General features: G+C 65.0%; 46 protein-coding genes and 2 pseudogenes. 23 read left to right on the top strand and 25 right to left on the bottom strand.

Annotation, left to right across the window (positions count from 1 at the left end; all coding sequences use genetic code 11):
- The coding region (locus WBG56_RS16200; protein ID WP_424270204.1) for an N-acetylmuramoyl-L-alanine amidase family protein at nt 1-502 on the top strand (502 nt) is incomplete at its 5' end.
- A gap of 12 nt (nt 503-514) precedes the next feature.
- Here WBG56_RS16200 and WBG56_RS16195 read toward each other — a convergent pair.
- The 10 genes and pseudogenes from WBG56_RS16195 to WBG56_RS16150 form a co-directional block, all read right to left on the bottom strand.
- Entirely contained in the window at nt 515-1,723 is a 1,209-nt protein-coding gene (locus WBG56_RS16195; protein ID WP_424270202.1) for a pectate lyase family protein, read from the bottom strand.
- A gap of 9 nt (nt 1,724-1,732) precedes the next feature.
- Nucleotides 1,733-3,652: a tetratricopeptide repeat protein gene (locus WBG56_RS16190; RefSeq protein WP_424270200.1), complete on the bottom strand. Its 1,920-nt coding sequence runs from the start codon at nt 3,650-3,652 to the stop codon at nt 1,733-1,735.
- On the bottom strand, nt 3,645-4,676 hold the full coding sequence (locus WBG56_RS16185) for a sugar ABC transporter (RefSeq protein WP_424270206.1): 1,032 nt from the start codon (nt 4,674-4,676) through the stop codon (nt 3,645-3,647). The genes WBG56_RS16190 and WBG56_RS16185 overlap by 8 nt, the downstream gene beginning before the upstream one ends.
- A 121-nt stretch (nt 4,677-4,797) precedes the next feature.
- Nucleotides 4,798-5,514, bottom strand: coding sequence for an ATPase (locus WBG56_RS16180; protein WP_424270198.1), 717 nt, complete (start codon nt 5,512-5,514; stop codon nt 4,798-4,800).
- 9 nt (nt 5,515-5,523) lie between these two features.
- Nucleotides 5,524-6,870, bottom strand: a complete 1,347-nt coding sequence (locus WBG56_RS16175) for an ABC transporter permease (protein WP_424270196.1) — start codon at nt 6,868-6,870, stop codon at nt 5,524-5,526.
- Between the two features lies 1 nt (nt 6,871).
- Nucleotides 6,872-8,029 carry a polysaccharide biosynthesis/export family protein gene (locus WBG56_RS16170; RefSeq protein ID WP_424270194.1) on the bottom strand — a complete coding sequence of 386 codons (1,158 nt, stop codon included), beginning with the start codon at nt 8,027-8,029 and terminating at the stop codon, nt 6,872-6,874.
- Nucleotides 8,030-8,153: 124 nt separating this feature from the next.
- The gene (locus WBG56_RS16165; protein ID WP_424270192.1) at nt 8,154-10,208 is read right to left on the bottom strand and encodes a glycosyltransferase; all 2,055 of its coding nucleotides are present in this window, start codon (nt 10,206-10,208) and stop codon (nt 8,154-8,156) included.
- Nucleotides 10,205-12,685, bottom strand: a complete 2,481-nt coding sequence (locus WBG56_RS16160; protein WP_424270190.1) for a hypothetical protein — start codon at nt 12,683-12,685, stop codon at nt 10,205-10,207. The genes WBG56_RS16165 and WBG56_RS16160 overlap by 4 nt, the downstream gene beginning before the upstream one ends.
- A gap of 452 nt (nt 12,686-13,137) precedes the next feature.
- On the bottom strand, nt 13,138-13,818 hold the full coding sequence (locus WBG56_RS16155; RefSeq protein ID WP_424270188.1) for an isochorismatase family protein: 681 nt from the start codon (nt 13,816-13,818) through the stop codon (nt 13,138-13,140).
- A gap of 62 nt (nt 13,819-13,880) precedes the next feature.
- Nucleotides 13,881-14,010, bottom strand: a pseudogene (locus WBG56_RS16150) (pirin family protein); the annotation flags it as partial.
- Nucleotides 14,011-14,131: 121 nt separating this feature from the next.
- On the opposite strand from WBG56_RS16150, the pseudogene WBG56_RS16145 reads away from it, so the two are divergent.
- From WBG56_RS16145 to pyrF, 8 genes and pseudogenes are all read left to right on the top strand, one after another.
- A pseudogene (locus tag WBG56_RS16145) lies at nt 14,132-14,419 on the top strand (LysR family transcriptional regulator); the annotation flags it as partial.
- An 87-nt stretch (nt 14,420-14,506) separates the two neighbouring features.
- Entirely contained in the window at nt 14,507-15,202 is a 696-nt protein-coding gene (locus tag WBG56_RS16140; protein WP_424270186.1) for an aspartate/glutamate racemase family protein, read from the top strand.
- A 621-nt stretch (nt 15,203-15,823) separates the two neighbouring features.
- Nucleotides 15,824-16,111, top strand: a complete 288-nt coding sequence (locus tag WBG56_RS16135; protein ID WP_322997735.1) for a co-chaperone GroES — start codon at nt 15,824-15,826, stop codon at nt 16,109-16,111.
- A gap of 34 nt (nt 16,112-16,145) precedes the next feature.
- A complete protein-coding gene (groL, locus tag WBG56_RS16130; RefSeq protein WP_424270184.1) occupies nt 16,146-17,792 on the top strand; it encodes a chaperonin GroEL in 1,647 nt (548 codons plus the stop codon).
- 297 nt (nt 17,793-18,089) lie between these two features.
- Nucleotides 18,090-18,380 carry a toxin-antitoxin system TumE family protein gene (locus WBG56_RS16125; protein WP_424270182.1) on the top strand — a complete coding sequence of 97 codons (291 nt, stop codon included), beginning with the start codon at nt 18,090-18,092 and terminating at the stop codon, nt 18,378-18,380.
- Nucleotides 18,377-18,754 (top strand): hypothetical protein, encoded by a 378-nt coding sequence (locus WBG56_RS16120; RefSeq protein WP_424270180.1) that lies wholly within the window; start codon nt 18,377-18,379, stop codon nt 18,752-18,754. Before WBG56_RS16125 ends, WBG56_RS16120 begins: the two co-directional genes overlap by 4 nt.
- Before the next feature lie 98 nt (nt 18,755-18,852).
- Nucleotides 18,853-19,236, top strand: coding sequence for a diacylglycerol kinase (locus WBG56_RS16115; RefSeq protein WP_424270178.1), 384 nt, complete (start codon nt 18,853-18,855; stop codon nt 19,234-19,236).
- A 23-nt stretch (nt 19,237-19,259) separates the two neighbouring features.
- Entirely contained in the window at nt 19,260-20,093 is an 834-nt protein-coding gene (gene pyrF, locus WBG56_RS16110; protein ID WP_424270176.1) for an orotidine-5'-phosphate decarboxylase, read from the top strand.
- 2 nt (nt 20,094-20,095) lie between these two features.
- Here pyrF and WBG56_RS16105 read toward each other — a convergent pair whose 3' ends face one another.
- The 7 genes from WBG56_RS16105 to ftsY are packed head-to-tail and all read right to left on the bottom strand — an operon-like array spanning nt 20,096 to nt 25,671.
- Entirely contained in the window at nt 20,096-20,602 is a 507-nt protein-coding gene (locus WBG56_RS16105; RefSeq protein WP_424270174.1) for a CinA family protein, read from the bottom strand.
- On the bottom strand, nt 20,602-21,135 hold the full coding sequence (locus WBG56_RS16100; protein WP_424270172.1) for a phosphatidylglycerophosphatase A family protein: 534 nt from the start codon (nt 21,133-21,135) through the stop codon (nt 20,602-20,604). Before WBG56_RS16100 ends, WBG56_RS16105 begins: the two co-directional genes overlap by 1 nt.
- A complete protein-coding gene (gene thiL / locus WBG56_RS16095) occupies nt 21,132-22,106 on the bottom strand; it encodes a thiamine-phosphate kinase (RefSeq protein WP_424270170.1) in 975 nt (324 codons plus the stop codon). The genes WBG56_RS16100 and thiL overlap by 4 nt, the downstream gene beginning before the upstream one ends.
- Before the next feature lie 18 nt (nt 22,107-22,124).
- Nucleotides 22,125-22,610: a transcription antitermination factor NusB gene (gene nusB, locus WBG56_RS16090; RefSeq protein WP_424270168.1), complete on the bottom strand. Its 486-nt coding sequence runs from the start codon at nt 22,608-22,610 to the stop codon at nt 22,125-22,127.
- Nucleotides 22,603-23,130, bottom strand: a complete 528-nt coding sequence (gene ribH, locus WBG56_RS16085; protein ID WP_424270166.1) for a 6,7-dimethyl-8-ribityllumazine synthase — start codon at nt 23,128-23,130, stop codon at nt 22,603-22,605. The genes nusB and ribH overlap by 8 nt, the downstream gene beginning before the upstream one ends.
- A gap of 15 nt (nt 23,131-23,145) precedes the next feature.
- Nucleotides 23,146-24,327 carry a bifunctional 3,4-dihydroxy-2-butanone-4-phosphate synthase/GTP cyclohydrolase II gene (gene ribBA, locus WBG56_RS16080; RefSeq protein WP_424270164.1) on the bottom strand — a complete coding sequence of 394 codons (1,182 nt, stop codon included), beginning with the start codon at nt 24,325-24,327 and terminating at the stop codon, nt 23,146-23,148.
- A gap of 36 nt (nt 24,328-24,363) precedes the next feature.
- Nucleotides 24,364-25,671, bottom strand: coding sequence for a signal recognition particle-docking protein FtsY (gene ftsY / locus WBG56_RS16075; protein WP_424270162.1), 1,308 nt, complete (start codon nt 25,669-25,671; stop codon nt 24,364-24,366).
- A gap of 61 nt (nt 25,672-25,732) precedes the next feature.
- Between ftsY and WBG56_RS16070 the strand changes: the two genes are divergently transcribed.
- Both WBG56_RS16070 and coaD read left to right on the top strand, forming a co-directional pair.
- Entirely contained in the window at nt 25,733-26,362 is a 630-nt protein-coding gene (locus tag WBG56_RS16070; protein WP_424270160.1) for an RsmD family RNA methyltransferase, read from the top strand.
- The gene (gene coaD, locus WBG56_RS16065) at nt 26,359-26,865 is read left to right on the top strand and encodes a pantetheine-phosphate adenylyltransferase (protein WP_424270158.1); all 507 of its coding nucleotides are present in this window, start codon (nt 26,359-26,361) and stop codon (nt 26,863-26,865) included. The genes WBG56_RS16070 and coaD overlap by 4 nt, the downstream gene beginning before the upstream one ends.
- Before the next feature lie 53 nt (nt 26,866-26,918).
- On the opposite strand, the gene WBG56_RS16060 is transcribed toward coaD, so the two are convergent.
- The gene (locus tag WBG56_RS16060) at nt 26,919-27,305 is read right to left on the bottom strand and encodes an MOSC N-terminal beta barrel domain-containing protein (protein WP_424270156.1); all 387 of its coding nucleotides are present in this window, start codon (nt 27,303-27,305) and stop codon (nt 26,919-26,921) included.
- A gap of 21 nt (nt 27,306-27,326) precedes the next feature.
- Nucleotides 27,327-29,933 carry an AsmA family protein gene (locus WBG56_RS16055; protein WP_424270154.1) on the bottom strand — a complete coding sequence of 869 codons (2,607 nt, stop codon included), beginning with the start codon at nt 29,931-29,933 and terminating at the stop codon, nt 27,327-27,329.
- A gap of 321 nt (nt 29,934-30,254) precedes the next feature.
- Here WBG56_RS16055 and WBG56_RS16050 point away from each other — a divergent pair, with 321 nt between their 5' ends.
- The 7 genes from WBG56_RS16050 (at nt 30,255) to WBG56_RS16020 (ending at nt 37,041) form a co-directional block, all read left to right on the top strand.
- A complete protein-coding gene (locus WBG56_RS16050; RefSeq protein ID WP_424270152.1) occupies nt 30,255-31,373 on the top strand; it encodes a Re/Si-specific NAD(P)(+) transhydrogenase subunit alpha in 1,119 nt (372 codons plus the stop codon).
- Entirely contained in the window at nt 31,373-31,681 is a 309-nt protein-coding gene (locus WBG56_RS16045; protein WP_424270150.1) for an NAD(P) transhydrogenase subunit alpha, read from the top strand. The genes WBG56_RS16050 and WBG56_RS16045 overlap by 1 nt, the downstream gene beginning before the upstream one ends.
- Nucleotides 31,678-33,114: an NAD(P)(+) transhydrogenase (Re/Si-specific) subunit beta gene (locus WBG56_RS16040; protein ID WP_424270148.1), complete on the top strand. Its 1,437-nt coding sequence runs from the start codon at nt 31,678-31,680 to the stop codon at nt 33,112-33,114. Before WBG56_RS16045 ends, WBG56_RS16040 begins: the two co-directional genes overlap by 4 nt.
- 102 nt (nt 33,115-33,216) lie before the next feature.
- Entirely contained in the window at nt 33,217-33,954 is a 738-nt protein-coding gene (locus tag WBG56_RS16035; protein WP_424270146.1) for a flagellar brake protein, read from the top strand.
- Nucleotides 33,955-34,175: 221 nt separating this feature from the next.
- Nucleotides 34,176-35,444, top strand: a complete 1,269-nt coding sequence (locus tag WBG56_RS16030) for an NAD(P)/FAD-dependent oxidoreductase (protein WP_424270144.1) — start codon at nt 34,176-34,178, stop codon at nt 35,442-35,444.
- Nucleotides 35,441-36,376: a 4-hydroxyproline epimerase gene (locus tag WBG56_RS16025; protein ID WP_424270142.1), complete on the top strand. Its 936-nt coding sequence runs from the start codon at nt 35,441-35,443 to the stop codon at nt 36,374-36,376. Before WBG56_RS16030 ends, WBG56_RS16025 begins: the two co-directional genes overlap by 4 nt.
- A gap of 2 nt (nt 36,377-36,378) precedes the next feature.
- Nucleotides 36,379-37,041, top strand: a complete 663-nt coding sequence (locus WBG56_RS16020; protein WP_424270140.1) for a GntR family transcriptional regulator — start codon at nt 36,379-36,381, stop codon at nt 37,039-37,041.
- A 66-nt stretch (nt 37,042-37,107) separates the two neighbouring features.
- On the opposite strand, the gene WBG56_RS16015 is transcribed toward WBG56_RS16020, so the two are convergent.
- From WBG56_RS16015 to dctP, 5 genes are all read right to left on the bottom strand, one after another.
- Nucleotides 37,108-38,589: an aldehyde dehydrogenase gene (locus WBG56_RS16015; RefSeq protein ID WP_424270138.1), complete on the bottom strand. Its 1,482-nt coding sequence runs from the start codon at nt 38,587-38,589 to the stop codon at nt 37,108-37,110.
- 10 nt (nt 38,590-38,599) lie between these two features.
- Complete coding sequence (gene dapA, locus WBG56_RS16010) at nt 38,600-39,475, bottom strand: 4-hydroxy-tetrahydrodipicolinate synthase (RefSeq protein ID WP_424270136.1); 876 nt, start codon at nt 39,473-39,475, stop codon at nt 38,600-38,602.
- A gap of 72 nt (nt 39,476-39,547) precedes the next feature.
- A complete protein-coding gene (locus WBG56_RS16005; protein WP_424270134.1) occupies nt 39,548-40,867 on the bottom strand; it encodes a TRAP transporter large permease in 1,320 nt (439 codons plus the stop codon).
- Nucleotides 40,867-41,385 carry a TRAP transporter small permease subunit gene (locus WBG56_RS16000; protein WP_424270132.1) on the bottom strand — a complete coding sequence of 173 codons (519 nt, stop codon included), beginning with the start codon at nt 41,383-41,385 and terminating at the stop codon, nt 40,867-40,869. Before WBG56_RS16000 ends, WBG56_RS16005 begins: the two co-directional genes overlap by 1 nt.
- A gap of 25 nt (nt 41,386-41,410) precedes the next feature.
- Nucleotides 41,411-42,466: a TRAP transporter substrate-binding protein DctP gene (dctP, locus tag WBG56_RS15995; RefSeq protein WP_424270130.1), complete on the bottom strand. Its 1,056-nt coding sequence runs from the start codon at nt 42,464-42,466 to the stop codon at nt 41,411-41,413.
- Between the two features lie 169 nt (nt 42,467-42,635).
- On the opposite strand from dctP, the gene WBG56_RS15990 reads away from it, so the two are divergent.
- The gene (locus WBG56_RS15990; RefSeq protein ID WP_424270128.1) at nt 42,636-42,824 is read left to right on the top strand and encodes a 4-oxalocrotonate tautomerase; all 189 of its coding nucleotides are present in this window, start codon (nt 42,636-42,638) and stop codon (nt 42,822-42,824) included.
- A gap of 4 nt (nt 42,825-42,828) precedes the next feature.
- On the opposite strand, the gene WBG56_RS15985 is transcribed toward WBG56_RS15990, so the two are convergent.
- A complete protein-coding gene (locus tag WBG56_RS15985) occupies nt 42,829-43,209 on the bottom strand; it encodes a DUF4168 domain-containing protein (protein ID WP_424270126.1) in 381 nt (126 codons plus the stop codon).
- A 240-nt stretch (nt 43,210-43,449) separates the two neighbouring features.
- Here WBG56_RS15985 and WBG56_RS15980 point away from each other — a divergent pair, with 240 nt between their 5' ends.
- The 4 genes from WBG56_RS15980 to WBG56_RS15965 form a co-directional block, all read left to right on the top strand.
- On the top strand, nt 43,450-44,106 hold the full coding sequence (locus WBG56_RS15980) for a thiopurine S-methyltransferase (RefSeq protein WP_424270124.1): 657 nt from the start codon (nt 43,450-43,452) through the stop codon (nt 44,104-44,106).
- 89 nt (nt 44,107-44,195) lie between these two features.
- Complete coding sequence (locus WBG56_RS15975; RefSeq protein WP_424270122.1) at nt 44,196-44,504, top strand: high-potential iron-sulfur protein; 309 nt, start codon at nt 44,196-44,198, stop codon at nt 44,502-44,504.
- A gap of 106 nt (nt 44,505-44,610) precedes the next feature.
- Entirely contained in the window at nt 44,611-45,633 is a 1,023-nt protein-coding gene (gene galE, locus WBG56_RS15970; protein ID WP_424270120.1) for a UDP-glucose 4-epimerase GalE, read from the top strand.
- Nucleotides 45,634-45,811: 178 nt separating this feature from the next.
- Nucleotides 45,812-46,865 (top strand): methyl-accepting chemotaxis protein (locus tag WBG56_RS15965; RefSeq protein ID WP_424270118.1); only part of this gene is annotated, 1,054 nt, incomplete at its 3' end.

Below are 46,865 nucleotides of genomic sequence, written 5' to 3'. Positions count from 1 at the left end.
GGCCCGGCGCGCAACGGGCGCGCCGGACGCCGATCTGCTCATCTCGATCCACCACGACTCGGTGCAAGCAAAGTATCTCCGGGCGGGCCGGCAAGCGGAATTCGCAGGGTATTCGATCTTCGTTTCGGCCCTGAACCCCCGCCCTGCCCAAAGCCTGCAGTGCGCCCGACGCATCGGCGAACGGCTGCGAGCGGCGGGCGAGCACCCGTCCGGATACCATGCCGAACCGATCGAGGGCGAGAATCGCCCCTTCGTCGACCGCCGCCTGGGCATCCACCGCTACGATGGCCTGGCGGTGCTGCGGACCGCCCCCATGCCCGCCATCCTGATCGAGGCGGGCGTCATCATCAATCCCCGCGAGGAAACACGCCTTGGGCAGCCGGGAACGATCACGCGCCTGGCCCGGGCCATCGCCCGGGGGGCGCATGAGTGCTTGACGGGTTGGCCCGCCGGGGGTCGATCCGCAGCGCATCCGGTGCACACCGCCGGAGAGCAGGCCTGAGGCACGTCCTTTTCAACCCGGACAATGCGCGACTGCGCGCGATCCGGGCAGCGGGACATCCCCAGGCGTGTTGCCCGCAAACCTGCGTATCCTCCCGGCCAGGTCCTGCGTCGGCTTCTCGTAAGCGTAGCAGTACGGAGGCGTCGGAACCGATTCGGGGCGGTAGTCCCGCAGCACCGGCTTCGCATCGCCAAGATACAGGTTGTCTTTCAAGCGCAGAAAGGCCTTGTAGTCGCGGGTATAGCCGTACCGGGATTTCAGTTTCTCGTAGGCCTTGCGATCGGATTCCCCGTTCTCCAGCGCGCTGCGTTTGGGCGCGATGGAGATATAGCGGCAGTAATTCACATTGATGCCTTCCACCGTGGGAAAGAACTCAGGCTCCACGCACTTGCGCCGGGCGTCGTTGTTGAAGATGTTTCCTTCGACCAGGGCCCTGGCCTCCAGACTGAAGCTCATGCCGTAGAAGTCCCAGTTCTCCACCAGGTTGTTGAACAGGTGGAAAGTGCCGAATTGCGCCCTGGGGTTGCGCTGCACGGTGTTGAAGAAATAGTTGTGGTGCAGCGTCACGCGCGCGATCGAATCGCGATCGTAGTTCTGAAACAGGTTCTTCGAGGTAATGTTGTTGAGCAACATCACCTTGTTCGAGTCGTGGAACCTGGTCCACGAGATCGTCACGTCGGTCGAACCGTTCTTCACATTGAGCAGGCGGTCGGACATCCGCGACAGGTCCATGTGGTCGACCCACACGTCGCGGCTGCCGTTGGCCACGTTCACGGCTTGCGTGAGTCGTTTCAGGCGCCCGTCTATCGTCAGATGGGTCAGGATGACGTTCCGGCTGCCATACACGCCCAGGCCGTCGTCTATCAAGACCACCCGCTTGCCGCGTCCGTCTATGGTCGTGTCGGACGGCACGCGCAGCTGCGTATCCAGGACGATGGTCATGTCGGAGGCAAAGCGTATCCACGTCCGCCCTTTGCGGGCTTGCTTGAGCGCGGCGCGCAGCGTGCCGGGCCCCGCGTCCCGGTCGGAGGTCACCTCGACGAACCGGCCGCCCAGCCCCCCAGTGGCCTGAGCCCCATAGCCTTCACGTTGCTGCAACAGCGCGGAAACGAATGGGCAGTGTTCATCCGGCGCCGTGCACTGCTCGCTAGCCAATGCCGGGCCGCCATACAGCGCGGCCAGCACCAGCAGCCAGATCGTGACTTTCCTTCGCACAGACATCGCAGCCGCCTATTCCTGCGCCGACCGATCCGCGGACGTCACATGGCGCCAGATGCCGCCGCTCAGGCGCAGGCTCTCCGGCTCACCGGCCAGATGCTCCCGAAGATGCTCGAAATACGCCTTCTGCCAGCGCTGCGAATAGGCTTGCGCATCCTCGCCCGGCTTGGGTGACGGCAGCATCTCCAGGGTGTAGGACATGCGGCCGTTCTCCCAGCGGGGCACGTAGAACACCGACGGCACGTTCAGGCGATACGCCAGGTGGGAAGCAAAACCGGAGTACGTCACGTCCTGTCCCTCGAAGCTCGTGCGCGGCGCGGCGGGATTGATGGCCCCATCGATGGCCAGACACAGCACGTAGCCCTCGTTGATCGCACGCATGCAGGCCTTGGCGACCTGGGCCTCGGTCTGGTCGGCGGTGGAGATCAGCGCTTCGGAATAGCTGCTATGGGCGATGCTGGGCGCCGTCGCCAGCCAGCGGGCCGGAATGCCCACCAGTTCCATGGCCATCAGGCCGGCGTACATGGGGCCCACGTGCGCCGTGGCGACCACGACGCCGCGTCCGGCCGCCAGCAAGGGCGCAAAAAAGCGCTCTCCGGTATCGAGTTCGCCCAGCAGGTACATGGCCTCTTCGGCGCGCTCTTCGCGGCATTCGAGCCAATCGAGCAGCAGATGGTCGATCATATGGCCCCAGCGCGCCCGGCGCTCCCAGGCTGCACGATCGATGGACGTATCGCCGCGCAGCGACCAGGCCCAATCCAGCCGCGCCTGCGGAATGGGCGCGGTATCCAGTTTTTCCTCCATGCGGGCCAGGGCCTCCTGGAACGTGCCCGGCAGCCGCGCGCTGCGCGTGGCGATGTATCGCGAGAACAGCGCCTCCGCCTCTTCCTGGCGACCCGCCTGCGTGAGCGCGCCGATGGCGGCCCGCTGCCACAGCAGCGTGTCCGGGGACTTCTCGACCAGCCTCATCCACTGATCGGCCGCATCGCCGTACTGCAGGGTGTGGCGCAGCGCGCGGGCATACAGGGCGCGCGTCTGCTCCAGTTCCGGCGCCTGTTCCAGGGCCTGCGCCAGCGGCGCCACCGCTTCCGGGTAACGCCCCGCACGCAGCAGGGTCTCCCCATAAAGCGTCAACAGCCTCACATCCGCCGGCGCCATCCGCAAGCCGGCTTCGAAATGCGCCACCGCATGCGCCTTGCGGTCTTCTTCCGTGCCGCGCCGCAGATGCGAGAGCCCCAGCGACGAGCGCAGACCCGCGCAGTCGTGGCCCGCGCGCAGCGCGGCGTCGCCCAGCCGGATGGCCGCCGCCGTGCGGCCGTCCTCCATCAGGGCGCGCACGGCCATTGTCGCCACGCGTTCGTTTGGCAGTCCGTCCGGAACCAGCGCCGCCGCGACGTCCGCCGCCTCGGCCGCATCGCCGTTGCGCACGAACGCCATCATCCAGGAATACGCTTCGTCCGGCTCGCTTTTGGCCAGGTCCAGGGTCGCGCGGGCGGCTTCGGCCGCCTCGGCCACCCGGCCCGCCCGCACGCGCAATTGAATCCGCGCGGCATGCAACGCCGCGTTGCCGGGCTCGATGCCGGCGGCGGCATCCGCCTCGGCAATCGCCCTATCCCACTGTCCCATGCGCCCGAAAAGACTGGCGAGCAGACGGCGATCCTCGACACGCAAGGGATGGACCGCGATCAGCACGCCCAGCGCGGCTATCGCAGGCCCGAACCGGCCCTCGCGCACGAAGGGCGAAACCAGCAGGCGCCTGACATCGCGCCAGCCGTCCTTGACCTGTCGCAACGCCGGTTCAAGCTCGGCCATATCGCGTTCGGGCTCGGCCGCATCGCGGATCCTCCCGATGATGTCGCGCAAGCGGGCGGCGGGGTCCCGCGGATCGGCGCCAGCCACAGGTCGGCGACTGTCTAGAGCCGTATCAACCATGACGTAGTCCTCTCAACAAAGCCATCGCCACACGAGCGATGAACATGAGCACAAAGCCCAGCGCCAGCGCCTGCAACAGCAGAAGACCCGTGCGCGGGCTGCTCGGCCGGTCCGTGGGAACCGGTTGCGCAATGATGGACAGGTACCGCTGCAAGCGCAAAGCGTCCGTCATCGCCTGTTGGTACGATTGCTGCGCCAGGGTCAGGTTTGAATCCGCGAACGTCTGGGCATTGCGCAGCGCCTCGTACGGCTTGAGCTGCTTGACTTCCGCATTGCCGCCTCCGCTCAAGCGATAGCGCACGGACGCGAGCCGCTTTTTCAGGGCGGCGACTTGCATCTCGGCGGGCTTGAGCATGAAGTGATCTTTGTTGTTCAGGGCGCGGATCTTGTCCAGCCTGATCTGCGCAGTGCTGAGCTCCCCTTCCAGCTGGCTGGACAGATTCAACAGCATCGACACCGTGGCGGCGGGGTCGACGTTTCCATGCGCCGTGCGCCATGTCGTCAGTGCCTCCCGGGCCGCCAGCGCCTTCTGTTCCGCCAGCCTGACCGACTCCCGGCTCACCGTCAGCTTGTCGGCAACACCCTTCTCATTCATGGTGTTGACGAATTTCTCGGCCAACTCGAGCAGCGCCCTGGACAGCGTAGCCGCGTCCGCGGAGGAAAACGCGCTGACCCGCAGCACATCGATCTGCTCCAAGGCGTTGAACGAAACATACACCGACGCCTGGTAGGCTCGATATAGCTCGTCCTCGCTGGCGTCCTCGGAAAGGCGATTGAACGGGTCCCAACTGACGTTTGTCAGATAACGGCGCAGGCCGATCGTCCGGTCGAGCTGCCGCATGCTGTCTCGCGACTCCAGGAAGTCGGCGACCGCCCAGCCGTCCACGAATCCGCCCAGCATGCCGCCCGAGTTTCCCGTGGTGAGCAGACTGGCCGCCGCACCCGCGCCGCCTTGCTGGCCGGATGCGGACTGCACGAAAAAGCGCGACTCGGCCTCATAACGCGGCACGGCGAAGAGGAACACGTAGACCAGGGCGAGCGCCACCGGCGCGATGACGATCAGCGCATTGATCCAGCGCTGGCGGCGGCGCTCGCGCAGCACTGACTGCCGTTCGCGGCGGCGACGTTCGATCTCCGATCTGTCTTCAGAACCCGAGCTGGCCCTCGTCGAAGCCGCCTCCGAGGTCGTCGCTGTGTGTTCCGGAGTCGCTTCGCGATCGTCGCGGGGGAAACCTGAGGAGGCATTGGTCGAGGTCGTCGTCGATGCGGAGCGCGCTTCGTTCATAGATCAACCCTTTGAAACAATAGTCCGCCAGCTGATTCTGGCGGTAGCTGGAGAAAATGAGTGTCCGGCTCACCAGCCGTTCTTCGAACAGAGCGAGCCAGAGACGGGTGAAACGGCAGGGCTCGAAGGGAACGCTCCCTTCGATCACGTAGACATCGAACGCCGGCGCCAACGCCAGCGCGAACGAAAACTCCTGCCGCGCGTAGAGCGGCCAATGCTCCATGGGCTTGGCCAGACAGGTGGGGTCGCTGACCAGGTCCGCCACCAGCTCGTACGTCGCATCGGCGTCGATCTCGTACAGCTCGCTGACGAAATCGATCATGTTCAGGCCGGTCGCCTTGCCGCGGATGAAGCCCTGCCGGCCGATCGCCCACGATACGGTGCAATCGTGCTTGACGAAGCCCTGGCGCGGCGGGCGCAGGCAGCACAGGAGGTCCACCAGCTGGCGGTGCATGTCCGGCACGGACGACAGCAAGGCGTAGCGTCCAACCGGGATATCGAGATTGGCATTGGCCAGCAGCGCTTGCCTGCGGCCGAAGGCATAGGGCTCGTCGGTCACGCCATTGAGTTGAATCATCTTCCCACCTCACATCGGCTGGACATTGGGGCGCGCCAGGCTCTCGGCCATCAGGGCGACCACCATCAGGAATACCAGCGAGGTCAGGAAATAGCCCAGGCTGGCATCGTGCGATTGGTACGCAGGGAAGTAAGCCGAACGCAGCAACTGCATGCCATGCGCGAACGGCGACCAGAGCACCCACGGACGCAATTGCTCCGGCAACTGTTCCGAGACGAAAAAGACGGACGCGAAGATCTGCAGGAAGCGTTCGATAATCGGCGCAAGCCGCAGGAAGAAGTGCCAGAAGGTCGCGATCGTCCCGAACAGCAGCCCCATCGCCGCACCGCAACCCCCCATCAAAACGACGAAAAGAATGAAGCCGGCCCAGCTTCTCGGCAAGGTGATGAGACCTAGCGCGTGGCCCGCGCCGATCAACACCGCGAACACCACCAGATAGACCGACACATAGATCAGCGACTGCACCAGGGCGCACATCAACGGCGTCACGCCCTGAAAATTCAGCAGACCGCGGGCCGACACATAGGCCGTGCTGCTCCGGAAGGCGATCTGCCGGAACATGATCCAGGTGGTCGCGCCCAAGAGCGCGAACGTCTGCACATCCATGCCCATGATGTAATGCGTCCCCATCAGGATATACAGCGACGAAATCAAGGTCAGCAGCACCACGGGGCCGACCAGCGCCCACACCAAAGCGATGCGGCTCTCGCCCTGCATCACACGCAACTGGTAGATGAACATTGCCATCAGCGTGCGCCCGACTGGCCGGACCGTGCCGGCCATGTCCGGCGCACGCCCTTCGTGCAAAACGCGCAAGCGGTCCCGCAGGATCGCCAGATCGCCCGCTTCGTCCTGCGCCACCTCGATTTCCAGCGCAATGTCGTTGCGTGACGCATAGCGCCGCGCTTCACGCGCCTCATCCTGCTTGCGCCGCTCCACGCGCCGCGCATGCGCCAAGGCCAGGCGCTCGTCCTCGGCCACCAGCTTGGCCGGCATGTAGCCCGGCGCGAATACCGCCACGCCCGCGCGGATGTCCTGTTCCAGGAGACGCACGATGATGCGCAGGCGCCGTCGGGAAAAATCGGCCAGGTTTTCGTCGACCGCGCTGCGCGCGATCTCCGCTTCCAGCTCCGCCTGCACCGACTCGTACACCGCCCGCCGGGCCGCCACGGAATCGTGCGGCGCCCCTTGCAAGCGAGCGAGCAAGGGCTTGAACAGCACGGCCGGCGCGGCCTCGGCTTCGAACAGCGAGGCGGGATCCAGCCGCCAGTCGGCGACACCGGCCCCTACCGTGTAGTGACCGCCCTTGCGGCGCGATCGCCAGCCTTTGATCCGATCCTCGTTGCTCGTCGACATGCTATTGGGCCAGCGAAGGCGAACTGGCGCCCGTATCGCCGCCGATGGCTTTCGTGGCGCTGAAGCCTGCGCTCATCGTGAAGCGGAAGGCCGACAGGACCTTCTGCACCTGCGTAAACGGCGCGTCCGAAATATAGATCGCCTCGCCCTCACGCACCGTGAATTCGCGCGCCAGCGCCACCTGCTCCGGACGGGTCAGGTCGAACCGGTAGACCACGGGCAAGGTGTCCGGTTTGCCGTCCACCCCGGCCTTGGCGGGCGTGAACAGGAACACGGAACGCGGATCCGCCAGCTTGTCGTCCAGCCCCCTGGAGTCGGCCAGCGCATCCAACACGCTGTAATTGCGCTTGCTGATGGCCACGCGCCCTTGAGTGCCGGCCGCCCCCAGCACGGTCAGGAACGCCTTGGATTCATAGGCGGTGATGACATCTCCGGACCGCAGCAGGATGTCGTTGTCCTGGTTCCGATAGATATCCGACAGCCGCACCGATGCCACCTGCTTGTTGCGACGCAGACTGATGATCAACTGCTCGGGATTCTCCTGCACCGGCGCCGCCTGCGCCAATACGCTGCTCAGGCGCTGAGTCGTCTGCGTGATCGGATACAGGCCGGGCTTGGTCAGGTTGCCCTGCACTGTCACCATCTGCCCGCGCTCGGAGGCAACGCGCGTCACGCTGACGGCGGCGCCCACGACCAGCTTGCTCAGGCGCGCCATCACGGCGTCATGCAACTGCGCCAAGGTCAGACCCTCGGCCCGAAACTTGCCGATGATGGGGAAGGAGACATGGCCCGAACGATCGATCTCATGATTGCCCAGGTCGCTCACACCGGTCGGGTCCGCCGCGAACACGCCCAGCCCGTCGCGCTCCCATACCTTGATGTTGATGCCGTCGCCGGGCACCAGGCGATCGAACCCCGCTTGCGTCAGATCGCGGTAGCGCGCGGGAAAATTGGCCACCTCGGGCACCCGGCTCTGCTGCGCGAGTTCGCGCGACACAGGCACCACGATGACGTCCTTGTCATCGTTCGCCCCCGTCATTTCACTCAGCATGGGGCCGGACCGCGGCAGTTGGCACCCCGTGAGCGTCAGTGCGGCAAGCAGCACCAGGACCAGGGGCGCGCGGCGCCGCAAGGTCGGGGCCAGGACTGTCATTTGCATAAGCTCCCTCAGCCTCAACGGCTTGAAAAAGACCCCGCCACGCCGCGCCTTCGGCTTGCTGTCCCCGCCAAGGGGACGCTTTTTGCCTTAGGGCGGCCTGGCGGCAAAAAAGAACAATCGCCCATCACGCTCGCATCAGGCCCATCGCCGGCGCGAGATCGATGTGATCTTCATTCCCGGAGATGGCGGGCATGCACAGACTCAGGAATTTGGCGAGCATTGCCTCGAGCGAAAACAGCCTCTGCGCGCGGCGGCGGCTATGCACCCCCACATCCTCATTGCTCTGCGCCTTATTCACCATCGACGTGACCTTCTCGCACGCCTCGTGCAGATCCGGATGCACGACATCGCTGAGCAGGTGGCCCGTCTCGTTTTCCACGAAGCACTCGCCCGCGCCGCCGGCCGGCGTCGAGATCACCGGGACCCCCAGCAACTGAGCCTCGATCAGCACGTTCGGCAAGCCTTCATAGCGCGACAGCAGCACACTGGCATCCATCTGCGAATACCAATAGCCGACATGGTTCGACAAGCCCACCAACAACAGCCGGTCGGTCACATGCAACTCTTGCGCCAGCGCCTCGATGTTCTCGCGCAGGCGCCCGTCGCCCACGATGACAAAGCGCGCCTGCGGGTGTTCCTTCAGGTACAGCGCGGCCAGCTTGATCCACAGCTGCGGACGCTTGTCCGGTTCCAGCCGGAATACGCCGCCGATCGTTTCCGTAGCGTCGTCCGTGCTTGCGTGAAAGGCCGTCCACATGGCCTCGTCGGCGGCCGACGCATCGGTCGCCAGGTCGGGCACGCCGTTGTACAGGATGTGAAAGCGCTCGATCGGAATGTCCAGCCATTCCGAGTAGGCTTGCGCAGCCTTGCGGCTGTTGCTGACGAAGAGCACCCCCGGCACCTGGGCCAGGGCCTGGTACAGCTCCGGATACTCTGCGCGGAAGCGATCCTTGCGAATATTCGGCGGCAAGCCGCGGAACACCAGGTGGATGGTCGGAGTGCCTGCCAGCAACGCCGCCAGCGCGCCGAACAGGCAGGTGCCGTCCTGCCACAGGCTCACCACGTCGAACGGCTTGGCCCGCAGCACCGGCGCAAGCCGCGTCACGCCATAATGGACAGGCGGGGGCAATTGTTCCAGCAAACGGGCCAGGCTTCCTTCGGGAACGGTCTGGTGAGACACCGAGATGGCCGGCAAGCGATTGATCTCCGTGACGGGAATCTGCGCTTTGATCAGGACAGGAAGGAAAAAATCGTCCTGCTTCTTGGGCGAGCCCATCGGCTCGGTGTGCTGCTTGACCAGCACTTCGACCTTCTTGGGCCGCAGGGGGATATCGGAAGACTGCGGGCCTGGGGACCCAGCCATGCGGGTCAATTCGCCCGCCAGGCGCGTCAATTGCCGTTCGGCGCCGCCGGGGCCCAGGCTGCCCGTGACCAGCGCCACGGAGACGGCCTTGTCCAACGTATGTGCGGCGATCTTCCGGTCGCGAAAATGCAGGATCGCATGTTTCATCGACACGATCCGGACGTCTTTTCCCGCCAGAGCCTCTTCGGATTCGAAGCGCTGGTAGAACGCATAGTCACTGGCCAGCCCCTCGGCGAGTTCGGCCGCCTTGCTGCCGGGCGCCAGGTGCTTGACCACCGGCGCAATCACCTCGAACGCGTCGGCCAGCAAGCCGCGCTTGCGCAAGCGCTTGGCAAACTCGGCGCGCATGTTGCGATCTGTATGCTGCGAGATCAGGCGGCGGAACAGGGCGTCGGACTGTTCGTGCGCACGGATGTCGCCCAGCAACTTCGCCCGCGCGAACAGACGATCGGCATTGATCGTCGACTCGGGCAGATGGCGGTCGACCAGCGCCATGGCCTCTTCGACGCGCCGTTCCTTCACGAGTCGCGTGGCGCAATAGCGGACGATCTGCAGATCGTCCGGGCATTCCTGCAGCAAGGTCTCCCATTGCTCGGCCATGCCCTCGTTCAAGCCTGCGGATTCCTGCAAGCGAAGCAGCAGGAAGCGTACCTTCGAGTCCTCCCTATGCCCCTTGGCCAGCATCTCCGCCCGGGGCAGATTCTCCTGTGCGATTTGAACCCGCCCCGACTCCGCAACGATGTCCGCCAACTGCGCTTGCACCTGTTGAAGATTGAATGTGACGTCCTCTTGCCCGGCAATCAGTGGCGAACTCATGCCACCTTTCTCCGATTGAGCTTCTCGATCCACACCATGCAGCGCTCGATGTAGCGATCGAACTGCGCCGGGCTCTCGGAGCGTTCTCGCAGTTTTTGCCAGTACGGCAAGGCCTGCTCGAAGCGGCGCAGGCGCATGGCGCCCACGGCGGCCAAGCGCAGGCCGACGGGATCATCGGGTACGAGTTTCACGATGCGCTCGCCCAAGGCCAGACGCTCGGTCGTGCTCGACGCTTCCAGCGCGCGCGATTCGGCGTACAGATAGGCCAGGATGCGCCGCTTTTCGTGATCCACTTCCGCCATCCCGGGCCACGACTGGGCGACGCGGTCCAGCAGGTTCCAGGCGGCCTGATGATCCCCTTGGGACAGCATCTGGCGGGCGCCGCGGATCGCACGCGGACCCAGCCTGCCGAGCTGGCGCTCCGCTTCGTTCCGGGCGCTCTGGTCGGCGGACGGATGAGCGAGCACGTCCTTGTATGCGTCGATGGCCTGACCGAACCAGCCCCCGCTGAACGCGACCCGCGCGAAGTACAGCTTGGCGCTGAGCGGCGCGGCCTCGCCAGCCGCAGCCTGTTCCAGATGCCGCATCGCGGTCTGCTTGTCCCCCAGCGCATCGGCGGCGCGGCCACGCATGGCGTGCAGTTCGGGGAAATCCACGTGGGTGTCGATCGCCAGGTTGGTCAGGTCGATCACTTCCTTGTGATTGCCGGCCACCAGCGCGGCGCGAACGCCCAGGCGCATTGCGCGTTCAAACGCCCGCTGCGCCCGCGCGCCGGCCAGCGCGTTGGGATTGAGCAGACGGTCCGCGCAGATTCGCTCGGCCGCGTCACGCAGGCGTCCTTCCTCCAGCGCGCGATTGCCTTCTTCGGCCCAGGTCGAGGATTGCGTCCGCAGCCACGCGCCGATTTCCTCCTGCCCGCTCTTGACCAGGTCGCAAGACGCCGCCAGCGTTGCCGCGGCCATGAAGCACCCTCGCCACGAGGCTTCCTTGACCAGTTCCAGGGCGTCGGCATCGTCCAGCGCGGGATGCTCCGAAGCCAGCCCGCGCAGCGCGTCGCGGTCGCCCGCCAGCAGCCGATCCCGCCACAGCACCGCGAAACCGCGACCATAGCCGGGGAGCGCCGCGCGGACCTCATGGACCCAGCGGATGGCCGCCGCCATGTCGCCGGCGGCCTGCAGCAGCGACAGCACCGTATCGGCCGCTTCCACCGCCATCGCATCCTGGGACGGTGAGATGCGGAACAACTGCTTCCACATGCCCAGGCTCTCGTCCACGTAACCCAGGTGGCCCGCGGACACCGCCGCGATCCGGACGATTTCCGGCGTCTCGATCTCGTCGCCCAGCAGGCTGGTCGCCAACGCATACGCCATGTCATGGTGGCCCAGCTTGAACTTGTTGCGCATCAGGATCTGCTCGGCCTTGCTGCCCGATGCCAGAGCGCCGTCCATGCCATCCAGCAGCGCCAGCGAGCCCTCGTAATCGCCCAGCTCCTCCTGGATCCCTGCGAACAGCAGCACATGATCGGGCAGCCCGGGGTAGCGGCGAAGCACTTCGCGCACGCGGCACGAGGCCTCCCGCAGATCGCCGGAATCCCAGAGCTTTTCGATATGCTCGGCGCTCTCGTCGGCGGCAAGCTTGGGCACGACGGGCTGCGGTGTGGACGCGCCCATCCGCGGACGCATGAAGTCCTTGTACCAGTCCGTGCACAGACGCTCGGCGAAGACCGGGGTGTAGTGCGTCAGGTCGAGCCCGCCGTCCTCCATCGCGTCCGCCTGGCCGATCTTGTTCATCAGCGGCGTCGGGTCGTAGCAAGGCACGCCGGCACGCCGGGCGGCGGCGGTCACGGCGGCGATCAGTTGCGCCCGCTGTTCGATGGTCACATTGTCCGGCGTCGTGGCGTTGACGTGCGTGACGAACACCACCTTGTCCCTGTCCAGCAGTTCGACGAGTTGGCGCATTTCCTGCTCGATTTCCTCGTCCGTCTCATCGCGCTTGACGATGCGGGCGAGCAAGTCGCGGTCGTCCGCATTGAGGCTGTTGAAAACCGGCTCCTGGTCCAGGATGGCGCGGCGCTCGGCAAGCCGTTCGGCGCTGGCCATGGACCAGAACTGGCGGGTACGCGCCCGATCGGCGAAGAACTCGCTGAAATAGCGGACCAGGTAGTTGGACTGGATGGGAAAGCCGTCAATGGTCAGGAGTTTGCGCGACGACAGCTCGACCATGTACAGGTCGGCCGGCTGGTGCGTCCCGCGGCGAGCCTGATCACCATTCGAAGGCCTGAAGATCAGGCGCTGGACGTCGGCGGGAATGTCGGTCTGGCCGAACATGAATCGCGCCTGCTGCAGCGCTTCGGCGGCCGTGTGCACGAAACCGTAGTTGCGGCCGAGCTGCAGCGTGATCGGGTAACGTCCCACAGCATCGCGCAGCGGCGTGTGGATGCGGCAGGTTCCTATCGGAGCGATGGTAAAAGCAGTCATTCGGGAGCTCTCCTGTAGTGATGGATACCGGGCCTGAACTTAGAGAGTCCAGTACAAGAGGTCGCCCGCAGGCAAGCAAATCGAGATGGGATCGAAATGCGTTTGCCGTATACGGGCAGGCATATGGCTAAAGGTGATGTCGGCTCGGTACCCAGCCAAGTCTTTCGGGTAGCAAGCCAATGCATCTTGAGGGGAAACCCGCAGCAAACCTATTTCTAAAAATTATCGTTGCTGTTGAAATGAATCAGGGGCGACCCCTAACACCCCCGGGAAATCCCTAAAAGAATTACAACCATGACGAACATGTAATGGCCCGGGGGCTGCTACTGGACATTGGCCCGCCTGTCGAAGGCCGCAAGACGAAACAGGAAGGCCGGAGCTGGATCCGGCCTTCCTGTTCCGCTATTCACAGCCCAGCGACAGGACTTCAATCTGTCCAGCCGCGAACTGGATTACCGCCGTTGGGAATCCAGCGTTTCGCCGTTCTTCGCGACATCCTGCGCCTTGGTGTAGCTTTCGATCAACAACTGATACGCCGGGAAGATCTGGGTGTACACCTGAGCCCATTCCAGGGCGTCCTCGCGGTTCCAGGTCTTCTGCAATTCGGACGCTACGGCCCCGGTATCCATGGGCACCACGCCAGCCTGCACCACGCGGGCCAGGGTGATTTCCTGCGCCATCTTGGTGTAAGTGCCGGAGGCGTCGATCACCGCGAACACCTTGTAGCCCTCGGCGACCGCGCTGATGGCCGGGAATGCCATGCATACGCTGGTGATGGTGCCCGCGATGATCAGCGTCTTGCGACCGGTTGCCTTCACGGCCGCTACGAATTCAGGGTTGTCCCAGGCATTGATTTCGCCCTTGCGCGCCACGTACTGCGCATGCGGCGCGTTGGCGCGGATTTCAGGAATCAGCGGGCCGTTGGGGCCCTGCGGCACGGACGCGGTCGTGATGACCGGCAGTTTGGACAGCGTCGCCATCTTGGCCAGGGCTGCGGCGCGCGCCCGCAATTCCGTCATGGGCATATCGCCCACAGTCTGGAACAGGCCGCTTTGGTGGTCGATCAGCAGCATGACGGCGTCATTCGCGTCGATGACAGGACGTTGGCCATTGAAATTGGCAGGTGAACTCATGGTATTTCTCCTTCGAGGATCAAGGCGCATCGCGCCTGGTTAAACACAAGGCGGCCGGCGTGCGGACCGGCATAGTCCAGCAGCAGAAACAGGCTGAGCCGCTTGCCGTGGCTCCGATAAGAAAACAAGGAGCGAACGAGAAAGCCATCTCCCCCCATGAGGACGCGGAACGCTGTAAACCCCGAGAGCCATCCCCACGCTGAACCCCAGCAAATCACCTACGATGGTGATGGATTCATCATAGAATCGGGACTGTCAACTGAGTAGCCCCACAATTCAGGCATCAGAGTCCTGTTTTTAAGACGATGAGACGATGCAAGATCTGAATGACCTCTACTACTTCGTCCAAGCCGCGGATCACGGAGGGTTCGCGCCCGCCGGCCGAGCGCTGGGCATGCCAAAATCGCGCCTGAGCCGCCGCATCGCGGAACTTGAAGAGCGCCTCGGGGTGCGTCTGATCCAACGGTCGACAAGACGCTTCACCGTCACGGATATCGGTCAGGCCTACTACGAACACTGCAAGGCCATGCAGGTCGAAGCAGAGGCCGCCCAGGAAGCCATAGACGTCTCGCGCGCAGAACCGCGCGGCACGGTGCGCCTGGACGTTGGGTCGACATCGCGCAGTGCTGAGCACCAGCAATGCACCGAAATCCACCGATTCTCTGCTAACACTTGAGGTGAGCGAAAAATGAAGAAAATTGGTCTCATTGGCGGCATTGGCCCCGAGTCCACCGTGTCTTACTACCGCCAGATCGTTGAAGGCGTGAAGGGCCGCATGGGACATGAAGTACTCCCCAGACTGTCTATCGAAACGTTAAATGCCTTCAACGTCTTCTCCCTCTGCAAGCAAAAACGCTTCGACGACTTGGCCAACTACGTTCTGGAGGCCATCAACTGCTTGGCGGCAGCCGGTGCCGAGTACGCAGCGTTGACTGGAAACACGCCAAATGTGGTCCTTGATCAGCTCCAGGCCCGAACGCCGATTCCGCTCATCAGCGCGGTTGACGCAACCCTTGCGGTGGCACAAGTCCGTGGGGCTAAAACGGTGGGGTTGCTGGGTACGGCTTTTACGATGACAAACACTTTCTTCAAGACCCCGTTTGAAGCTGCGGGCATTGAAATCGTTTGCCCCGACACCGATCAAATCTCATATATTCAAGACCGCATTGAAGCCGAGCTTGAGCATGGCGTCGTCACCGACAAGACGCGTGAGGGTTTTGTCCAAATCATTCGGTCGCTCAAAGAGCATCACTCGATCGATCAGATCATCTTGGGCTGCACTGAGTTGCCACTGCTGCTCAACGACGGGAATAGCCCCGTTCAATGCCTGGATACGGTCGAAATCCACGTTGCGGCGATGGTCGACGTGATATCCGAAGCTTAAGTGCACGTCGTCGCCGTCTGGATTGCGCAGCATCGCCAACTGCCCCACGATCAACCCCTTGGAGCGTCGCAAATCTGCCAGATCGTTTCCAAAGATGCGCAACACGAGACTGCTTTCAAAGGCGCATGTGAATGCTATTGAAAGATGATTCTGAGACCCGGGGCACAAATTGCCCATCAGGGCTTTCAAATATCATAAGCCTTTGATTTATATATATGAATCAAGAAATGGCATTAAGACATGGTGCTAAAAATACGCATCGTCACAAGCTGGATAGCTGGCTACCGGAACCCCATCTGATCTGGCAGTATCCTTGGCACACGCGCTAGCCGAAAAAGCACGGCTTCAACCTGCCTTAGACCGTCTCCTCAGCGCCAGCTCCAGCTGGAAACCCGCGCCAGTGCTGCAAATAGCCGTTTTGCGGAGTTCAGAGCTGAGCGGCGGAAGTTCAAAACTCAGTGGCGTTCGACAGCACATCCCACACCAGACAAATGTAACTGCATACCGCAGCTCCCTTGAAATAGGGAAAATCATCCCTATAATTAGCACTCGATGGGGTTGAGTGCTAACAACACAGTCTTGCCCCCGCACCTCTCAATTTCTACGTACAGGAGTTCCTCCATGGCACTGCGTCCTTTGCACGATCGTGTGATCGTCAAGCGTCTGGATAACGAGCGCACCACCGCCTCGGGTATCGTCATCCCTGAAAGCGCCGCTGAAAAGCCCGACCAGGGCGAAGTCCTGGCCGTCGGCCCGGGCAAGAAGACTGAAGACGGCAAAGTCCTGCCGGTCGACCTGAAGGTCGGCGACAAGGTCCTGTTCGGCAAATACGCCGGCCAATCCGTCAAGGTTGATGGCGAGGAAGTGCTCGTCATCCGCGAGGAAGAAGTCCTCGCCGTGATCCTGTAAGCCACCGCTTCGTTCAATCCCAAGGAATTTCAACATGGCTGCAAAGCAAGTTTATTTCGGCGACGATGCCCGTACCCGCATCGTCCGTGGCGTCAACATCCTGGCCAATGCCGTCAAGACCACCATGGGCCCCAAAGGCCGTAACGTGGTGCTGGACCGCTCCTTCGGCGCCCCCACCGTGACCAAGGACGGTGTGTCCGTGGCCAAGGAAATCGAACTGAAGGACAAGTTCGAGAACATCGGCGCCCAACTGGTCAAGGAAGTCGCTTCCAAGACCTCCGACAACGCCGGTGACGGCACCACCACCGCCACTGTGCTGGCCCAGGCGATCGTCGAAGAAGGCCTGAAGTACGTGGCCGCCGGCATCAGCCCCATGGACCTGAAGCGCGGCATCGACAAGGCTGTGGTCGCCGCCGTGGCCGAACTGCACACCCTGTCCAAGCCCTGCACCACCAGCAAGGCCATCGCCCAGGTCGGTTCGATCTCGGCCAACAGCGACACCTCCGTCGGTGAAATCATCGCCAACGCGATGGACAAGGTCGGCAAGGAAGGCGTCATCACCGTCGAAGACGGCAAGTCGCTGGACAACGAACTGGACGTCGTCGAAGGCATGCAATTCGACCGCGGCTACCTGTCGCCCTACTTCATCAACAACCCGGACAAGCAAGTCGCCGTCCTGGAAGATCCGTTCATCCTGATCTTCGACAAGAAGATCAGCAACATCCGCGACCTGCTGCCGGTGCTGGAACAAGTCGCCAAGTCCAGCCGTCCGCTGCTGATCGTGGCTGAAGACGTCGAAGGCGAAGCCCTGGCTACCCTGGTCGTCAACAACATCCGCGGCATCCTGAAGACCACCGCCGTCAAGGCCCCGGGCTTCGGCGACCGCCGCAAGGCCATGCTGGAAGACATCGCCATCCTGACGGGCGGCACGGTGATCTCCGAAGAAACCGGCCTGTCGCTGGAAAAAGCCACCCTGGATCTGCTGGGCCAAGCCAAGCGCATCGAAGTGGCCAAGGAAAACACCACCATCATCGACGGCGCCGGTCAGGCCGCCAACATCGAAGCGCGCGTCAAGCAGATCCGCGCCCAGATCGAGGAAGCCACGTCCGACTACGATCGTGAAAAGCTGCAGGAACGCGTCGCCAAGCTGGCGGGCGGTGTGGCCGTCATCCGCGTCGGCGCTGCCACCGAAGTCGAAATGAAGGAAAAGAAGGCCCGCGTCGAAGACGCCCTGCACGCCACGCGCGCAGCCGTCGAGGAAGGCATCGTCCCGGGCGGCGGCGTCGCGCTGATCCGCGCCAAGGCTGCCGTGGCCAAGGTCAAGGGCGACAACGCCGACCAGGACGCCGGCATCAAGCTGGTCCTGCGCGCCATCGAAGCCCCGCTGCGCACCATCGTCAGCAACGCCGGCGACGAAGCCAGCGTGATCGTCAATGCGGTTGAGCAAGGCAAGGGCAACTACGGCTACAACGCGGCCACCGGCGAGTACGGCGACCTGGTCGAGCAAGGCGTCATCGACCCGACCAAGGTCACCCGCACCGCGCTGCAAAACGCGGCTTCCGTGGCCAGCCTGTTGCTGACGACCGAAGCCGCCGTGGCTGAAATCGTGGAAGACAAGCCGGCCCCCGCCATGCCCGACATGGGCGGCATGGGCGGTATGGGCGGCATGGGCGGCTTCTAAGCCCAGCCCTCCGCGATCCCCGGCTTGGCGGTTTATCCGCCACCGGGGGCAGCCTCGGAAAAAATCCCCGCCGCGGTTCGCCGCAGCGGGGATTTTTCATTGGTGGCGAGCGCCTCTGATTTTTCCCCATAGGCAATTCTGTCCCACCCAGCATCTCTTCCCGCCGCTGGCACGATACGCTGCCAGGCAGCGCGACATCCTTCCCGAAGCCGATCCAGGCAGCATCCAGCGCGACACACTCGCTCAAGCCGTTGTCGAAATTGACAACAAAGGCTATCATTTTTCTGACGGATAGAGATGAAGGCAACGCTGATCACCCACCACAGATCCGTAGACGACACAGGGGGCATCATCGAGATGGTCATCTGGCAGGTGCCGCAGGCGATTCCGCCCACCACACACGGCTTCAAGTATCGGCTGGTCTACGTCAAAAACGGTCGGCGTGTCATCGGTTTCGACAACGAGCGCGGCAAAGGAGATCACATGCATCTCGGCCAAGTCGAACAGCAGTATGCCTTCACCAGCATCGATCAGCTCATTGAAGACTTCATCGCGGAAGTCGCCAGCATCAGAGATCTATCACGATGAGAACACTGACTATTACGAACAATGCCGACTGGGAGGTCGCATTGCGCACTGCGGGGACGCGGGCAGCGGCGGGACTGAAAGCGGAAAGCTACCAGGGGGAGACTTTGAACTTCGAGTCTCCGGCTGCCTTCTTTGCGCACATCAACGAGCGCCGCTGGCACATGCTGCGGGAAATGCTGGGCCACGGCACAGTCGGCGTCCGTGAACTCGCCAGGAGAGTGGGAAGAGACGTCAAAGGCGTCCACACCGATGCCGCCATGCTGGTCCAACTGGGCCTGTTGAAAAGGGACGGCAAGGGCGCGCTCAGTTGTCCCTACGACAGCATCCATATCGACATGCATCTGGAGGCGTCCGCCTTCACCCCAACGACTTGACGGCGAACAACCCGCCCCCCCATCAGGCCAGGCAGCGCGGACACGCCGCGCCGCCTGAGTCCATTACAATGCCGGGACATCCTGCCCTGACATCCTTGATGACCCAGCCTTCTCCCTATAAAAGCACTGGCGGACTGATCCGCATTGTCCGCGCCTTCGGCTATTCGCTGCAGGGGCTGGAGGCGGCGTGGCGGCACGAAGCGGCGTTCCGCCAGGAAACGCTGCTGGCGGTGGTGCTGATCCCCCTGGGTCTCTGGCTGGGCGATACCGCCCTGGAACGGCTGTTGCTGGTCGGCGTGCTGGTGGCGGTGCTGATCGTCGAATTGATCAATTCGGCGATCGAGGCCCTGGCCGATGCCATCAGCACGGATCATCACCCACTGCTGGGGCGCGCCAAGGACATCGGCAGCGCGGCCGTGCTGGTGATGCTGCTGTTGGCCGGTGCCGCCTGGGCCTGTGTGCTAATTCCCCGCTGGCTATAAGCCACCACGCAAAGAGATATCCTATGACTTTCACCGACACGCTGCATCGCGCCTGGACCCGCCAGGATTCCCTGCTGATGGTGGGTCTGGACCCGGACACCCGCCGCTTTCCGGCGGAACTGGCGGGCCGCCCGGATGCCGTGTTCGAATTCTGCCGCCGCATCGTCGACGCCACGGCGGCCTACGCCTGCGGCTTCAAGCCGCAGATCGCGTATTTCGCGGCCCTGCGCGCGGAAGACCAATTGCTGGACCTTTGCCGCTACATCCACGAAAAACATCCCGGCCTGCCCATCGTGCTGGACGCCAAGCGCGGCGACATCGGCAGCACGGCCGAACAGTACGCCCGGGAAGCGTTCGAGCGCTACGAGGCCGACGCCGTCACGGTCAACCCGTACATGGGACGCGATTCGGTGCAGCCGTACATCGACTACGGCGACCGGGGCGTGATCATTCTGTGCCGGACCTCCAATCGCGGAGGCGCCGACCTGCAGGACATGCGCCTGGCCAACGGCACGCCGCTCTACCTGCACGTGGCGGACCAGGTCGCCCGCGTCTGGGACACCACCGGGCAATGCGCCCTGGTCGTGGGGGCGACGTTCCCGGAGGAAATCGCCCAGGTGCGCCGCCGCGTGGGTGACATGCCGTTGCTGATCCCCGGCATCGGCGCCCAGGGCGGCGACGTCCAGGCGACAGTCCAGGCGGGCCGCACTGCCGCAGGAACCGGCATGATGATCAATTCATCCCGCGCCATTCTGTACGCCAGCCAGGGCGAAGATTGGGAGCAAGCCGCCGCACAGGCAGCCAGCGCCACCCGTGACGCGATCCGTCAGGCTTTGCAGCCTCGCGCTGAAACCTGAAATCAGCGGCGGCTCAGGTCATCCAGCGCCACCTGCAGGGCAAATCGCACCGCTGCCAGGCGGATGGACTCCCGATCCCCCTCGAAGATCCGGGTCACGGCCCGGGTCGTGATGCCCGGCCCGGCCCGGTGCGCGATGCCGAAGCACACCATGCCGACAGGCTTGCCGGGTGTCGCGCCGTCGGGCCCGGCGATCCCTGTGGTCGCCAGGGCCAGCCGCGCGGACGGCACCGCCCCCAGCACGCCGCCGGCCATTTCCATGGCGGTTTCCTCGCTGACGGCGCCAAAGCGTTCCAGCGTATCGACCGACACCCGCAGTTGCTCGACCTTGGCCGCATTGCTGTAGGTGACGAAGCCGCGTTCGAACCAGCGGCTGGAGCCCGGGCACGAAGTGATCGCCCCGGCCAGCAAGCCCCCGGTGCAGGATTCCGCGGTGGCGCACAGCCAGCCGGCGGCCCGCAAGGCGGCCCCCACTTCACCCGCAAGGGCGCGCAAGTCGCGATCGATCATCACAGAACCCCCAGACGGATGAGCACGGCGGCCGCCAGCAAGGCATACACAGCCGCCAGAATGTCGTCAATCATGACACCAAAACCGTTCTTGAAACGCCGATCCAGCACACTGACGGGCGGCGGCTTCAGGATGTCGAACACCCTGAACAGCACGACCCCGGCCAGCTGAGCCCAGAAGCCGGCAGGCACCAGCCACAGCACCAGCCAGATGGCGACGATTTCATCCCAATTGATGCCGCCATGGTCGGCGATGCCCAGGTCATCGCCGCAACGCTGCGCCGCCCAGCAGCCCAGGCCGAACGCCAGCAGCAGGATAAGCACCATCCAGGTGTCCGGCAATCCGCGCAGGAATACGGCCCAGAGCAACCAGCCGGCCAGGGTCCCCCAGGTGCCGGGCGCCGGGTGAATCAGGCCGGAACCGAACCCGAAGGCCAGGATGCGTTCCGGACGGGCGAAGACCCAGGCAGCCGATGGCCGCTCGGGATTGTCGGGCGCATCACGCCCCGGCTCAGGACGACGGGAAGGGCTCATACGGAATCTGCAAAATGATCGTAACCCTGGTGTGCAACCTCTAGCGCCTGGCCGGCGGCATCCAGCACCCGCACGCCCGATCCGCGCTGGATCGCCCCGATCCGCGAGATCGGCAGGCCCAGCTGGCGCCCCAGGATCTCGATCTGCTCGCGACGGCGCGGATGCGCCGTAAAGCACAGTTCATAGGCATCGCCGCCCGCCAGCAGGGCATCGCGGCGCACCGCTTCGTCCAGGCCGTCCAGCACCGGATCGGCCGGCAAGGCGTCCAGCCAGAGTTCGGCCGCGCACTGGCTGGCATCCAGGATATGGCCCAGGTCTTGCAGCAGGCCGTCCGAAACATCGATGGCCGCATGCGCGACACCGGCCAGATAGCGGCCCAGCTTGAGGCGCGGGACGGGACGTTCGAGGAAGGGCCTGGCGGCCCGCAGGCGCTGCGGATCATGCGGCAGACGGCCCTGCGCCAGACGCAGCGCGATGTCCGCCGCGCCCAGTGTCCCGGACACCCAGACATCATCGCCCGCCCGGGCCGCATCGCGGCGCAAGGCATGGTGATGGCGGACCTCTCCCATGACCGTAATGCTCAGGACCACCCCGGAGGATCCCCCGGTGGTATCGCCGCCCACCAGGGGGCAGCGGCATTCCCGCGACAAGGCATGGAAGCCGTCGGCGAAGGCCTGCAACCAGGTCTCGTCGATGCGAGGCAGCGAAATCGCCAGCGTGCAGGCCAGGGGCCGGGCGCCCATGGCGGCCAGATCCGACAGGTTGACGGCCAGGGCCTTGTGCCCCAAGAGGCCGGGATCGGTATCCGAAAAGAAGTGCCGGCCCTCGATCAGCATGTCGGTGCTGACGGCCAGCTCGCAACCCTGGGCAGGCGACAGCAGGGCGCAATCGTCGCCCACCCCCAGCATGCCGCTGGGGGCCGGCCGGCTGAAATACCGGGCAATCAGATCAAATTCGCCGCCTGAAGGCATAGGCCGAGCTCGAGCGCGTCAACGACGCGCGGTGGATTGCACCTCGGACGCGCGGACCTCAGCAGCCAGCTTGTCCAGCACGCCATTCACGAAACGGTAGCCATCGGTGCCGCCAAAGGACTTGGCCAGTTCGACCGCCTCGTTGATGGCCACGCGATAGGGGACCTCGACGTGATGGACCAGTTCGAAACTGCCGATCAGCAGGACCGCATGTTCGATCGGGGACAGTTCGGCCAAGGGGCGGTCGATATAAGGCACAAAGCTGGCCCGCAGGGATTCCGCCTGGCGGGCAGCCCCCTGCAGCAGGGTCTGGTACCACTGGGCATCGGCCTGATCGAAGCTTTCGCCGTCGCGCACGTGCGCGTCGATTTCACCGAGTTCGCCCAGATCGCTGCCGCCGCGCAACAACCAGGCGTAGACCCCCTGCAACGCGAATTCACGCGCCATGCGTCGGGCGCTGCGGGCATTGGCCCGCCCGCCGTTACGCGCCTTGGGTTCAGTCATCGGCATCCTCGTCGAAATCCTCGTCGTCGTCATCGTCACCGTCATCGTCGTCTTCCGATTCGGGTTCGAGCGCGGCGACCAGATTGGCCATCTCGACCGCGGCACGGGCGCAGTCGCGGCCTTTGTCGGCGGCCCGCGCCTGCGCCTGTTCGTCGGTATCGGCCGTCAGCACCCCGTTGGCGACCGGGATGCCGGTTTCCAGCGCGATGCGACTGATGGCGGATGCGGATTCGTTGCTGACGATTTCGAAGTGATAGGTTTCGCCGCGGATCACAGCGCCCAGAGCGATCAGGGCGTCGAATTCAAAGGTTTCAGCCATCTGGGCCAAAGCCACGCCGAGTTCCAGAGCGCCGGGCACCGCGACGACCATCACGTCGCGTTCATCCACGCCCAGGGCGGCCAGTTCGTCCAGGCAGGTCTGCAATTCGGCTTCGCCGATTTCGGCGTTGAACCGGGAACGCACGATGCCGATGTGCAGGCCTTCGCCGTTCATGTCGGGGGTCATCACATAAGGGTTCATAGTCGTGATTCCATGTCAGTTGATGGCGCCGGAGACGCCAGGTTCGTTATGGTACCCCGTAATGGTCAGGGAGAACCCTGCCATGCTGGGCATTTTTCGGGGCCGCGCCAGCAGGCGCGCCTGGCCCACGCCCAGGTCGCGCAGGATCTGGGCGCCGATCCCGAAGGTGCGCAGCCCGTGGCGTTCACCATCCGTCACGGCCGCCGCGGGGGCGTCCGCCGTGCTGCGCGCCCAGGCGTCGAACTGGGCGAACAGCAGGTCGGCTTCGCCATGGCAATTGAGCAGCACCAGCACCCCGCTGGGGGCGGCCGCAATCGTGCGCAGGGCCTGCGGAATGGTCCAGCTATGGCGGGTGGCGCCTTCGCACAGCACGTCGAGCACGCTGGTGGGTTCGTGCACGCGCACCAGGGTTTCCGCATCGGCGCGGATCTGCCCATGCACCAGGGCCAGGTGCGGGGCGTTGGAGGCGCGGTCGCGATAGGCCACCGCCAGGAAGTCGCCCCAGGGCGTGGTCACGGTGCGTTCCACCAACCGTTCGACCATGGTTTCGTGTTCGCTGCGATACTGGATCAGATCGGCGATCGTGCCGATCTTCAGGCCGTGTTCCCGGGCGAACACGATCAGGTCGGGCAGACGGGCCATGGTGCCGTCGGGCTTCAGGACCTCGCAGATGACGGCGGCGGGCGTCAGCCCGGCCATGGCGGTCAGGTCGCAGCCGGCTTCGGTATGGCCGGCGCGCACCAGCACCCCGCCGGGCACCGCCCGCACCGGGAAGATGTGCCCGGGCTGCACCAGATCGGCCGGGCGGGCATCCCGCGCCACGGCGGCCTGGATGGTCCGGGCGCGATCCGCCGCCGAGATGCCGGTGCTGACCCCCTGCGCGGCCTCGATCGAAACCGTGAAATTGGTGCCATAGCGGGTGCCGTTCTGATTGGCCATCAGGGGCAGCTGCAACTGTTCGCAGCGTTCCTGCGTCAGGGTGACGCACACCAGGCCGCGCGCGTGCGTGACCATGAAATTGATCGCATCGGGCGTGACGAAATCAGCCGCCATCACCAGATCGCCTTCGTTTTCGCGGTCTTCCTCGTCCACCAGAATGACCATGTGACCGGCCCGCAATTCAGCCACGATTTCCTGGACGGAAGCAATCTGGAAGGACGAAGATGCGTCGCGCACCGCCCCGGTATCCGTATTCATTTCAATGCTGTCCCAATAAAAGACTATGGCGCCATTTTAGCGGCTGCCCAACAAAGCCTCGGCAAATTCCGCCGCCACGAAAGGCTGCAGGTCCTGCATGCCTTCACCGACGCCGATCCAGTAGACCGGCACGGGCCGCACGCCCTGGCTGCCGGCCGCCACCGCCGCCAGGGTGCCGCCCCGGGCAGTGCCGTCCAGCTTGGTCACGATCAGGCCCGTCAGCCCCAGCGCCGCGTCAAAAGCGCGAATCTGCGCCAGGGCGTTCTGGCCGGTATTGCCGTCGACCACCAGCAGGACCTCGTGCGGGGCGCTGGGATCGGCCTTGCCGATGACCCGCTTGATCTTTTTCAGCTCTTCCATCAGGTGCAACTGGGTGGGCAGCCGGCCGGCCGTATCCACCAGCACCACATCGGCGGCCCGCGCGCGACCGGCGTTGACCGCGTCAAAGGCCACGGCCGCCGGGTCGCCGCCTTCCTGGGCGATGACGGTCACGCCGTTGCGCGCGCCCCAGGCCACCAGTTGTTCGCGGGCGGCGGCGCGAAAGGTATCCCCCGCCGCCAGCAGCACAGTGGCCTGTCGTTCCTGCAGGGCATGCGCCAGCTTGCCGATCGATGTGGTCTTGCCCGCCCCGTTCACCCCGGCGATCATCACCACCATGGGGGCGGACTCACCCACGACGAATGGTTTTTCCAGCACTTTCAGATGACCCGCCAGAATATCCTGCAGGGCGGCCCGCACGGCATCGGGCTGATCGATGCGCTGTTTGCGCACCTGCGCCCGCAATTCAGTCAGGAGCTTGCCGGTGGCCTCGACCCCCGCATCCGCCATGATCAGCGCGGTTTCGAGTTCCTCGAACAACGCTTCATCGACCTTGACGCCGACGAACAGGCCGCCCAGGCTCTGGCCCGTGCGCGACAAGCCCCGGCGCAGGCGGGATAGCCACGAGCCCTCGGCCGCCACTGGGGGCGCGGCCTGATCCAGGCGCGCCAGTGGATCGCCGGCGAGGTCCATGGCATCGGCCCAGGGGTCGGGGGGTTGCCGGGCCGATGTCCCGTCACCCGGCGCCTCGGATGCCTCTTGGCCCATGCCCGAGGCGGCAGCTGCGGCTTCGGGCTCGGCGGGCGGCGCAGGCCGTTCAGGGTCGGACCCGGCCGGGCCCCGCAGCGGCAACTCGGTGGACGCCACCGGAGCGACTTCCTGCAAAGCGGGGTCCGCGATGCCGCCGGCCAGGGTTTCCGGCGGCAATTCGGTCGGCGCCACCGGGGCGATCTCGGGCGAATCCGCGGCAATAGCAAGCGAATCCGGCTGGGGCTGGGGTTTCTTGCGTTTAAAAAAACTGAACATAGGCTTTACACTGAACGATCCGGCGAGCGCCCGACGCCGTGCCGAACATCACGGGCCGCGCATGAAAAGACATCAGATTCGTATTGTAGGCGGTCACTACCGCAAAACCCCGATTTCGGTCCCGGACGGAGATCACCTGCGCCCGACGCCGGACCGGGTGCGCGAAACGCTGTTCAACTGGCTGGCCCACTTCTGGGACGGTTCCTTCGCCGGGCGACGGGTGCTGGACTTGTTCGCCGGCTCCGGAGCCCTGGGATTCGAGGCGGCCTCGCGCGGCGTCGCCCTGGCCCAGTTGGTGGAACAGGCTCCGGCGGCCCTGGCAGGCCTGCGGTCGGTGCAGGCTCGCCTGCAGGCGCCATCCATCCGCATCCATGCGGGGGACGCCCTGGCGTATCTGCACGCCCTGCCCGCGCCATCGTTCGACCTGCTGATGCTGGACCCGCCCTTTGGCGGCGGCTGGCTGGAACGCGTACACCCCCTGATCGGCCGCGCCCTGATGCCGGGCGGACTGCTCTATCTGGAATCGGGCACGGCCATGGCCGGACCGCCGCCCGACTGCCTGCTGCTGCGCCAGGGCCGGGCCGGACAGGTGCATTACGCCCTGTTGCAGTTTGCTGCATCGCAAAAAAATCGCAATAATGATCGACCGGAATCGGGCTGCGATTCCCCTACGCTATCGGAGAGTGCATGATCACCGCCGTCTATCCCGGAACGTTCGACCCCCTGACCCGCGGACACGAAGACCTCGTGCGGCGCGCTGCCGGCCTGTTCGACCAGGTGGTGGTGGGCGTCGCCGTCAGCCAGAACAAGCGCCCCTTCTTCAGTGTCCAGGAACGCCTGGAAATCGCCGAAGAAGTCCTGGGGCACTACCCCAACGTGCGCGTGCGCAGCTTTGGCGGCCTGCTGAAGGACTTCGTGCGCGAACAGGACGCCCGGGTCATCGTGCGCGGCCTGCGGGCCGTGTCCGACTTCGAGTATGAATTCCAGATGGCGGGCATGAATCGCCACCTGCTGCCGGAAGTCGAAACCCTGTTCATGACACCGTCGGACCAATACCAGTTCATTTCCGGCACCATCGTGCGGGAAATCGCCATCCTGGGCGGGGACGTCAGCAAATTCGTGTTCCCGTCGGTCGAGCGCTGGCTGCACGCCAAGGCCAAGATCCTGCGCGAACAACAGGATCCGGCGACCTGATGTCCCGTTTGAATTGACCGGACCGGGCGGCCAGCAGGGCCGCCCATGCGCATTTACCCGCGATCCGGCCAGGCGACCGCGTCCGCGTCGGGGTGGACCTTCATCAGGCGGCACGGCTGCCCCAGCCATTCCGTCAGCCAGGCGGCCGCCAGATCGCCTTCATCCACGACCCGCACGGCCTGCGGCCCCACCTGGGCGCTGCGTTCCACGCTGGCGTCATCCTCGATCACATCCAGCGGCACATCCAGACGCAGCATGCCGGACGCCCGCACGACCAGATAGCCAAAGCGCAAGCTCAGCTCCAGCTGCCCCAGGCGCGGCGCCTGATCCGGGCTTAGCCATGCATGGGCCGGATCGACGACCAGCCAGCGGCGGTCGTAGGCGCCGGCATCCGCCAGGGCGGGCCCGCCGGCGATGGGTTGGGCGAGGGGAAGCGTCATCCAGATTTCCTTATAGAAGATTCATTGACCCAGCAGGCCCTTCAGGGCATTGCCGATGCGTTCGACCGGATCGGACTTGGCCGCGGCATCGGCCCCCGGGCGCCGGGGCTCGGGTTCCGGACTGGGCAATGCCTGCTCGATCAGGTCCTTGCCCTTGATCAGTTCCATCAGGCCCGACTTGACCGCTTGCTGGATGCTCTGATTATGAATGGCCTCCCACTGCACCACGTAATCCGGATGCGCCCAGTCGCCCGTGACCTGCACGGGAATCGTCACGCCGAGCAAAGAACCCAGGCCGCTGGCCAGCGGCTTGGGCGGCCGGGCGGCCACCTGGGCCAGCAACTGCAGATTCAGGCGCTGCGCCGGCAGATCGATCTGGGCGGGCTTGCCGGCCGTGACCCGTACCAGGCTGGAGGCCAGCAACAGCTTGGACACCGTGCCCTGCCCATCCTTCAGATCGATCCGGCCTTCCAGGGTGCTGAAGGGCGTGCTGCGCTGTTTGTTGAAAGGCGAAGCCAAGGCGTCCAGACGGCCTTTCAGCACATTGCCCAAGGCGGCGGAAACATCCGACAGGGTCTGGGAAGCATCGATGCCCTGCACCGCGCCATCCTTCACCTGCCAGGCGACCCGGCCCGATACCCCCCGCAGCCAGGCGTCCGCCGTCGCGCCCTGCGTCTTGAGATCCAGTTGGGCCGCCCCCTGGCCGGACAACAGATTGCGTCCCAGCGTCGCCTGCAACAAAGGCGCGACGGCCACCTTATCCAGATTCAGTTTCAAGCCCAGCGTCTGATCAGCGGCGACCCTGGCCTGGGCGGTCAGGCTGCCGTCATACAGCTTGGCCGTCAGCTTGGGCAGCGTCAACGCATCATCGGCCACGCGAACCGGAGTGGCCACCTGGGTCAACTGCAGGTCGCGGATGCGCAGATCGGTGATCCGCAAGTCGCCCTGGATGTCCTGCCCCTTGAGGAAGGACAGATCGATCGCGGTTGCGGCTGCGGCTGCGGCAGGCGCCGGAGCCGCGGCGGCCGCAGCGGGCTTGTCGCCGGACGCCTTGGGCGCGGTCTCGCCCTGGCCCGCCGCCGGGGGCTTGGCCGGAGCGTCGGCGGGCTTGGGCATCCAGTGGTTCAGATCGATTTTTTCCGCGCTCAGGGAAAACTGGGTGCGGGGCTGGGCCAGGCGGGTCGTCGTGGCTTTCAGGGCTGCCTGCCCGCCATCCATGACCGCGTTCAGATCGACATCCAGCGCATCGCGCACCAGGTCCAGGTGCACGCTGCCGATCATCGGGATTTCATTGATGAACTTCGGCTGCGCCTGATCGCGCAAGGTGACGTCGCCCTTCAGGGCGGTGAGCGACCCCTTGCGCAGCGAAGTATTCCAGGCCAGGGGCGAGGTCAATTTCACCTGCACCAGGCGCTGTCCCTGCGTCAGGGCGCCATCCAGGCTGGCCTTGCGGAACTGCCAGTCGTTGGCGGTTCCGCTCAGGCCTTCCAGCCCCAGAGATACGGCCAGGGTCTGATCCCCGGTCGACTTCAAGGTCGCCGCGACGGGGTCGGCCTGGGCCGATTCCGGCGACACCGCCAGGGAAGGCGCATCCAGGGCCAGTTCCAGGTTGCGGCCCCGGTCCTGGCCGGAGGCCCGCAGGGCAAGCTTGGCGACTTTCAGTTCGAGATTGCGCGGGTCCAGGCGCAATTGTCCGGCCGTCAGGTTGGCCTTCAGGCCCTGGATGGGATGCGCCCCCACGATATCGCCCGTCAATGCCAGTTCCAGATTGCCGGCCGTCAGACGGCGTTCGCTGCCCTTGTACCCCAGATTGCCCTTGAGGGTGGCATTGGCCTGATCCAGATTGCCCAGGCGCCCCGTCAACTGGACGTTGATTTTTTGCGCCGAATAATAGCCGCGTCCCCCCGGATTCAGGCGCAGCAGGGCCTGGGCCTGCAACTGGGCATCCTGCACGGGATCATCCCCCGCCACCTGCGCCTTGAGCGACACGTCGAACGGCTGGTCGTAGGTCACGCGACCGGTGTTGGCCTCGATCGAGGACAGTGTCGTGGACAGCCCGCTGACCTGGTCAAGATAGTGAATCTGCCCGTCTTTGAGCTCCAGTCCGGCGATATCGATGTTCAGGTCGGAACGCCCCTCGGGGTCGTCCGCCGCCCCGGCGATGGCGGCCAGCGGAGCAGCCGCAGCGGCGGCAGCGGTCGGCAGACCGGACGCCTGGGCCGGATGGCCGGACTCCAGCAAATCGCTGAAATTGAAATGCCCCTTGGCGTCGCGCACCACCCAGGCCTTCAGGCCAGTGATGGCCACGTGATCCACCACCAGCTGATTGGACAGCAAAGGCCAGATCGCCACGGCAAACCGGGCGCTGTCCACCGAAATGAAGGTGTCTTTGGACGAATGGTTGGACAGCGCCACGTCGCTGACCGACAGGCCGATCCGGGGAAACAGGGACAGGCTGATGTCCCCGCCGATGGTCAGGGTCCGCGCATAGCGGTCGAACACCAGTTGTTCCAGCCGCGATTTATAGGCGTTCGGATTGAAGGTCAGCAGAAAGATCGCCAGACCGACCACGGCCACCAGCAAGGCCACGACCAGGCTGAACAGAACCCGCTTCAACCAAACATTCATAATGAATCCCGCATATCCAAAGTGCACGCCGCCACCCGGGCGGGCAATAAGCGAAATGCTAACCCATGCCCGCCGCCGATAGTCCTTGAATCCGGCCAACCGCTCGGGCTTTATGTCTCAAAATCTTAGTAAAGTCGTAAAACATAGATTCATATAACTATTAGATATATGTAAATCGGCGATTCGAACTGTGTCTCGACCGCCGATCCCCGGTACCATGATCCACTGTTGCAGCAACAGGCCCCCGCCTGGCTGCCGCAGCCAGAAAAACATACAAGGAGAAGCCATGCCCACGTTCGTTTTGAAGCACGGGAGGCCGCCATGCAGGTAGGCATCCCCCGAGAAACACTTCCCGGTGAAACCCGGGTCGCCGCCACCCCGGAAACCGTCAAGAAACTCGCCCAGGCGGGCCACCAGGTCCAGATCGAGCGCAGCGCCGGCCTGGCCGCCCGCTACCGCGACAGCGACTATGAACAGGCCGGCGCCACCCTGGTGGATGCCGCCCAGGCGCTGGGCAGCGAGCTGGTGCTGAAAGTCCGCCGACCGGCCCCCGCCGAACTCGCCCACATGAAGGCGGGCGGCGTGCTGCTGGGCATGCTGGACCCCTTTGACGCAGACGGCCTGAAGACCCTGGCCGAAGCCGGCCTGACCGCCTTCGCCCTGGAAGCCGCGCCGCGCACGACCCGCGCCCAGAGCCTGGACGTGCTGTCATCCCAGGCCAACCTGGCGGGCTACAAAGCCGTGCTGCTGGCCACCCAATACTACGGCCGCATCTTCCCCATGATGATGACGGCGGCGGGCACCTTGAAGGCCGCCCGCGTGGTGGTGCTGGGCGCAGGCGTGGCGGGACTGCAGGCCATCGCCACGGCGCGGCGCCTGGGCGCTGTGGTCGAGGCATCCGACGTGCGGCCCGCCGCCCGCGAACAGGTGGAATCCCTGGGCGGGAAATTCATCGATGTGCCCTATGAAACCGACGAGGAACGCGAAATCGCCCAGGGCGTGGGCGGCTACGCCCGTCCCATGCCCGCCGCCTGGATGGCGCGGCAGGCCGCCCTGGTCGCCGAACGCTGCAAGCAGGCGGACATCGTCATCACCACGGCCCTGATCCCTGGACGCCCCGCCCCCGTGCTGATCCAGCCCGACACGGTCGCGGCCATGCGGCCGGGTTCGGTCATCGTCGACCTGGCCGTGGAGCGCGGAGGCAACTGCCCGCTGTCGGTCGCCGGCGAGGTCGTGGATCACGACGGCGTCACCCTGGTCGGCCTGAGCAATCTGCCCGCCTTGCTGGCCACCGACGCGTCCGCCCTGTACGCCCGCAATCTGCTGGATTTCCTGAAACTCGTCATCGACGCCGAGGGGCGCTTCGCGCTGCCTGCCGACGACGACATCATCAAAGCCTGCCTGGTCTGCCAGGACGGCAAGGTTCTGAGGAGCGCCTGATGGAAGCGGTGAACCCGACTCTGATCAACATCATCATCTTCGTGCTGGCCGTCTACGTCGGCTTCCACGTGGTCTGGAACGTCACGCCGGCGCTGCACACGCCGCTGATGGCCGTCACCAATGCCATTTCCGCCATCGTCATCGTCGGCGCCATGCTGGCCACCGGCCTGACCGATGGCGGGCTGGCGCAGGGCATGGGCGTGCTGGCCGTCGCATTGGCCGCCGTCAACGTCTTCGGCGGATTTCTTGTCACCCAGCGCATGCTGGCCATGTTCAAGAAAAAAGACCGCAAGGGGGGCCAGGCATGATTTCGGCCAACCTCGTCACCCTGCTGTACCTGGTCGCCTCCGTCTGCTTCATCCAGGCGCTGAAGGGCCTGTCCCATCCCACGACATCCCGGCGCGGCAACGCCTTCGGCATGGCCGGCATGGTCATCGCCATCCTGACGACGGCGGCGCTGATCATCGGCCTGGCCCGCGACGGCTCCGCCACACTGGGGCTGGGACGTATCGTCCTGGGCTTGCTGATCGGCGGCAGCATCGGCACCTTGCTGGCCCGCAAGGTCGAAATGACCAAGATGCCGGAGCTGATCGCCTTCATGCACAGCATGATCGGTCTGGCGGCGGTTGCCATCGCCACCGCCGTCGTGGCCGAACCGCATGCCTTCGGCATCGCGGCGGCCGGCAGCCCCATTCCCACGGGCAACCGCCTGGAACTGTTCATCGGCACCTTCGTGGGCGCCATCACGTTCTCCGGCTCGGTCATCGCCTTCGGCAAGCTGTCGGGCAAATACAAGTTCCGCCTGTTCCAGGGGGCCCCCGTCGTCTTTGCCGGCCAGCACCTGCTGAACCTGGCGCTGGCCATCGTGATGCTGGCCTGCGGCTTCTGGTTCATGGGCACGCAGTCCTGGCTGCCTTTCGTGCTGATGACGGTCATCGCCTTCCTGCTGGGCGTGCTCATCATCATCCCGATCGGAGGGGCCGACATGCCGGTGGTGATTTCCATGCTGAACAGCTACTCGGGCTGGGCGGCGGCGGGCATCGGCTTTTCCCTGAACAACCCCATGCTGATCATCGCGGGGTCGCTGGTGGGCTCATCCGGCGCGATTCTGTCCTACATCATGTGCAAGGCCATGAACCGGTCTTTCTTCAATGTGATCCTGGGCGGCTTCGGAGCCGAGGCCTCGGCGGGCGGCAGTGCCGCGGCCGGCGACCGCAGCGTCAAATCCGGCAGCCCGGACGACGCCGCCTTCCTCATGAGCAATGCGGACACCGTCACCATCATCCCGGGCTATGGCCTGGCAGTGGCGCGCGCCCAGCATGCCTTGAAGGAACTGGCAGCCAAACTGTCCGCCCAGGGGGTCACCGTGAAATACGCTATCCACCCTGTGGCCGGCCGCATGCCGGGGCACATGAACGTCCTGCTGGCCGAGGCTGAAGTCCCCTACGACCAGGTCTTCGAAATGGACGACATCAACGGCGAACTCGGCCAAACCGACGTCGTGCTGGTGCTGGGCGCCAACGACGTGGTCAATCCGGCGGCGAAAAACGATCCGGGATCGCCCATCGCCGGCATGCCGATTCTCGAGGCCTACAAGGCGCGCACCGTGATCGTCAACAAACGGTCCATGGCGGCCGGCTATGCCGGCCTGGACAACGACCTGTTCTACATGGACAAGACCATGATGGTGTTCGGGGACGCCAAAAAAGTCCTGGAAGACATGCTGAAAGCCTTGGAATGACCGGGTTTGTAGTGGCTAACCCGTAGCTTTCCGGCCTGCTTGCGCAGGCCGGAATCGTTTAAAATTGAAACTGACATATTCCAATTCCACAGATCATCCATCATGGCCTTCGAGGAAGACGACCCTTACTCGGTAACGCAGCGGCTGGACATCCAGAACATCCTGCAAGGGCTGCTGCACAAGCGCACGCTCGTTCGCCTGGACATCCCGGGCCATGCCGTGTCCGTCATTTCCACCCTGCTGGACATCGATGTCAAACAGGGCACGCTGATCCTGGACAACGCCACCGAAGACGCCCTCAACACGCAGTTGCTGCGGGCCCCGGCCGTGCGCATGCAAGGCATGCTGGATCGCGTCATGATCGAATTCAGCGGCAAGCTCACCCCCACCGTCTACGACAACCGCCCCGCGTTCTCCATGAATTGGCCCGATCAGCTGCGCCGCATGCAGCGCCGGGAATTCTTCCGCATGGACACCCCCGCCAGCAACCCGGCCACCTGCACCATCGAAGACCCCTCCCTGCCCTCGGGCAAGGTCACCCTGCCGCTGGCCAACATCAGCGCAGGGGGATTGCAACTGATCGACCGCACCGAATTGCTGGCGCATCACGCCATCGGCAGTTTCTTCGACGACTGCACCTTGAATCTGCCCGAAGCCGGCTCCCTGGACGTCAGCCTGCGGCTGCTGCGCCACACCCGGCTCATCCAGGACAGCGGCAAGCCCCTGCTGACCATCGCCTGCCGCTTTTTCAATCTGCCCGCCAACCGCGAAATCACCATCCAGCAGTACGTGGGCTCCCTGGAACGGGCCGTGTTGGCCCGCCGCTGGGGCACCGAATAAACCCCGCTTCATGCCTGGGCCACGGGCGTCGCCCGCAGGGCCGGCGCGCGATCACGCCGGCTTAAATATATCGATTGCATATTTGACAGGTCTGTGCCACCATGCAAATGGCATCCCGCGCTGCTCGTCAGTCCTGACCCCCAACGCCCGGGCGCCGTCAACCTGAATTCACGGCGGCCCGCCCTTGGCGACAGGGTCGCCGGCAGTGTCCGAAGGACCCCATGCACGCATCTTCCTGCGACATCGCCGTCATCGGCGGCGGCATCATTGGCGTCAGCTGCGCTCTGGCGCTCAGCGAAACCGGCCAGGATGTCGTCCTGATCGACCCCCAGGAGCTGGCCAGCGGCGCCAGCAAGGGCAACGCCGGCGGCCTGGCCTTCGCCGACATCCTGCCCCTGGCGTCCCCCCGCATCATCCGCAAGGCCTTCCACTGGCTGTTCGACCCGCTCGGGCCCCTCAGCCTGCCACCCGCCTACCTGCCGCGCATCGCGCCCTGGCTGGTGCACCTGTGGCGCTCCAGCCTCCCCGACCGCTATCCGGCCAACATCCGGGCGCAGGCCGCGCTGATGGAACTGGCCCAAAGCGAAATGCTGGATCAACTGGAACGCACCGGCCTGTCCGGCCACCTGCACACCCAGGGCGTGCTCGAAGTCTACGAGGGCGCCGCCCGCTATCAGGCATCTCTGGACACGGCGCAATGGCGGCAACGCTACGGGGTTGAAACCCATCTGCTGCAAGGGGCCGATCTGGCCGCGCGGCAACCGGGGCTGTCGCCGCGCTTCACTCACGGGGTCTTCATCCCCGACTGGCGCAACGTGGCCGATCCTTATGCCCTGGGCCAGGCCCTGGGCGAGCAGGCCATGGCCCGAGGCGCGCGGCGGATGCGCCAGTCGGTGCGCTGGCTGCGGCCGGCGCCCTCCGGCGCCCAACTGATCCTGGAAGATGGCAGCCAGCTACAGGCCCGCCAGGTCGTGCTGGCGGCCGGCGCCCGCTCCCACCTGCTGGCCCGGGGCCTGGGCGACCGCATCCCGCTGGAAACCGAGCGCGGCTACAACACGACCCTGGCGCCCGACGCGCTGGATCTGCGCCAGCAAGTCACTTTCAGCGACCACGGTTTCGTCATCTCCCCCCTGACCTGCGGCATCCGCGTCGGCGGCGCCGTCGAACTGGGCGGCCTGGATCGCGCGCCCGACTATCGCCGGGCCCAGGTCATGCTGGACAAGGCCAAGGCCTTCTTTCCCGACCTGGACACGACAGGCGGCACTCAGTGGATGGGCTTCCGGCCCAGCCTGCCGGATTCCCTGCCCATCATCGCCCGGTCGCCGCGCCTTCCGGCCGTCATCTACGCATTCGGACACGGCCATCTGGGCCTGACCCAAAGCGCCGCCACGGCACGGCTGGTCCGCGACCTGGTGACGCAGCAACCTCCCGCGATCGACCTGCGCCCGTATCGGGTCGATCGGTTTTCCCTATGGGGCGCCCGCTCATGAAACGCATTTCCATCCTGGATTCCCATACCGGCGGCGAACCCACCCGCCTGGTTCTCGACGGCTTCCCCGATCCGGGGCCCGGCGATATGGCCCAGCGCCGCGCCCGGCTGGCTGCGCAGCACGACGACTGGCGCAAGGCCGTCATCCTGGAACCGCGCGGCCACGACGTGCTCGTGGGCGCTCTGCTCTGCCCGCCCCAGGACCCGCAAGCCGCGGCAGGGGTGATCTTCTTCAACAACACCGGCTACCTGGGCATGTGCGGCCACGGCACCATCGGCCTGATCGTGTCGCTGGCCTACCTGGGGCGCATCCAGCCCGGCGTGCATCGCATCGAAACCCCTGTCGGCACGGTGGACGCCACCCTGCACGACGACGGCAGCGTCAGCGTGCGCAACGTGCCCGCCTATCGCCATCGCAAGGACGTCACGGTGGACGTCCCGGGCCTGGGCCCCGTCACCGGCGACATCGCCTGGGGCGGCAACTGGTTCTTCCTGGTCAACGCCCCGGAGCGCGTCCATCCGGGCGCCGACACACGCCAACTGACTGAACATGCGGCGGCCATCGGCGACGCGCTGGAAGCCCAGGGCATCCGGGGGCGCGACGGCGGCCTGATCGACCACATCGAACTGTTCGGAAAAGACCCCGAGGCCGACAGCCGCAGTTTCGTGCTGTGCCCCGGCAAGGCCTACGACCGTTCGCCCTGCGGCACCGGCACCAGCGCCAAGATCGCCTGTCTGGCGGCCGACGGCAAACTGCAAGCCGGCCAGGTCTGGCATCAGGCCAGCATCATCGGCAGCCGCTTCCAGGCCAGTTATGAGCCGGGGCCGGACGATACGGTGATTCCGACCATCCGGGGCGAAGCGCACATCAGCGGCGAAACGACCCTGATCCTGCAGGACGACGATCCCTTTGCCTGGGGGATCACGGTCTGATCATGTCCAACGCCACCACCACGCACACCGCCAAACCCCGCGCCACCGAAGCGGCCTACGACGCCATCGAACAGCTGATCGCCACGCTGCAACTGGAGCCCAACCAGCCCATCGTGGAAAGCGATCTGATCCAGTTGACCGGGCTGGGACGCACGCCCATCCGCGAGGCCCTGATGCGCCTGGTCGCCAGCGGACTGATCGAGCAGCAACCGCGCCGGGGGTTGCGCGTCAGCGAAATCCGCATCGCGGAACACCTGATCCTGATCGACACCCGCCGAGTGCTGGAACGCCTGATCGCCACGTCTTCCGCCCGCCGGGCCACGCCGGACCAGCGGACCCGACTGCTGCAGTGCGGCCAGGACATGATGGATGCCGCCCGGCGTGGCGATCTATCCGGGTACATGCAGGCCGACCAGGCGCTGGACCGCATCAATCACGAAGCCTGCCGCAATCCCTACGCGGTGCAGGCCATCGTACCCATGATCATCCAGTGCCGGCGGTTCTGGTACGCCTTCCGGCACGAGGGCGATCTGGAACGCGGCGCCCGCTGCCATTTGATGGAAGTCGAGGGCATCCACGCCAACGACCCCGAACAGGCAGTCGCCGGCGCCGATGCGCTGATGGATTATCTGACGGAATTCACGCGGACGGTGATCGAGGCTTAGGGTTGCCGCTCGGATTCGCCAGTCAGCAGAAAGGGCTCCCGAAGGGAGCCCTTATCCCTGCAAGGCCTAGTTCACGTACCAGATGGTTTTGGTCTGCTGGTACTGGTCCAGGGCTTCCAGGCCGTTGTCGCGGCCGCCGAAGCCGGACTGCTTGTAGCCGCCAAACGGCGTGCTGATGTCGCCCTCGGAGAAACCATTGATGGACACCGTGCCCGCCTGGATGGCGCGGGCCACCCGCTGGGCGCGACCCACGTCCCGGGTGTACAGGGATGCGGCCAGGCCATAGGCGCTGTCATTGGCCAGTTCGATGGCTTCGGCTTCCGTCTCGAAGGGCGTCACCGCCAGGATGGGGCCGAAGACTTCTTCCTTGAACAGGCGCGAGCCGGCAGACACCTGATCGAAGATCGTCGGCTCGACATACCAGCCGCTGCCCAGGTCCGCATGGATGCGGCCGCCATGAATCAACTTGGCGCCCTCGGCAGGAGCGTCGTCCAGGAAGCCGCGCACCTTGTCGAAGTGGGCGCGTTCGACCATCGGGCCGATCTTGACCGACTCATCGGTGGGCAGGCCCACCGTCCAGGTGGACAGGCGCTCCTGCAGGCGCGCCAGCAGGTCGTCCTTGATGCCGCTTTGCACGATCAGGCGCGATCCGCAGCTGCAGTTCTCGCCCATGTTCCAGAACGCGGCCGCCAGCACGTGATCGACCAGACCGTCCAGATCGGCGTCGTCGAAGATCACCTGCGGGCTCTTGCCGCCGCATTCCAGCACGATTTCCTTCAGATTGCTCTCGGCGGAATACTTCAGGAAATAGCGTCCGACTTCGGTCGAGCCGGTGAAGGACACCACGTCCACGTCCATGTGCCGGCCCAGAGCCTGGCCCGCATCCTCGCCCAGGCCGGTGATCAGCATCAGCACATCTTCCGGCACCCCGGCCTCGTAGGCCAGCTGCGTCATGCGATAGGCGCTCAGCGAGGTCAGCTCGGCCGGCTTGACGATGACGGAATTGCCCGCCACCAACGCCGGGGCGACTTTCCAGGCATACATCTGCGCCGGGAAATTCCAGGGCAGCACCGCGCCCACCACGCCGATGGGTTCCTTGACGATCAGCCCCAGGGCATCCGGCCCGGTGGGCGCGATGCGCCCGAAGCACTTGTCGATGGCTTCGGCATACCAGCGGAAGGTATCCAGGGTGGCCGGCATGTCCGTGTTCAGGCATTCGGTGATCGGCTTGCCCGCATCCACGCAATCCAGCGCGGCCAGTTCTTCCGCGTGTTCCGTCATCAGATCGGTCCAACGCAGCATCACGCGCTTGCGCTCGGCCGGCGCCAGTTGGGACCAGGCGCCCGCCTTGAAGCTGGCGCGCGCGATCTTGACGGCCCGGTCCACGTCGGCGGCCGTGCCGGCCTCGATGGCGCCGATGACGCTGTTGTCGATGGGGGTGGTGTTATCCAGACGCGCGCCCGGCGCAGTCTGGCCCGGGATCAGGTTCCCGGCCCACAACTTGGCGGCGCGGGCCTGCGCGAAAACCTGTTCTTTGCTCTGCGGCATGGTGATCTCCTTAGCGCTTGTAGGCGTCGAGCATGGCCTGGAATTCCTGCGCGTCGGCATCCGACAGCGGCGCCAGCGGCAGGCGAACGGTGCCGGCCTCGACGCCATGACGGCGGCAGCCCAGCTTGGCCTTCTGGTTGTAGTCGCCGGATTCCATGGCCAGGATGACCGGATACATGCCCGCCATCAGGGAGCGGACCTCGTCCCAGCGGCCATCCACGGCGGCCTTGACCATCGCAACCTGTTCGGCCGGGAAGACGTTGGCGCCGCCGCTGATCCAGCAGCGCACGCCCCAGAACAGGAAATCGGCCGCCATGTCGTCGGACCCGCTGATGATCTGGAAGTCCGGAATGCGGGCCTGGATCAGGTGCAGGGCGCGATTGAAATTGCCGCTGCTTTCCTTGATGGCGACGATATTGGGGATCTTGGCCAGTTCGATCACGGTTTCCACCGCGATCTGCACGCCCACGCGCTGCGGGAAATCGTACAGGATGATGGGCAGCGGGGTGGCGGCCGCCACAGTGCGGAAATGCAGCAGGATGCCCGCCTGTTCCGGCAGGCTGTAGGGCGGCGTGGCCAGCATCAGGCCGTCATATCCCAAGGCCTGGGCGCGCTGGGCATGGGCGATCGATTCCTGCGTGGACAAGGCATTGATCCCGGCGATGGTCTTCGCCCGCCCGCCGACCGCCTCGACCACGGTGCGCAGGACCAGATCGCGCTCCTCGTCAGTGAGCGCATAGTATTCGCCGGTGGTGCCGCAGGCCACGATACCGGCCACGCCCGCCTCGACGAAACGGTTCACCAACTGCGTCAGGGCCTGTGCGTTGACCTGCCCATCCGCCGTGAACGGGGTGATGATGGGGACCAGGATACCTTCGATATTCATATGCCTTCCTAATGACAAAAGGACGCCCGGTCAACCGGGCAAATGCCGGGGCCAGGGGCCCCGCAAACAAAATCAGAAACCCACGATGCGCTGCGGCAGCCACGTCGCCAGGGTCGGGAACAGCACCACGATCGCCAGGGTCAGGAACTGGACCAGGATGAAAGGAACGACGCCCCGGCAGACCTGGCCGTACTTCATGTCCGGCGGCGCGATGGACAACAGGTAGAAGATCGACGACGCCATCGGCGGAGTCAGGTAGCTGGTCTGGATGACGATGATGACCAGCGTGCCGAACCAGATCGGGTCGACGCCCGCAGCCGTCAGCACGGGCAGGAACAGAGGCACGCAGATCAGCACGTTGGCCGTCCAGTCCAGCACGAAACCCAGCAGGAACACGATGCACAGGAACAGCACCAGGGTGCCGTTCAGGCCCAGCCCCGTGTCGGAGATCAGCGCCTGGATCAAGCGCCCGCCCCCATTGGCGGCGAAGATCCCGGTGAACATGATACCGCCGGCCACGATCAGCAGGATCATGGCGGAAATCCGGACCGTGATGGCCAGGGACTGGCGCATCATCGACACGCTGAACTGCCCGTAGCAGATGCACAGGATCAGAGCGCCGATGGCCCCCACTGCGGCCGCCTCGGTAGGCGACGCGATGCCCGCCATCAGGGATCCCAGCACCGCGAAGATCAGCAGCATGGTCGGCAGCAGGCCGCTGGCCGTGATCCGCAGCTTTTCAGCCAACGGCAGGCGCATGTCGGGATCATCCGCCCGGGGGCCTTTTTTCGGATCCAGGATGCACACGCCGATGATGTACAGGATGAACAGCGCCACCATGATCAGGCCGGGGAAGAGCATCGCGGCAAAGAGTTCTCCGACGGAGATCTGGGCCAGCGAGGCATACACCACGGCCACGACGGACGGCGGAATCATGGTCCCGAGGGACCCACCGGCGCAGATGGTGCCCGCAATCAGGGAGTTGTCATAGCGAAAGCGCTGCATGGCGGGAATCGCCATCAGGCCGACCATGACCTCGACCGCCCCGACCACCCCCGCCGCGGCGGCGAACGTGGCGCCCATGGCGATGGTCGCCACGGCCAGGCCGCCCGGCAGCCGCCCCAGCCATAGCTGCATCGTGCGAAACAGCCGCGCCGCGATGCCGGAGCGCTCCAGGATCGCGCCCATCAGCACGAACATGGGGATGGCGGACAGAATGTAGTTGGTGGTGGCCGAATACAGACCACCGTAAAGCTGGTTGAAGACCTGATCGCCGAAGGCGAACCATCCGGCGATCAGCGCCGGGATGATCAGGGAAAACGAAACGGGAATGCCCAGGAAAATCAGCAGGAACATCCCCGGAAACATCAGGGCGGCAACAGTCGGATTCATCAATGTTCCTTCTTGGCGTCCAGGCCCTGGCCGCAGAAGGCCCGCAGGCCTTCCGCCGCCAGTTGCAAGGTCAACGCGATCAGGCCGATGGCGATGCACAGATAGAACGGCCACATCACCGGGGCCCAGGGGCTGACAGTTTCCACTTCATGGCGCACCCAGGCCCGCCAGGTGTGCGACATGGCGATCCAGGACAGCACGCCGAAAAACGGCGCCAGGATCAGCAGGTAGGCCACCCCCTGCACCGCGCCATTGAAGCGCGCGGGCAGGCGGTTGCGCAGGACGTCGATACGGATGTGGGCGTCTTCGCGCAACACGTAGGCCACCCCCAACAGAAAGACGGCGCCGTTGGCCATATAGGCGATGTCGAATGCCCAGACCGTGGGCGCGTCGAACACGTAGCGGGCGAACACTTCGTAGACCATCGAGAGGGTCAGGACGACCGCCGCCACGCTGGCCAGTTGGGAAGCGCACCACGACACGCCATTGGAAAATCGGGTCAGGGCATTAAGCATCATTGCCTCGCAGACGAAAGATCTCGCATCAGTCACGGATCAGATAGTTGCTTTCAGCCTTCCAGCGCTTGTGATAGGCCTCGTAGTCGGCCAGCACTTCCGCCATTTCCGGCTTGCCGGCCGCCTTCTGGGCATCGGCCGTCTTGTGCATCCAGTCATAGCCGGCATCGGACAGCTGTTTGACGAAGGCCGGGTCCAACGTGATGATCTCGTTGCGGCCGCTGCGATACTTTTCCATGGCCTTCATGTCTGCGTCGTAGAAATAGTCCAGGCTCTGTTCCGTGGTCAGCTGCGCGGCGGCTTCGATCAGCGGTTTCAGATCGGCGGGCACCTTGTCCCAGGTCTCTTTTTTCAGGAAAACTTCCCACATGAAGGTCGGCTGGTGCACGCCGGGCACCACGATGTACTTGGCCGCCTGGTGGAAGCCTTCCGGCATGTTGGCCGAGGGCGGCGCCCATTCGACGGCATCCACGCCCTTGCGCTGCAGCAGCGTATAGGTTTCACCCGCCGGCACCACGGTCGGGACCGCGCCGAAATAATCGCGCATCACCTCGGCCCAGGCGCCGGACGTGCGGTACTTCATGCCCTTCAGGTCTTCGGCGTTGCGGATCGGCTTGTTCGAGTGCGCCAGGATTTCGGTCGAGCCGATCCCGACGATCATCGTCTTCAGGCCTTGCTGCTCCCGCAGTTTTTCAAGCTTTTCCTTGCCGCCGCCCTGGTACAGCCAGGCCTTGTATGCGTCCGGCCCCATCCCGCCGGGGAAGCCGGCAAAAATGGCGTTGACCGGATTCTGGTTCACCAGGTAGCTGGACGTCGAATGCCCGGCCTCGACCACCCCATCCTGCACCGAGTCGAAGACCTTCAGCGCCGGCACGATGACGCCCGCGCCAAAGGGCTGGATATCCACACGCCCGGACGTGATGGTCTTCACGTTGGAGGCAAAGCGCTCGAGAAAATTCTGGTAGAACGGCGACCCTTCGGGCACCGACGTAGGCACGCGCCACGTCACGTCGGCGGCGGACGCCGCGCCCACGGCGCACGCGGACAGGACCGCAATGGCAAGACTGCGATAAATGGTCTTCATGTTTCCCCCGGATAGTAGTGAATGTCAGCATCGAGGCTGACCAGCCAGTCTAATATCCAATAAATATATTTACAACATATTAAGGGTAAACACTGAATGCCGTCCCGCCACGGAATCGGCGCAGGGATGTGCTAGGCTTGCCTGTCTTTCCCGATCCCAGGAGATCCGCATGCCCACCATGCACATTGAATTGTTCGAAGGCCGCACCCCCGAAAAGAAACGAGAACTGGTGCAGGCCCTGACCGAACGCACCTGCGAGGTGCTGGGTTGCCAGCCGGGGGCCGTGGACATCATCCTGACAGAGATCCGCAAGGATCACTGGGCCACCGGCGGCGTGCTGTGGTCCGAAAAACAGTAGCCGCCTACTGAGGCTTCTGTCCGACCAGCCTTTCGACTTTCTTGCGCAATTCGGGGTCTTTGCGCACGGCCTGGCTGATGCCGTTGTACTCGGCCACGCTCATGCCGCCCGCCTCGACCCGATCCACCATCTTCTGGTCGGCCTCGACCCGGATCGCCTGCTTGGCATCCTGGCCGGAAGCCGCCTCGAAACGGGGCTGATATTCGGCCACCACGCCACTGACCTCGCGCACGGCGCTGGCGTACCGCTGCAATTGTTCATCCGTCGGCTGATCGACCGCCTCGTAGGCGGCCCCCGGCCCCGCCGCACGAACCGTCGTGATCGGCCCGGTCAGCCCGAGGGCAATCACGGAAGCGGCCATGAACGCCTTCATCACCTGATTCATCTTTGACTCCTGATTCACGTGAACAACGTTTCCATGATGGCGACGCCCTCCGCCGGTTTCAAGTTTCCCAATGCTCAGTCCTGTAACGGCATACCACGGTCCTCTCCGCCGGAATGCACGCTCCGACAGCTACACTGATCAGCCAAAGGCCTTCCAGGCGCGCCCTCCGGCTGCCTGATGCCGCCCGGACACGGGACCCGGTCCGGGACCCCGACCCACCCCTGGATGGAGGACACACAAATGGATACGGATTTCTGGCTGCAGCGCTGGGAACATGGACAGACGGGCTTTCATCAAAGCCGCGTCATGCCCCTGCTGCAAAAACACTGGCCCGCCCTGGGCCTGGCCCGCGACAGCCGGGTGCTGGTGCCACTGGCCGGCAAATCGCTGGACGTCGCCTGGCTGGCGGCGCAGGGGCATCGCGTCCTGGCGGTGGAACTCTCCCCCCTGGCGGTCGAGCAGTTCTTCGACGAGCATCAGCTGACGCCCGTGGTGCGCGAAACACCGCAGGGCCGTCTGTACCAGGCCGGCGGCATCGACTTCCTGTGCGGCGACATCTTCGATCTGGACGCGGCGACGCTGGCCGGCTGCCAGGCCTGCTACGACCGGGCGGCCCTGATCGCCCTGCCACCGGCGCTGCGCGCCCGCTATGCCACGCACGTCTATGAGCAATTGCCGGCGGGCTGCCGCACCCTGCTGCTGACGCTGGACTACCCCCAGGCGGAGATGGACGGCCCCCCCTTTTCCGTGCCGGATGCGGAAATCCAGGCGCATTACGGGGCGCGTTGGCAGATCGACACCCTGGAAACCCGCGACGTCCTGGAGCACGAACCCAAATTCGCGGCACGCGGCGTCACCCGCATGCACACGACGGTCTACCGCCTGACCGCCCGATAGGCCGGCGGGCCAACTTGCCACGCCGGGCCGCCAGGCGAATAATGGGCCAAAAGATAGACTGGCCCGCGGGGGTCCTTTCAGGAGTCCCCATGAAAACTTCTCGTCGCACTTTCTTGATCTCCAGCGCAGGGCTGGTATCCAGCCTGGCGCTGTCCCGCCAGGTCCTGGCGGCCGATCATGTCGATGAAAACAGCGCCCTGGCCAAACAGCTGGGCTACAAGCACGACGCCACCCTGGTCGACCATGCGGCCCAGCCCAAATACAAGGCTGGCGAGCACTGCGCCAACTGCCAGTTGTATCAGGGCAAGGCGGGCGACGCCTGGGGGCCCTGTCCGATCTTCAGCGGCAAGGACGTGTCTGAAAAAGGCTGGTGCAGCGCCTACACGCCCAAAGCCTGACGTCCGTCCGGTGACCGGCCCGATCGCCGGACACCGGTCTTCTCCAGCGGCTCCGCCCGCGTCGAACTGATAGGATGGAACCTTTCCACCGCATCGGTTGTGCACCATGACGCTTTTGATTACGGGCGGCGCCGGCTATATCGGTTCGCATACGGTTCTGGAATTCCTGAGCGCCGGCCGGGATGTGCTGGTGCTGGACAATCTCAGCAACAGTTCCCGCGAATCATTGGCCCGGGTCGCCGCCCTGACCGGCCGAACGCCGGGCTTCATCCAGGGCGACGTGCGCGATCGCGCGCTGCTGGATCGGCTGTTCGCGCAGCACGCCATCCGCGGCGTGGTGCACTTCGCCGGCCTGAAAGCCGTAGGAGAAAGCGTACGCGACCCGCTGCGGTATTACGACAACAACGTCATCGGCACACTGACCCTGTGCCAAGCCATGGCCGCCGCCGACGTCCATCAACTGGTCTTCAGTTCTTCAGCCACGGTCTATGGCGATCCGGCGGACATGCCGATCCCCGAAACCTGCCCGACAGGCCGGCCCGCCAACCCCTACGGCCGATCCAAGCTGATGGTCGAACAGCTGCTGCAGGACCTGGCCGCCGCCGACCCGCGCTGGGCCATCGCCCTGCTGCGCTATTTCAACCCGGTGGGCGCCCATGCCAGCGGCCGCATCGGCGAAGACCCGCACGGCATTCCCAACAATCTGCTGCCCTACATCAGCCAGGTGGCCGTCGGCCGGCTGGCGCGCGTGTCGGTCTTCGGACACGACTACCCCACCCCGGACGGCACGGGAGTGCGCGACTACATCCATGTGGTGGATCTGGCCCAAGGGCATCTGGCCGCGCTGACCTACCTGCAGCAGCACCCGGGCGCCCACATCTGGAACCTGGGCACCGGCGCGGGCTATTCCGTGCTGGACATGATCCATGCCTTCGAGGCCGCCTGCGGCCACCCGATCCCCTACGCCCTGGCCCCTCGCCGACCGGGCGACGTGGCCGCATGCTGGTCCGATCCGGCCAAGGCCAGGCGTGAACTGGGCTGGCAGGCGCAGCGCGGCCTGGCGCAAATGATGGCCGACGCCTGGCGCTGGCAATCCGGCAACCCGGAGGGCTACCCGCCCGACGCCTGAAGACCGCGCCTGAAGACCGCGCGCGTTCCAATTCCAGAAAGAACAGGCCCCCGACACGGCCCCTGTTGTGCCGTTTGGATTCGGACACACTTCGTACAATCAAGTGAAAATTTGTCCGGTCCGCGTCGGAAAGGCTGTCCACGCGGTTCCGAAAGCCCTTCCACACCTCGAGGACTCCATGCGTAACCTCAAAATCGGCACCCGGCTGGCGCTGGGATTTGGTCTCATCATTGTTTTGCTGCTGATCATGTCCGGCATCGGCGCATGGCGCATGATCGCCACCGAACAGGACAGCGCCGCCCTGTCGCAGCGCCAGTCGAACAACGCGCAGGTGTTGCGCTGGGCGCGGCAGGTCGAAGTCAACGCCAATCAGGCCCTGGCCGCCGCCAACCTGACCAACCCCGACGTCCTGAAGACCTTCAAAGACGGCATGGATGCCTCCGACAAGCGCTCGGACGAACTCCAGAAGCAGATCCAGGAAGGCTTGCGGGCCCCCGACACGATCGCCCAGTTCAAGCAGGCCCTCACCCAGCGCGACAACTATCGCAACGGGCGCGCCCAGGCCTTCAAGGACCTGGACAACGGCGACTACGCCAAGGCCGATACCTTCTTCAACCAGGAAATGCCGAAGATCACCGCGCAATACATCGCGGAAATCGACAAGCTGTCGGGCATGCAGAGCGGCATGGTCGAGCGCACCTTCACCGAAGGCGCCCAGGCCAACCAACTGGGCCTGACCCTGCTGGGCGTCGCCACCTTGCTGGCGCTGATCCTGGGTCCGCTGTTCGCCTGGCTGGTGACACGATCCGTCACCCACCCGCTGCGCCACGCCGTCAGCCTGGCTGAATCCGTGGCCCGACGCGACCTCAGCCACCACATCCACGCCAGCGGCAAGGACGAAATCGGCCTGCTGCTGCGCGCGCTGGGCTCCATGGAAGAAAACCTGCGAGGCGCTGTCAGCGAAGTGCGCAGCGGCGCCGACTCGATCGCTTCGGCCGCCGGCCAGATTTCCGCCGGCAACCTGGACCTGTCCTCGCGCACCGAACAGCAGGCCAGCTCCCTGGCGCAAACCGCCGCCACCATGGAAGAAATCACCGCCACCGTGCGCCAGAACGCCGACAACACCCAGCAGGCCAACACCCTGGCCGCCGCCGCCGCCAAAACCGCCACCAACGGCGGCACCCTGGTCGCCCAGCTGGTCGACACCATGGGCGAGATCAACAGCAAATCCC

The organism is Castellaniella sp. (assembly GCF_049671645.1).
In the GTDB taxonomy this organism is placed as follows: domain Bacteria; phylum Pseudomonadota; class Gammaproteobacteria; order Burkholderiales; family Burkholderiaceae_B; genus Castellaniella.
The sequence above is the reverse complement of the archived record's forward strand: the minus strand, read 5'-3'. Positions and strand labels throughout refer to the sequence as shown.

What these genes read in the sequence shown, in the direction of transcription:
- WBG56_RS16170 (WP_424270194.1), bottom strand. Translation starts at nt 8,029, where the DNA reads ATGCAAATGACAGTCCTGGCCCCGACCTTGCGGCGCCGCGCGCCCCTG.
- ftsY (WP_424270162.1), bottom strand. Translation starts at nt 25,671, where the DNA reads ATGTTCAGTTTTTTTAAACGCAAGAAACCCCAGCCCCAGCCGGATTCG.
- WBG56_RS16015 (WP_424270138.1), bottom strand. Translation starts at nt 38,589, where the DNA reads ATGCCGCAGAGCAAAGAACAGGTTTTCGCGCAGGCCCGCGCCGCCAAG.
- WBG56_RS16100 (WP_424270172.1), bottom strand. Translation starts at nt 21,135, where the DNA reads ATGAGCCCTTCCCGTCGTCCTGAGCCGGGGCGTGATGCGCCCGACAAT.
- groL (WP_424270184.1), top strand. Translation starts at nt 16,146, where the DNA reads ATGGCTGCAAAGCAAGTTTATTTCGGCGACGATGCCCGTACCCGCATC.
- WBG56_RS16000 (WP_424270132.1), bottom strand. Translation starts at nt 41,385, where the DNA reads ATGATGCTTAATGCCCTGACCCGATTTTCCAATGGCGTGTCGTGGTGC.
- WBG56_RS16030 (WP_424270144.1), top strand. Translation starts at nt 34,176, where the DNA reads ATGCACGCATCTTCCTGCGACATCGCCGTCATCGGCGGCGGCATCATT.
- WBG56_RS16155 (WP_424270188.1), bottom strand. Translation starts at nt 13,818, where the DNA reads ATGAGTTCACCTGCCAATTTCAATGGCCAACGTCCTGTCATCGACGCG.
- WBG56_RS15985 (WP_424270126.1), bottom strand. Translation starts at nt 43,209, where the DNA reads ATGAATCAGGTGATGAAGGCGTTCATGGCCGCTTCCGTGATTGCCCTC.
- ribH (WP_424270166.1), bottom strand. Translation starts at nt 23,130, where the DNA reads ATGAACCCTTATGTGATGACCCCCGACATGAACGGCGAAGGCCTGCAC.
- ribBA (WP_424270164.1), bottom strand. Translation starts at nt 24,327, where the DNA reads ATGAATACGGATACCGGGGCGGTGCGCGACGCATCTTCGTCCTTCCAG.
- dctP (WP_424270130.1), bottom strand. Translation starts at nt 42,466, where the DNA reads ATGAAGACCATTTATCGCAGTCTTGCCATTGCGGTCCTGTCCGCGTGC.
- WBG56_RS16070 (WP_424270160.1), top strand. Translation starts at nt 25,733, where the DNA reads ATGAAAAGACATCAGATTCGTATTGTAGGCGGTCACTACCGCAAAACC.
- WBG56_RS15990 (WP_424270128.1), top strand. Translation starts at nt 42,636, where the DNA reads ATGCCCACCATGCACATTGAATTGTTCGAAGGCCGCACCCCCGAAAAG.
- pyrF (WP_424270176.1), top strand. Translation starts at nt 19,260, where the DNA reads ATGACTTTCACCGACACGCTGCATCGCGCCTGGACCCGCCAGGATTCC.
- galE (WP_424270120.1), top strand. Translation starts at nt 44,611, where the DNA reads ATGACGCTTTTGATTACGGGCGGCGCCGGCTATATCGGTTCGCATACG.
- WBG56_RS16195 (WP_424270202.1), bottom strand. Translation starts at nt 1,723, where the DNA reads ATGTCTGTGCGAAGGAAAGTCACGATCTGGCTGCTGGTGCTGGCCGCG.
- WBG56_RS16105 (WP_424270174.1), bottom strand. Translation starts at nt 20,602, where the DNA reads ATGATCGATCGCGACTTGCGCGCCCTTGCGGGTGAAGTGGGGGCCGCC.
- WBG56_RS16180 (WP_424270198.1), bottom strand. Translation starts at nt 5,514, where the DNA reads ATGATTCAACTCAATGGCGTGACCGACGAGCCCTATGCCTTCGGCCGC.
- WBG56_RS16140 (WP_424270186.1), top strand. Translation starts at nt 14,507, where the DNA reads ATGAAGAAAATTGGTCTCATTGGCGGCATTGGCCCCGAGTCCACCGTG.
- WBG56_RS16120 (WP_424270180.1), top strand. Translation starts at nt 18,377, where the DNA reads ATGAGAACACTGACTATTACGAACAATGCCGACTGGGAGGTCGCATTG.
- WBG56_RS16040 (WP_424270148.1), top strand. Translation starts at nt 31,678, where the DNA reads ATGATTTCGGCCAACCTCGTCACCCTGCTGTACCTGGTCGCCTCCGTC.
- WBG56_RS16020 (WP_424270140.1), top strand. Translation starts at nt 36,379, where the DNA reads ATGTCCAACGCCACCACCACGCACACCGCCAAACCCCGCGCCACCGAA.
- WBG56_RS15975 (WP_424270122.1), top strand. Translation starts at nt 44,196, where the DNA reads ATGAAAACTTCTCGTCGCACTTTCTTGATCTCCAGCGCAGGGCTGGTA.
- WBG56_RS16055 (WP_424270154.1), bottom strand. Translation starts at nt 29,933, where the DNA reads ATGAATGTTTGGTTGAAGCGGGTTCTGTTCAGCCTGGTCGTGGCCTTG.
- thiL (WP_424270170.1), bottom strand. Translation starts at nt 22,106, where the DNA reads ATGCCTTCAGGCGGCGAATTTGATCTGATTGCCCGGTATTTCAGCCGG.
- WBG56_RS16135 (WP_322997735.1), top strand. Translation starts at nt 15,824, where the DNA reads ATGGCACTGCGTCCTTTGCACGATCGTGTGATCGTCAAGCGTCTGGAT.
- WBG56_RS16125 (WP_424270182.1), top strand. Translation starts at nt 18,090, where the DNA reads ATGAAGGCAACGCTGATCACCCACCACAGATCCGTAGACGACACAGGG.
- WBG56_RS16045 (WP_424270150.1), top strand. Translation starts at nt 31,373, where the DNA reads ATGGAAGCGGTGAACCCGACTCTGATCAACATCATCATCTTCGTGCTG.
- WBG56_RS16025 (WP_424270142.1), top strand. Translation starts at nt 35,441, where the DNA reads ATGAAACGCATTTCCATCCTGGATTCCCATACCGGCGGCGAACCCACC.
- nusB (WP_424270168.1), bottom strand. Translation starts at nt 22,610, where the DNA reads ATGACTGAACCCAAGGCGCGTAACGGCGGGCGGGCCAATGCCCGCAGC.
- WBG56_RS16160 (WP_424270190.1), bottom strand. Translation starts at nt 12,685, where the DNA reads ATGACTGCTTTTACCATCGCTCCGATAGGAACCTGCCGCATCCACACG.
- WBG56_RS16050 (WP_424270152.1), top strand. Translation starts at nt 30,255, where the DNA reads ATGCAGGTAGGCATCCCCCGAGAAACACTTCCCGGTGAAACCCGGGTC.
- WBG56_RS15980 (WP_424270124.1), top strand. Translation starts at nt 43,450, where the DNA reads ATGGATACGGATTTCTGGCTGCAGCGCTGGGAACATGGACAGACGGGC.
- coaD (WP_424270158.1), top strand. Translation starts at nt 26,359, where the DNA reads ATGATCACCGCCGTCTATCCCGGAACGTTCGACCCCCTGACCCGCGGA.
- WBG56_RS16165 (WP_424270192.1), bottom strand. Translation starts at nt 10,208, where the DNA reads ATGAGTTCGCCACTGATTGCCGGGCAAGAGGACGTCACATTCAATCTT.
- WBG56_RS16190 (WP_424270200.1), bottom strand. Translation starts at nt 3,652, where the DNA reads ATGGTTGATACGGCTCTAGACAGTCGCCGACCTGTGGCTGGCGCCGAT.
- WBG56_RS16175 (WP_424270196.1), bottom strand. Translation starts at nt 6,870, where the DNA reads ATGTCGACGAGCAACGAGGATCGGATCAAAGGCTGGCGATCGCGCCGC.
- WBG56_RS16005 (WP_424270134.1), bottom strand. Translation starts at nt 40,867, where the DNA reads ATGAATCCGACTGTTGCCGCCCTGATGTTTCCGGGGATGTTCCTGCTG.
- dapA (WP_424270136.1), bottom strand. Translation starts at nt 39,475, where the DNA reads ATGAATATCGAAGGTATCCTGGTCCCCATCATCACCCCGTTCACGGCG.
- WBG56_RS16035 (WP_424270146.1), top strand. Translation starts at nt 33,217, where the DNA reads ATGGCCTTCGAGGAAGACGACCCTTACTCGGTAACGCAGCGGCTGGAC.
- WBG56_RS16060 (WP_424270156.1), bottom strand. Translation starts at nt 27,305, where the DNA reads ATGACGCTTCCCCTCGCCCAACCCATCGCCGGCGGGCCCGCCCTGGCG.
- WBG56_RS16115 (WP_424270178.1), top strand. Translation starts at nt 18,853, where the DNA reads ATGACCCAGCCTTCTCCCTATAAAAGCACTGGCGGACTGATCCGCATT.